The organism is Leisingera sp. M658 (genome assembly GCF_025144145.1).
Taxonomy (GTDB): Bacteria; Pseudomonadota; Alphaproteobacteria; order Rhodobacterales; family Rhodobacteraceae; genus Leisingera.
On the sequence record NZ_CP083546.1, the window covers coordinates 822,501 to 880,171 of the forward strand.

Annotated in this window: 49 protein-coding genes, 1 tRNA gene, 2 rRNA genes and 5 pseudogenes (2 of these 57 cut by a window edge); 38 read left to right on the plus strand and 19 right to left on the minus strand. The window is 56.6% G+C overall.

The features are described from left to right. The 3 genes from K3724_RS04225 to K3724_RS04235 form a co-directional block, all read left to right on the plus strand. Window positions 1-1,428 (plus strand): 23S ribosomal RNA (locus tag K3724_RS04225) (it extends 1,416 nt beyond the left edge of the window). Between the two features lie 212 nt (window positions 1,429-1,640). Beyond that, window positions 1,641-1,755: ribosomal RNA gene (gene rrf, locus K3724_RS04230) — 5S ribosomal RNA — on the plus strand. 46 nt (window positions 1,756-1,801) lie between these two features. Next, window positions 1,802-1,878: transfer RNA gene (locus tag K3724_RS04235), tRNA-Met, on the plus strand. A gap of 497 nt (window positions 1,879-2,375) precedes the next feature. Here K3724_RS04235 and K3724_RS04240 read toward each other — a convergent pair. Both K3724_RS04240 and K3724_RS04245 read right to left on the minus strand, forming a co-directional pair. After that, window positions 2,376-3,537 (minus strand): annotated as a pseudogene (locus tag K3724_RS04240) (IS3 family transposase). A 57-nt stretch (window positions 3,538-3,594) separates the two neighbouring features. Further along, window positions 3,595-3,912 (minus strand): annotated as a pseudogene (locus K3724_RS04245) (transposase); the annotation flags it as partial. 608 nt (window positions 3,913-4,520) lie between these two features. On the opposite strand from K3724_RS04245, the gene K3724_RS04250 reads away from it, so the two are divergent. Further along, window positions 4,521-5,588 carry an AraC family transcriptional regulator gene (locus K3724_RS04250; protein ID WP_259990390.1) on the plus strand — a complete coding sequence of 356 codons (1,068 nt, stop codon included), beginning with the start codon at window positions 4,521-4,523 and terminating at the stop codon, window positions 5,586-5,588. 78 nt (window positions 5,589-5,666) lie between these two features. Here the strand turns inward: K3724_RS04250 and K3724_RS04255 are convergent, their stop codons facing one another. Next, window positions 5,667-6,473: an alpha/beta fold hydrolase gene (locus tag K3724_RS04255; RefSeq protein WP_259990392.1), complete on the minus strand. Its 807-nt coding sequence runs from the start codon at window positions 6,471-6,473 to the stop codon at window positions 5,667-5,669. Window positions 6,474-6,487: 14 nt separating this feature from the next. After that, window positions 6,488-8,110 (minus strand): FAD-dependent oxidoreductase, encoded by a 1,623-nt coding sequence (locus tag K3724_RS04260; RefSeq protein ID WP_259990394.1) that lies wholly within the window; start codon window positions 8,108-8,110, stop codon window positions 6,488-6,490. A gap of 475 nt (window positions 8,111-8,585) precedes the next feature. Here K3724_RS04260 and K3724_RS04265 point away from each other — a divergent pair, with 475 nt between their 5' ends. The 5 genes from K3724_RS04265 (at window position 8,586) to K3724_RS04285 (ending at window position 13,257) form a co-directional block, all read left to right on the plus strand. Continuing rightward, window positions 8,586-9,452 carry a fumarylacetoacetate hydrolase family protein gene (locus K3724_RS04265; RefSeq protein WP_259990396.1) on the plus strand — a complete coding sequence of 289 codons (867 nt, stop codon included), beginning with the start codon at window positions 8,586-8,588 and terminating at the stop codon, window positions 9,450-9,452. A 77-nt stretch (window positions 9,453-9,529) separates the two neighbouring features. Beyond that, window positions 9,530-10,582 carry an AraC family transcriptional regulator gene (locus K3724_RS04270; RefSeq protein ID WP_259990399.1) on the plus strand — a complete coding sequence of 351 codons (1,053 nt, stop codon included), beginning with the start codon at window positions 9,530-9,532 and terminating at the stop codon, window positions 10,580-10,582. A 115-nt stretch (window positions 10,583-10,697) separates the two neighbouring features. After that, on the plus strand, window positions 10,698-11,516 hold the full coding sequence (locus K3724_RS04275) for a luciferase family protein (protein ID WP_259990400.1): 819 nt from the start codon (window positions 10,698-10,700) through the stop codon (window positions 11,514-11,516). A gap of 4 nt (window positions 11,517-11,520) precedes the next feature. Further along, entirely contained in the window at window positions 11,521-12,573 is a 1,053-nt protein-coding gene (locus tag K3724_RS04280; RefSeq protein WP_259990401.1) for an SMP-30/gluconolactonase/LRE family protein, read from the plus strand. Between the two features lie 111 nt (window positions 12,574-12,684). Beyond that, the gene (locus K3724_RS04285; protein WP_259990403.1) at window positions 12,685-13,257 is read left to right on the plus strand and encodes a cytochrome b; all 573 of its coding nucleotides are present in this window, start codon (window positions 12,685-12,687) and stop codon (window positions 13,255-13,257) included. A gap of 19 nt (window positions 13,258-13,276) precedes the next feature. Here the strand turns inward: K3724_RS04285 and K3724_RS04290 are convergent, their stop codons facing one another. Next, entirely contained in the window at window positions 13,277-14,125 is an 849-nt protein-coding gene (locus tag K3724_RS04290; protein ID WP_259990404.1) for a LytTR family DNA-binding domain-containing protein, read from the minus strand. Between the two features lie 326 nt (window positions 14,126-14,451). Here K3724_RS04290 and K3724_RS04295 point away from each other — a divergent pair, with 326 nt between their 5' ends. The 10 genes and pseudogenes from K3724_RS04295 (at window position 14,452) to K3724_RS04340 (ending at window position 25,537) form a co-directional block, all read left to right on the plus strand. Continuing rightward, window positions 14,452-15,168, plus strand: coding sequence for a MipA/OmpV family protein (locus K3724_RS04295; protein WP_259990406.1), 717 nt, complete (start codon window positions 14,452-14,454; stop codon window positions 15,166-15,168). Window positions 15,169-15,210: 42 nt separating this feature from the next. Then, window positions 15,211-16,431, plus strand: a complete 1,221-nt coding sequence (locus tag K3724_RS04300) for a fumarylacetoacetate hydrolase family protein (protein ID WP_259990408.1) — start codon at window positions 15,211-15,213, stop codon at window positions 16,429-16,431. A gap of 132 nt (window positions 16,432-16,563) precedes the next feature. Further along, window positions 16,564-17,175, plus strand: a complete 612-nt coding sequence (locus K3724_RS04305) for a TetR/AcrR family transcriptional regulator (RefSeq protein ID WP_259990409.1) — start codon at window positions 16,564-16,566, stop codon at window positions 17,173-17,175. A gap of 105 nt (window positions 17,176-17,280) precedes the next feature. Next, window positions 17,281-18,147 carry a bile acid:sodium symporter family protein gene (locus K3724_RS04310; protein WP_259990411.1) on the plus strand — a complete coding sequence of 289 codons (867 nt, stop codon included), beginning with the start codon at window positions 17,281-17,283 and terminating at the stop codon, window positions 18,145-18,147. An 81-nt stretch (window positions 18,148-18,228) separates the two neighbouring features. Next, complete coding sequence (locus tag K3724_RS04315; RefSeq protein WP_259990413.1) at window positions 18,229-20,304, plus strand: NADPH-dependent 2,4-dienoyl-CoA reductase; 2,076 nt, start codon at window positions 18,229-18,231, stop codon at window positions 20,302-20,304. A gap of 34 nt (window positions 20,305-20,338) precedes the next feature. Continuing rightward, entirely contained in the window at window positions 20,339-21,856 is a 1,518-nt protein-coding gene (locus K3724_RS04320) for an NAD(P)/FAD-dependent oxidoreductase (RefSeq protein ID WP_259990415.1), read from the plus strand. Between the two features lie 3 nt (window positions 21,857-21,859). Then, complete coding sequence (locus K3724_RS04325; RefSeq protein ID WP_259990417.1) at window positions 21,860-23,023, plus strand: 2Fe-2S iron-sulfur cluster-binding protein; 1,164 nt, start codon at window positions 21,860-21,862, stop codon at window positions 23,021-23,023. Between the two features lie 31 nt (window positions 23,024-23,054). Next, a complete protein-coding gene (locus tag K3724_RS04330) occupies window positions 23,055-24,788 on the plus strand; it encodes an AMP-binding protein (RefSeq protein ID WP_259990419.1) in 1,734 nt (577 codons plus the stop codon). 97 nt (window positions 24,789-24,885) lie between these two features. Beyond that, a pseudogene (locus K3724_RS23935) lies at window positions 24,886-24,994 on the plus strand (transposase); the annotation flags it as partial. Between the two features lie 363 nt (window positions 24,995-25,357). Beyond that, window positions 25,358-25,537 carry a hypothetical protein gene (locus K3724_RS04340; protein WP_259990421.1) on the plus strand — a complete coding sequence of 60 codons (180 nt, stop codon included), beginning with the start codon at window positions 25,358-25,360 and terminating at the stop codon, window positions 25,535-25,537. Here the strand turns inward: K3724_RS04340 and K3724_RS04345 are convergent. Further along, a protein-coding gene (locus K3724_RS04345; protein WP_259990423.1) for an IS3 family transposase occupies window positions 25,532-26,691 on the minus strand; the annotation gives its coding sequence in 2 pieces (ribosomal slippage) (window positions 25,532-26,442 and window positions 26,442-26,691; 1,161 coding nt in all). The two genes, K3724_RS04340 and K3724_RS04345, sit on opposite strands and share 6 nt — an antisense overlap. 58 nt (window positions 26,692-26,749) lie before the next feature. Here K3724_RS04345 and K3724_RS23940 point away from each other — a divergent pair. Next, a pseudogene (locus K3724_RS23940) lies at window positions 26,750-26,923 on the plus strand (transposase); the annotation flags it as partial. A gap of 19 nt (window positions 26,924-26,942) precedes the next feature. Here K3724_RS23940 and K3724_RS04350 read toward each other — a convergent pair. Beyond that, window positions 26,943-27,158, minus strand: a pseudogene (locus tag K3724_RS04350) (transposase domain-containing protein); the annotation flags it as partial. A 303-nt stretch (window positions 27,159-27,461) separates the two neighbouring features. On the opposite strand from K3724_RS04350, the gene K3724_RS04355 reads away from it, so the two are divergent. Further along, a complete protein-coding gene (locus tag K3724_RS04355; protein ID WP_259990425.1) occupies window positions 27,462-27,629 on the plus strand; it encodes a hypothetical protein in 168 nt (55 codons plus the stop codon). A gap of 766 nt (window positions 27,630-28,395) precedes the next feature. Here the strand turns inward: K3724_RS04355 and K3724_RS04360 are convergent. Beyond that, window positions 28,396-29,292, minus strand: coding sequence for a LysR substrate-binding domain-containing protein (locus K3724_RS04360; RefSeq protein WP_259990427.1), 897 nt, complete (start codon window positions 29,290-29,292; stop codon window positions 28,396-28,398). A gap of 324 nt (window positions 29,293-29,616) precedes the next feature. On the opposite strand from K3724_RS04360, the gene K3724_RS04365 reads away from it, so the two are divergent. From K3724_RS04365 to K3724_RS04385, 5 genes are all read left to right on the plus strand, one after another. Then, window positions 29,617-30,660 (plus strand): amino acid ABC transporter substrate-binding protein, encoded by a 1,044-nt coding sequence (locus tag K3724_RS04365; RefSeq protein ID WP_259990429.1) that lies wholly within the window; start codon window positions 29,617-29,619, stop codon window positions 30,658-30,660. A gap of 18 nt (window positions 30,661-30,678) precedes the next feature. Then, window positions 30,679-31,884 carry an amino acid ABC transporter permease gene (locus tag K3724_RS04370; protein ID WP_259990431.1) on the plus strand — a complete coding sequence of 402 codons (1,206 nt, stop codon included), beginning with the start codon at window positions 30,679-30,681 and terminating at the stop codon, window positions 31,882-31,884. Window positions 31,885-31,996: 112 nt separating this feature from the next. Beyond that, on the plus strand, window positions 31,997-33,259 hold the full coding sequence (locus K3724_RS04375; RefSeq protein WP_259990433.1) for an amino acid ABC transporter permease: 1,263 nt from the start codon (window positions 31,997-31,999) through the stop codon (window positions 33,257-33,259). A gap of 85 nt (window positions 33,260-33,344) precedes the next feature. Beyond that, complete coding sequence (locus K3724_RS04380) at window positions 33,345-34,064, plus strand: amino acid ABC transporter ATP-binding protein (protein WP_375545337.1); 720 nt, start codon at window positions 33,345-33,347, stop codon at window positions 34,062-34,064. Between the two features lie 67 nt (window positions 34,065-34,131). Further along, window positions 34,132-35,088, plus strand: coding sequence for a hypothetical protein (locus tag K3724_RS04385; RefSeq protein ID WP_259990435.1), 957 nt, complete (start codon window positions 34,132-34,134; stop codon window positions 35,086-35,088). A 439-nt stretch (window positions 35,089-35,527) separates the two neighbouring features. Here the strand turns inward: K3724_RS04385 and K3724_RS23805 are convergent, their stop codons facing one another. The 4 genes from K3724_RS23805 to K3724_RS04410 are packed head-to-tail and all read right to left on the minus strand — an operon-like array spanning window position 35,528 to window position 40,236. Beyond that, entirely contained in the window at window positions 35,528-36,958 is a 1,431-nt protein-coding gene (locus K3724_RS23805; protein WP_311200201.1) for an ATP-binding cassette domain-containing protein, read from the minus strand. Beyond that, complete coding sequence (locus K3724_RS04400) at window positions 36,951-37,766, minus strand: ABC transporter permease (RefSeq protein WP_259990438.1); 816 nt, start codon at window positions 37,764-37,766, stop codon at window positions 36,951-36,953. The genes K3724_RS23805 and K3724_RS04400 overlap by 8 nt, the downstream gene beginning before the upstream one ends. Further along, entirely contained in the window at window positions 37,763-38,704 is a 942-nt protein-coding gene (locus tag K3724_RS04405) for an ABC transporter permease (RefSeq protein ID WP_259990440.1), read from the minus strand. Before K3724_RS04405 ends, K3724_RS04400 begins: the two co-directional genes overlap by 4 nt. Window positions 38,705-38,712: 8 nt before the next feature. Next, a complete protein-coding gene (locus K3724_RS04410; protein ID WP_259990442.1) occupies window positions 38,713-40,236 on the minus strand; it encodes an ABC transporter substrate-binding protein in 1,524 nt (507 codons plus the stop codon). A gap of 531 nt (window positions 40,237-40,767) precedes the next feature. Here K3724_RS04410 and K3724_RS04415 point away from each other — a divergent pair. Further along, a complete protein-coding gene (locus K3724_RS04415; RefSeq protein WP_259990444.1) occupies window positions 40,768-41,793 on the plus strand; it encodes a low specificity L-threonine aldolase in 1,026 nt (341 codons plus the stop codon). A 224-nt stretch (window positions 41,794-42,017) separates the two neighbouring features. On the opposite strand, the gene K3724_RS04420 is transcribed toward K3724_RS04415, so the two are convergent. Continuing rightward, entirely contained in the window at window positions 42,018-42,197 is a 180-nt protein-coding gene (locus K3724_RS04420; RefSeq protein ID WP_259992729.1) for a hypothetical protein, read from the minus strand. A 421-nt stretch (window positions 42,198-42,618) separates the two neighbouring features. Between K3724_RS04420 and K3724_RS04425 the strand changes: the two genes are divergently transcribed. The 4 genes from K3724_RS04425 to K3724_RS04440 all read left to right on the plus strand — a co-directional run bounded on the left by K3724_RS04425 (window position 42,619) and on the right by K3724_RS04440 (window position 47,379). Beyond that, entirely contained in the window at window positions 42,619-43,704 is a 1,086-nt protein-coding gene (locus tag K3724_RS04425; protein ID WP_259990446.1) for a low specificity L-threonine aldolase, read from the plus strand. Window positions 43,705-43,761: 57 nt separating this feature from the next. Further along, entirely contained in the window at window positions 43,762-44,781 is a 1,020-nt protein-coding gene (locus K3724_RS04430) for a low specificity L-threonine aldolase (RefSeq protein WP_014875452.1), read from the plus strand. Between the two features lie 82 nt (window positions 44,782-44,863). Next, complete coding sequence (gene proC, locus K3724_RS04435; protein WP_259990454.1) at window positions 44,864-45,670, plus strand: pyrroline-5-carboxylate reductase; 807 nt, start codon at window positions 44,864-44,866, stop codon at window positions 45,668-45,670. A 413-nt stretch (window positions 45,671-46,083) separates the two neighbouring features. Further along, window positions 46,084-47,379, plus strand: coding sequence for a D-serine ammonia-lyase (locus K3724_RS04440; RefSeq protein ID WP_259990455.1), 1,296 nt, complete (start codon window positions 46,084-46,086; stop codon window positions 47,377-47,379). Between the two features lie 207 nt (window positions 47,380-47,586). Here K3724_RS04440 and K3724_RS04445 read toward each other — a convergent pair whose 3' ends face one another. Next, the gene (locus tag K3724_RS04445; protein WP_201765406.1) at window positions 47,587-48,036 is read right to left on the minus strand and encodes a MarR family winged helix-turn-helix transcriptional regulator; all 450 of its coding nucleotides are present in this window, start codon (window positions 48,034-48,036) and stop codon (window positions 47,587-47,589) included. Between the two features lie 122 nt (window positions 48,037-48,158). Here K3724_RS04445 and K3724_RS04450 point away from each other — a divergent pair, with 122 nt between their 5' ends. Next, a complete protein-coding gene (locus K3724_RS04450; RefSeq protein WP_014875448.1) occupies window positions 48,159-49,112 on the plus strand; it encodes a catalase in 954 nt (317 codons plus the stop codon). Window positions 49,113-49,502: 390 nt separating this feature from the next. Here K3724_RS04450 and K3724_RS04455 read toward each other — a convergent pair whose 3' ends face one another. From K3724_RS04455 to K3724_RS04475, 5 genes are all read right to left on the minus strand, one after another. Continuing rightward, window positions 49,503-49,799 carry a hypothetical protein gene (locus tag K3724_RS04455; RefSeq protein ID WP_259987154.1) on the minus strand — a complete coding sequence of 99 codons (297 nt, stop codon included), beginning with the start codon at window positions 49,797-49,799 and terminating at the stop codon, window positions 49,503-49,505. Further along, window positions 49,799-51,436 carry an IS66 family transposase gene (tnpC, locus tag K3724_RS04460; RefSeq protein ID WP_259992557.1) on the minus strand — a complete coding sequence of 546 codons (1,638 nt, stop codon included), beginning with the start codon at window positions 51,434-51,436 and terminating at the stop codon, window positions 49,799-49,801. Before tnpC ends, K3724_RS04455 begins: the two co-directional genes overlap by 1 nt. 62 nt (window positions 51,437-51,498) lie before the next feature. Then, entirely contained in the window at window positions 51,499-51,846 is a 348-nt protein-coding gene (tnpB, locus tag K3724_RS04465) for an IS66 family insertion sequence element accessory protein TnpB (RefSeq protein WP_259987156.1), read from the minus strand. Beyond that, on the minus strand, window positions 51,843-52,151 hold the full coding sequence (locus tag K3724_RS04470; RefSeq protein WP_259992558.1) for a transposase: 309 nt from the start codon (window positions 52,149-52,151) through the stop codon (window positions 51,843-51,845). The genes tnpB and K3724_RS04470 overlap by 4 nt, the downstream gene beginning before the upstream one ends. 455 nt (window positions 52,152-52,606) lie before the next feature. Then, on the minus strand, window positions 52,607-53,062 hold the full coding sequence (locus K3724_RS04475) for a MarR family winged helix-turn-helix transcriptional regulator (protein ID WP_259990461.1): 456 nt from the start codon (window positions 53,060-53,062) through the stop codon (window positions 52,607-52,609). Between the two features lie 90 nt (window positions 53,063-53,152). Here K3724_RS04475 and K3724_RS04480 point away from each other — a divergent pair, with 90 nt between their 5' ends. From K3724_RS04480 to ccoO, 6 genes are all read left to right on the plus strand, one after another. After that, window positions 53,153-54,118 (plus strand): catalase, encoded by a 966-nt coding sequence (locus K3724_RS04480; RefSeq protein ID WP_259990463.1) that lies wholly within the window; start codon window positions 53,153-53,155, stop codon window positions 54,116-54,118. 142 nt (window positions 54,119-54,260) lie between these two features. Then, window positions 54,261-54,650 carry a group III truncated hemoglobin gene (locus K3724_RS04485; protein WP_259990465.1) on the plus strand — a complete coding sequence of 130 codons (390 nt, stop codon included), beginning with the start codon at window positions 54,261-54,263 and terminating at the stop codon, window positions 54,648-54,650. Between the two features lie 93 nt (window positions 54,651-54,743). Further along, window positions 54,744-55,481: a DUF2189 domain-containing protein gene (locus tag K3724_RS04490; RefSeq protein WP_072503354.1), complete on the plus strand. Its 738-nt coding sequence runs from the start codon at window positions 54,744-54,746 to the stop codon at window positions 55,479-55,481. Further along, window positions 55,482-55,772, plus strand: a complete 291-nt coding sequence (locus tag K3724_RS04495) for a DUF1971 domain-containing protein (RefSeq protein ID WP_072503353.1) — start codon at window positions 55,482-55,484, stop codon at window positions 55,770-55,772. Continuing rightward, entirely contained in the window at window positions 55,762-57,381 is a 1,620-nt protein-coding gene (gene ccoN, locus K3724_RS04500; protein WP_259990473.1) for a cytochrome-c oxidase, cbb3-type subunit I, read from the plus strand. The genes K3724_RS04495 and ccoN overlap by 11 nt, the downstream gene beginning before the upstream one ends. Before the next feature lie 5 nt (window positions 57,382-57,386). After that, window positions 57,387-57,671: the 5' portion of a cytochrome-c oxidase, cbb3-type subunit II gene (gene ccoO / locus K3724_RS04505; RefSeq protein ID WP_102859016.1), read on the plus strand. 447 nt of this gene lie beyond the right edge of the window; only the first 285 of its 732 coding nucleotides appear in the window; it begins with the start codon at window positions 57,387-57,389; its stop codon lies off the right edge, out of view.

The following is a 57,671-nucleotide window of genomic DNA, read 5'->3' on the forward strand; positions in this document are numbered from 1 at the left end:
ATCTGAGCAGGGTAAGCCGGCCCCTAAGCCGAGGCCGAAAGGCGTAGGCGATGGGAACCACGTTAATATTCGTGGGCCAGGAGGATGTGACGGATTGTGAAGGTAGTTCATCCTTATCGGATTGAATGGGCTGCTGATCAGTCCCTGGAAATAGCCCTCCATCAGACCGTACCCTAAACCGACACAGGTGGACAGGTAGAGAATACCAAGGCGCTTGAGAGAACGATGTTGAAGGAACTCGGCAAAATACCTCCGTAAGTTCGCGAGAAGGAGGCCCGGGTCCTACGCAAGTGGAATCCGGGGGCACAAACCAGGGGGTGGCGACTGTTTATTAAAAACACAGGGCTCTGCGAAGTCGCAAGACGACGTATAGGGTCTGACGCCTGCCCGGTGCCTGAAGGTTAAAAGGAGGGGTGAGAGCTCCGAATTGAAGCCCAGGTAAACGGCGGCCGTAACTATAACGGTCCTAAGGTAGCGAAATTCCTTGTCGGGTAAGTTCCGACCTGCACGAATGGCGTAACGACTTCCCCGCTGTCTCCAACATCGACTCAGCGAAATTGAATTGCCTGTCAAGATGCAGGCTTCCCGCGGTTAGACGGAAAGACCCCGTGCACCTTTACTACAGCTTCGCACTGGTATCAGGATTGTGATGTGCAGGATAGGTGGTAGGCATCGAAACCGTGACGCAAGTCGCGGTGGAGCCTCCCTTGAGATACCACCCTTCGCACTCTTGATATCTAACCGCGGTCCGTTATCCGGATCCGGGACCCTGCGTGGCGGGTAGTTTGACTGGGGCGGTCGCCTCCTAAAGAGTAACGGAGGCGCGCGAAGGTTGGCTCAGAGCGGTCGGAAATCGCTCGTTGAGTGCAATGGCAGAAGCCAGCCTGACTGCGAGACTGACAAGTCGAGCAGAGACGAAAGTCGGCCATAGTGATCCGGTGGTCCCGAGTGGAAGGGCCATCGCTCAACGGATAAAAGGTACGCCGGGGATAACAGGCTGATACTGCCCAAGAGTCCATATCGACGGCAGTGTTTGGCACCTCGATGTCGGCTCATCTCATCCTGGGGCTGGAGCAGGTCCCAAGGGTACGGCTGTTCGCCGTTTAAAGAGGTACGTGAGCTGGGTTTAGAACGTCGTGAGACAGTTCGGTCCCTATCTGCCGTGGGTGTAGGATACTTGAGAGGAGTTGCCCCTAGTACGAGAGGACCGGGGTGAACGAACCACTGGTGGACCTGTTGTTGCGCCAGCAGCAGTGCAGGGTAGCTATGTTCGGACAGGATAACCGCTGAAGGCATCTAAGCGGGAAGCCCCCCTCAAAACAAGGTATCCCTGAGGGCCGTGGAAGACCACCACGCCGATAGGCCGGAGATGTAAGTGCAGCAATGCATTCAGTTGACCGGTACTAATCGCCCGATAGGCTTGATTTGATCCAGTAACAGACAGTGTTACGGAAAAACCAAACAAGCAAACACATCCCATAATACAAACGCTTGGACAACGTTGATTGCAGCCGAACGCATTTGGTAATGTCCCCGTGACATAACTCAGGTGCGGTCTCTCGCGCATTTACTTCGTAAATACGCTGCCGACCGCCACACGAGAAAAATCCAAATGCCTTCGGTATTTGGATTTTTCTCGGTTTGGTGGCTACAGCACAAGTGAAACACCCGGTCCCTTCCCGAACCCGGAAGTTAAGCACTGTCGCGCCGATGGTACTTGGGCTCAAGCCCTGGGAGAGTAGGTCACCGCCAAACCTAGTAAAATCCAAATATCTCTCAATACGGTCTCAAAAAAACCTGACGCGGGATGGAGCAGCCAGGTAGCTCGTCAGGCTCATAACCTGAAGGTCGCAGGTTCAAATCCTGCTCCCGCAACCAACACAATTTCCTCATATATATCAAAGGCTTCGGATCTACCGTCCGGGGCCTTCTTCGTGTTCACCCCTTCCGCACCCGCCGCAAGATGCAATAGACCCGCCAGATCGCCCTCAAGGGTCAGATCCAGGCCAGCGCCCTCCGCCGCAGGCGTCAGCACGATCCGCTCCACCAATGCGCGCAGTGCCTCCTTGGCCTCTTCCATGCCTGCGGCGGAACCAAGGCCCTTGATCAGCCGGGTGACCCGCTCCCGGTAGGCCTCTGCCATCGACGGGTGAAACACCACCGTGTCCGGGGCAGGGGTCTGCTCCAGCTCCCGTTCCAGCTGCTGGCGCCGCGCGTCGAGCTCGATCATCCGGTCCTTCACCTGATCTGCGGGAATGCCTGCGATGATTGCATCCACCAGCTTCTGGTGATCGCGCTTGGCACGGGCGAGCGCCTGTTCCTTTTCCTTGCGGTTCCCGCTGACCTAGCCCCACTTGAGTGGTCCAAATTGAAAGTTAGTGCATGGTTGGCCTTTGGTCTATCAGGACGATGGCCTCTGGCGCAGGCGGGCGGTAGCCCAGAGCACTGTGGGGCCTTTTGGTGTTGTAGTGTTTTCTCCAGCTTTCGATAATGATCTGGGCCTCGCGTAGCGAATAGAAGATTTCACCATTCAGCAATTCATCTCGCATCCGCCCATTGAAGCTCTCGCAGTATCCGTTCTCCCAGGGCGATCCAGGCTCGATGTATGCGGTTTTGGCCCCGACAGCTTTGATCCAGCCTCTGACGGCCTCAGCAATGAACTCAGGGCCATTGTCCGACCGAATGTATGCTGGTACGCCACGTAGGATAAACAGGTCCGTCAGTGCATCGATGACCTCGTTTGCATTCAGCTTCCGCTTCACTCGGATCGCAAGGCATTCCCGGCTGTGTTCGTCCAGGATGTTCAATGTTCTGAAAGCCCTGCCATCATCCGTTCGGTGATGAACAAAGTCGTACGACCAGACGTGGTTGCGATATTCGGGACGCAGCCGGACACATGATCCGTCGTTGAGCCAGAGCCGTCCCCTCCTGGGCTGCTTCATTGGAACCTTCAGCCCCTCCCGCCGCCATAAACGTTCGACACGTTTATCATTCACCCGCTGCCGGCAGGCGGTGTTTACACCGCCGAGAGGGGCCAGCCAGCGTCCCGCAGCAGGGCCGCAACCCGGCGGTAGCCGTATCGGCCGTATTGACGTGTCAGCTCGATCATATCGGCGACCAGGCGTTCCTCATCAGCACGCCCTTGAGGCAATTGCCGCTGTGTGGACCGGTGCTGGCCCAGAACGCGGCAAACGCGACGCTCGGAAACCTTCATTTGGCTGCGCACATGATCAATGCAGGACCGGCGGCGGGAGGGGCTCAGAAGTTTCCCTTTGCGGCCTCGGACAGGATCAATTTGTCCAGTGTCAGGTCCGAAACCGCCCGGCGAAGCCGCTCGTTTTCCTTCTGCAGCCGCTTTAGTTCTTTAAGCTGTTCCGTGCCCATTCCGCCGTACTTCTTCTTCCAGCGATAGTAGGTCTGTTCCGTAACGCCGATCTGACGGATCGCGTCTATGCGGGGCATGCCTTGCCCCATCAAGACTTCAACCTGCCGTAACTTCACGACAATCTCTTCAGGCTTGGGCCTCTTGGTCGCCATCTATGGTCCTCCGTTTCCTAATCATAGGGGCGGACCACTTCTTTGGGGGAGACTCAGGGCGCGAATGACAGTGCTATCGACCATTTGCAGGGCGTCTGGGACGGTCCCGCTCTGGTTGAGGGCATCCAGAATGTCCTCCCAAAGCCCAGTCAAGGTCCATCGGCGAAACTGGCGGTAAACACTTGACCACTTTCCGAACTCCTCCGGCAGGTCACGCCAAGGGGATCCTGTCCGGGCGATCCAGAAAATCCCATCCAGAACAAGGCGATGGTTGGCCGGTTTGCGCCCGTTCGGGGCGCGGGTAGCGAGGATGAAATGTTCGAAAAACGCCCACTCCTCATCCGTCATCAAGTCTCGTGCCAAGCTGGTCTCCATAGCAGATACCAGCTTGAATCACGCCAACGGGCCGTTGTGAATCCCTTTTGTCAACACGACCTAGTAGTCGTCACCCTATTTCGTAGCCCCGAAAAAAGAAAAAGAAGGCCCGAAAGGAATAGTGAAATCTGAGGTACGTGAATCATGTATGCTCCATTTGGTGAAATTGAATCTCCCCAGACGTCACTAATTCCACCGGTCGACCATCCGAATGTCCAGGCGACCCAGAATGGCATTACAACAATGGAACCGAGAGCGGCTACACGGCGACAATCGTAAATATTTTTTGCGTTGAAGGTTAGGTATATTGTCATGCATGCCAAGGTTAAGCCAAAGGTAACTTCTCGGATGAAGTGGTTCTTTACATAATCGGCGATCAATGGTGTAGAAAGTGATGTCGGGATAAATTGTGAGTATGCGATAAACATGAACGATATCCCGCTAATCACTAGTATTCGTCCGATAAGTGTCATGGTCTTTTCCTCCCTGTTTTATTTCTGCGCAATGGGTCATCTTCCCGTTCGCAGCCTTCCCGTGTGTTATTATGGCGCTTTAGTCTTGCTTGGTGACGAGGTTGACTTAGCTCCCCACTATGGTTATTAAAGCTCATGACAAAAACTGCGAAGATAGACGCGGCAATAGGAACAGGGGAGTTCCTGATATCAGCTGATTACCTTGGATTGCTGGTGGCATTTTCTGCAAAATATGGAGTTTCTCCGGAATCCTTGTTTTCCAATTCTGACATTTCTCTAAGTAAGTATTTGTCAAGACCGCTTTTCGTTCGAAGCGACACATATAACGGGTTGGTTGATGAGCTTGTGGTTGCTTCTTGCGATCCGCTGTTGCCTTGGAAGTATGGCCGGGCAATCAGCGAACTTTCTCACGGTGCTGTCGGTCTTGCGCTTCAGAGTTGTGCCACATTGCAGCAGTTCTTCGATCTCCTGCCGATGTTTTTTGCGACACGCACTGGCTATGCGCAATCGGTTTCGATCGAGATGACAAGAAACCGCTGTGAGGTTGTTGTTCGTTCCTCAAAACCCAATGCCCCAAATCATATTGTGCGCTTCAATACGATCTCCAGTTTGGTCGCGTTTGCCTGGATGAGCCGGCGGTTGACGGGATCCGAAGCGGATTTTCTGGATGAAGAAGTGCGGATTGCCTGGCCAGATCCGGGCCAGGAAATCCCGGCTGACTTGCTCCCGCCAGGCACAAAAATGTGTTTTGATCAGCCGGAGAGTCTGATTTCACTGCCGAAGCCGCGGTTGCATGCGCGGATTGCATCCAGCAGCCCAAATTTGATGGATGCAGCGTTGCGTCGCTGCGAAGTCGAGATGGAGGTGCCGCCACCCGATACGGGAGTTGTTGAAAAGGTGCATTGGGTGTTCCGCAAAGTGGAGCCGGAACTGCCTACACTTGAGGAGGCTGCGCACCGTCTTGGAGTCTCCCCGGCAACGCTGAAGCGTCAGCTTAACAGTCAAGGCACCTCTTTCATCAGTATCAAGAAGAAGGTCCGGTTTGACCGCGTAACCGGGTATCTTTTGCTTGGCAAGCTCTCAATTGACAAGATCGCCGCCCGCACTGGGTTCAGCGATGCTAGTAATCTGTCAAAGGCATTTAGGCAATATTTCGGCGAGACCCCGGGCCAGTTCCGTGAGCGGCATAGATCGCAGAACTAGAGCGCCGCCGGGAACGCCGCGCGAGACCGCTCCCCGGCCGCCTCGACAACGGCAGAGACGCCGGGAAACGGCGTGTGTTCAGGCCAGAAGAAACCTTTTCATTGCGGCGGTCACATCACTTGGGGCTTCCAGAACGGCATTATGCCCGACTGGCAGCTTGGTGATTGATACATTGGCGGGCATGCGTGAGATAAGATGCTCGGACCGGACCGCGTCCATCGCTGGATCCTGGTCGCCATAGATCACTAAGCAAGGGATGTCGCTTCCGTTGAGGCAATCTGAGAGATCTTCGCGATGTTTCATGACGCTGAAAAGCACAGGTTTAAGCGCCTTGTAGTCCAGCAAATGCAGGTAGTTGCGCAGCTTGCTCACCAGCATGCGGTTGCCCTTGGCTGCGGATTTGGACAGCAGGGCATTGGTAAGCGCACTTTCAAAGTTTTTCACTCCAAATCTGGCCAATAGGCGGGGGATGATTGTGAACATGATTTTCTCGGATCGTTTTGGACCGGAGGCACAGGTATTCATCAGAACCAGACCATCGCACCGATCGGGAAAATGCTTGCAGAAGGATTGGGCGACAAAACCGCCCCAGGACAGCCCAACGATCATGCAGCTCGGCAATGCATGATGATCCAGTATCTCGCGCAGGATCACGCTGCAGTCTTTGATCGAGAAGATTTTCTGAGGCGCGTCTGAGCCACCATGGCCGGGCGGATCGATAACCAGAATGTTGTAGTCTGTTAAAAAGGCGTCGAGCACCGGGTCCCACATGGTTCCATCAAAAAACATGCCGGGCCAGAAGGCCAAAGTTCCCTTGGGGTTTGACGACTGACTGATCGCAACAGCCATGCTGCCAAGGCTTGTCTGAATTTGTTCTTTGATCACGTAGTTATCTCCGCTTAGTAGGTTGCATTGATGGCCGAGGCGGCTTTCATCGCGTTGTAAATACATAGAGAAAGGAAGGTCCCTTCCAGAGACCGTTTCCCGTTCACGCCGCCGCCGCCGAACCCGCTGGCCTCGCCAACGGCATAAAGTCCGTCAATGGCCGATCCGTCAGAGCGCAACACACGCGAGGACAGATCCGTATTGATGCCACCCAGGCTTTTGCGGGTAATCAGATGCAGCCTGATCGCGACCAGCGGCCCCGCAGCAGGGTCGAGAATAGGCTGGCCCCGGCAGATCCGCAGCCGGTCGCCTTTCCAGTGGCGCAGGCCAACAATGCGGCGTACCTGGTCATCGTTGACCTGATCGTCACTGGCTGTCAGCTGCCGGTCAAATTCGGTTAGCTCTGCTTCCAGCACGGCTTTGTCGATCCGGTTGCTGCCGGTTAGACCGTTCATGCCCGCGACAAGGTCACCCAGGTTATCGGCAGTAATGATGTCCTGGCTGAGGGGTTCGATCTCCTTCAGAAAGTTATCGGGGACCCTCAGCAGGTTGGCCAGAAACGTAAGCTTTCTTTCATCCCGGATGGCGGTGTTAAAAACGGCGCCGGAAATGTTGAGTTCGCGTTTGGCGATCTTCCAGTTCATCACCTGCCAAGTGTAACCGTGTTCCTGTTCGCAAACCCGCTGACATAGATGGCGGGTGTCGAACCCTGAAACCAGCGGCATCGGGCCGATGCGACGCCCGTGGCTATCGGCCCAGAGACCGGATCGCGGCGGGATCAAACTGGCGCCATGTTTGGGATCCGTTCGGTCGGAGTAGGGGTGGTGTATCCCGGCTGCATAATTCCAGAAGGCGTCGAGGTGAGTGACATTTGCTGACAGTTCTTCCGCGGCAACTCGGTGCAGCTTGCCATCGGAGAACTCATGCGACCCGTTGAGGATGTAATCCGGTGCCTTGGGCCAATTGGCGGGCCAGAGACGGCGGACCTCACTTTCGCTGCCTGTCACGCCGCCGCTGGAAATGACAATGTCGCGGCCCTGAAAACGACGCTCAATGCCGTTGCTTTCAGCAATGCAGCCGATAATTTTGCCGCTTTTCTGGATGAATTGCCTTACATCATGGTGAAAGAATAGCGTCAGCTTGTGGCGTTTCTTGTGACGTATTAGCCGCTTGACCAGAAGCCGGGTCAGTTTTTCCGATGACCCCCACATGATGTGATATCTGGGCACTGAATTGCCCGACATGTAATCGCCCCGTTCCACCCAGCCCGGCGCAGGCAGGAAGCGGATCCCCAGTTCTTTGGTGAGCCACTGATAGACGGTGGTAGAGCCTTCATTGATATAGGAAAGCGCCCATTTCTTCTGCCACACGTCCTCGGGGCCAAATTCAGCGGCGTGCAGCCAGTCACGGGTGGCAAGTTCCTTTGTATCCTTAATCCTGTTGCTGCGCTGAATAGGTGTGCCGGTGAACCACATGCCGCCAAAGGCTTCGTAGGCCTGGCCGCCGAATTTGGACGGCTTGTCTCGTTCCAGGATGGCGACGGACCGGCCTTGATCCAGCAATCCCAGGGCCGTAACAATGCCGGCGATCCCTCCGCCAATGATGACGGCATCATACTGTCGCGGATGGGAAGTCATACAATGCGTCTCCGGTACTGTGGCTGACAATTTTTCCGTTACACAGAAGTAAGTGATCACAGCAGTTCGGTTCGAGAGTGAAAGGGATCAACTGTATGGTTAAAGGAGCGCAGGCGATCTGCGTGAGATCTTGGTCTGTCCCTGACCTAGGCAGACGGTTGCGGAAGAGGTCAGCTGCTTGGCTAACCAGCGGGACTTTGGATGGTTCTTGATGCGGCACCTGACATTGTCAGGCTTGACCGGAATTTTTGTATGCAATCAGTGGGCCCGCCAGGTTTGCAAGGCCGGCTTCTTTCCCAGCGCACCCAAACGGCGCCGCTGCCGATAAGCTGAAATCACCAAAGTCCTGATCGCTTTGAAACTTCTTAAACCTCTGACCGGTGCCTAAGTTTCTGGAGCAACCAAAGCGGGCGTGGATCACTCAGTTTGAGCGCCACCGCCAAATGCGGCTTGCTTTCAAATGATTGGACACACCATGCCACTGACCACAGGCCCTCAGGAGGGCACGCTTCAAGACTTCCTTCCCACAACTGGTTTTGCTTATGCTTTCGGTCTTGCCTACGCGGACCACATCCGAGAGACCGGATCTGAGACACCGGAAACACCGATTGTCTTTCTAAAGAACGCCGCACCAAAGCCGGGCCAGGACAGCGTGGCGATTCCTACGATGGAGACTCTTCTTTGCGCGGTCATCAGCGCTGAACCATCACTCTGCGAACGGGTCGACGCGCTAAAAGACCAGCTGGTGCCGATGATGGATTTTGAAATCGAACTGGGCGTTCAGCTGCTGGAAGATTGCACCTTGTCAGAGCTGCAAGCAGCCAAGCAACTGCCTATGATCGGCTATTTTCTGGCCAATGATGTGACGTCGCGAACTGTCCAGATGATGGGCGAGCTGACGCGTGACCGATATGTTCTTTGGTCCGCGAGCAAGAGTTATGACGGTTTTTTCCCATGTGGGCGTACGCTTTGGGTGCCTGATGCCGAAGCACGGGATCTGCTGCCTGCTGTCCGGCTGGAATTGAAAGTGAACGGAAAGATACGACAAAGCGAGCCTGTCAGTAGCCTGATCTATACTCCCCGGCAGATTCTGGAGGGGGCGGCAGCGTTTGCGCCGGATCAGAAACTGCGGGCTGGCGACCTCATCGTTACTGGCACACCAGCAGGGGTGACCTTTCAGATTTCTGCCGAGCAAAAGGCAATTTTTGCCAGCATGCCGCTGGATGTCAGCATTCCTAAGTTTCTCGAATCTGGTCGCAACAACCCTGATTACCTGAAGCCCGGCGACCTGGTCGAGATGGATGCCGAATGGCTGGGGCAGCTGACCTTTACCATGACCTGACACCGCTAATCAGCCCAGAACGGAGACACCGGAATTGAAGTTGCCGGTGTCTTTTCGTGCGGTTATTGTGGCTGGTCATGAAACAGGGTGATGCCATCGGTGACGGAGACTACGCTCTTCCTTTCAGCTATACTGAATTGCTGGTCTCTTTTGCAGCGGATTCAAGGGTTTCGGCTGAATTGCTGCTTGAAGGCAGCGGGCTTCACCTGCGCGACCTGGTCGCCGCCCCAAGCCACGTGCGCAGCAATAGCTATAGCCGTATGGTGTTGAATTTGCTGTCCCAGGCCCGCGATGATGCGCTGCTGCCCTGGCGGTACGGCCGCGCCATGAGCTTTCAGACACATGGTGCTTTTGGCCTGGCGTTGCGCAGTGCCAGAACTCTCGGCGAAGCCTATGAACAGCTTCCGGAACAATATGGTTCGCGCTCGGGCGGTGCTCAGTTCCTGGAAACCCGCAGTGCAGCCGGTTACTACGACATCGTTGTCCATTCCGGCAATCCTGATACTCCGGATGAAGCCGTGCGTTTCCATGCGATTTCAAGCCTGATCAATCTGGCTTGGCTCGCCCGTGCGATAACTGGTACTCAGGAAGAAAGTTTGCCAGGGCAATTGCATCTGGCTTGGCCCTGTCCGGAAGATGGTGTGCCGCCGGATACGGTGCCTCCCGGCCTGCAAATGGTGTTCTCGCAGGCCGAAACTTTTCTGCGGTATCCGACGGCGCATCTGCGCATCCGCACCCTGGCCGGCGCTGCCGATCTGAAGGCCGCTGCAAGGTCACGCATCGAACATGAGCTCTCGGTGCCGCCTGCGACGCTGAGTACCGTAGGCCAGGTGAAATGGGCGCTTGGCAAACTAGGTCTCTCTAGGGGCGCGGTTGAAAGCGTGTCGGCTCTGCTGCATGTGTCGCCGGCCACACTGAAAAGACGGTTGAAAAGCGAAAACGCCAGCTTTCTTGATATCAAAAACAGCGAGCGTTTCGAATTGGTCAAACGCCGCCTGCGCTCCAGCGATGTCACCCTCAGCGTGATTGCGGAGGAGGCGGGATATGACAATCCCAGCAACCTCTCCAAGGCTTTCAAACAGCATTTCGGCCTCTCCCCCGGTGCCTTTCGCGCCGGTCTTCGCAAATAAATTCGGGTGAGCCGTTTCCACCATTAGTCTGAGGTAAATCCACATTTCGCCTTTGGCTGTGCCGACTAGGCTGAAAAGCCAATCAGCACAGCGGAAGAGAGTTCAGAAGATGTGGGTGCAGCGAATATTTCATGTGGCAAATGCGGTGCTGGTTTGTGCTGCAATCGGGTTTGCCTGGGGGCAGCACCAAAGCTGGTCCGCAACTGGTGGCAGCCTGTTTGGTTGGGTCATGGTTACAGCTGCTGTTGTCTTTGCCCTGCTGGCGGCGCTGGTCTGGGCAATCCATGACTACCGTGCTTGGATCGCGTTGGGGGAGGGGGGGCTGCCAAGCAACATCTTTGGATGGTTCGCGGTGACAGCTATGCGTCCGATGGCGGGCGATCCCTATGATCAATCAGTATTTGCCGGCAAACTTGGCAGCAGTACCGATCAAACTTTCTTAGGCGATTTGCCCACTCGTGCAGGTCCGCGCCCAACCGTTGCGCCCCATGCTGTGCCGCATCGTCAGACTGACCAGATCCCCGATCGAGGCGTGATGCAGCAGCTATCGAATATGTTCGATGGCATTGTTGCCCGAAATGATGACCGGTTGCACTATCAACTTAGCCAATATGAGAAACACAATCAGGCGATCTGGCTGCGCGATGTGGAGGGAGGGAACCCCGCCACCGGCCTGGGTGGTGAGATTGGTCATTTCCACCCCAGCGACGGATCGATGCATACGATCCTCAGCCCCAGCGACGCTAAACAGGTACTCGACAAGGGGTGGGGCGAGCTGCACTCCATGGCGCGGTTCAAGCGGATCTTTCCGACCGAAACATTCGTCATGCTCTACGCGCCAGCGCGAGCTGAGCACGTGCCTGTGATCAGAGACATCATCGAAGCGGCAACACGCTACGCGCTGCCGCGCGGTAACAATTCAATCAAAGGATAACCTTATGAAACGCCTGATCTATTCCACTGCTGCCATCATGCTGCTGCTGGCTGGAGGTGGGGCGGCCACGGTTTCTTCACTTGGCGCGTTTAACTCCGTAACGACTGCTTACAATGGTCAGTGCCGCTCGATTGGTCAGATGGTCGGGGCCGAAGATATCATTGCCGACTACGATGCTGGTGTGGCCTATATTTCATCTTTTGACCGGCGCACCGGGATGGCAGGTCAAGAAGTAATCGGCGCGCTGCACAGGCTTGTGCTGGATGGCAGCGACCAGCTGGTGGAAATGCCGCTGACCGGCCTGGACCCCAGCTTGCCGTTCCTGCCCCATGGGATGGATCTGAAGACCATTGATGGGGTGCAGTATCTCTTCGTGTTGAACCACCGCAGCGCCAGTGATCCGCAAGCGGGTCACGATGTCTATGTCTTTGAAGTTGGCGTAGACGCGCTGACCTTGGCCAGGCACCACACCAGCGATGGCATCAAATCACCCAACGGGATTGGTGCGGTTGATCTTGATACGTTCTATTACTCAAACGATCGTGGGGCCTTTGGTGCTTTTGGGAACATGGTTGAGATGATGTTCGCCCGCAAGATCAGCGATCTGTCGGTCTATGATGAGGGCGAAACTGAAATTCTGGAACCAATGGCATTCGCCAATGGAGTTGCGACAACGCCGGACGGCTCAACTGTTTACGCCACTGCGCTACGCGAGGGTGTGGTTAAGGTGTTTGCCCGGGATCAGGCCAGCAACGTACTGACTTTGCAGCGTGAAATCCCTGTTGGGCAGGCGCCTGACAACGTGCGCATTGCCGAGGATGGCCGGCTTTGGGTGGCGTCGCATTTGAACCTGATGGCGTTTGACGGTCACATCAAAGATCCAACCGCACTCTCACCATTTCAGGTTTACAGTGTCGAACCGGACACCGGTACGAGCGAATTGGTTATGGAGAACGACGGTTCCCTGCAGTCCTCGGTAAGCGTTGCTGTGCCCTACGAGGACATGCTGCTGATCGGTTCAGCCTTTCAGCCCGGCGTGAAGATTTGCGCGCAATAATGACGTGTGCTGACAGCTGCCGACGCCATTGAAGACAGTTTTTCGACAGCTCTGACAGCCCCGTTGGCCCCTGTGCCGGCGGGGCTGCGGCAATCGAATGGAGATCATAAGATGAACCATCCACCAGTTTCAACCACGACCCTCAGAAGCTATGGCCGCATGGATAAGCTGCTGCATTGGGCTGTCGCAATCAATCTGATCGCTATTCTGTTTGCGGCCAACGGCTTGGCCGACCGTCCGGAGGTAGAGAAAGTCGCCGAATACGGCAGCCACGGGCTGGCTGTGACAGTCCTGGCCGGTCTGATGCTGTTTCGCGTGATCTGGCGGCTTATCCATCCGGCGCCGCCGTTGCCTGACAGCGTTGGCCCATGGAGCAGAATAGGAGCACGGATTGTCCATTGGGGTCTGTACGGGCTGGTTATTTTCCAGATCTGCATCGGGTTTTTCCTGGCCTCAACGGTTGAGACCGCCTTTGTCCCGGCTTTGATCGGGGTGGACTACAGCAGCTTTGGTCTGGCTCCGGCCTCTCTTTACGGCCTGTTGCACATCCTGCATGCCGTGACTTACTGGTTGATCCTCACTGCCGTAACCGTCCATCTGGCAGCGGCGCTGAAACATGTGCTTGTGGATCGGGACGGTGTGTTCTCGCGGATGATACCCGGTGCCGGAGGCCGCAGCAGTTGAGCGATCTGCTGCGCCGCTTTCACAACTTCCGCCGCAACGCTGCGTAACGGCGGCGGCTCACCGGGATTTCGATGCCGTCTTCGAGCAGGCAGGTATAGGCGCTGCCTTGGCGTTTGATGGACGTGACATGTTTGAAGCGCACCCAATGCGACCGATGGCATTGCGCCCCAAGAAAGGGCTTCAGCGCTGTAACGCAGTCCGAAAAGGCTAGCTTCAGCGTGATGTTCCCCGCAGCGGTAACAATCTTGACGTAATGGCCCTGTGCTTCCGCCCGGATCAGGTCATCACCCAAATGATGGGGAACTTCAGGCACCACGGCTTTCAACGCGGGTTCCGTTGATGGAACCGCGAGCAGCGAGCGCTGGTAGCGGCGTGCAAGATCTGCTGCGCGATAAGCAAAGATACCTGCCAGCGCTGCCAGTCCAAGCGACGGCGTAACAATGTCCAAGAACTCCATCAGCAATTCCCAGCCCAGGCCGAAACCCCGGGTAATGCCGCGTGGATCACCGCCGAACCAGCTGTCGAGCGCGAATGACACCGGGGTGAGCAGCACCGGTAACAGTAACACTGCAAGCACCAGCGGCCAGGGCATCTGCAGACCGGCCAGTACCCCCAGCACGGTCACACCCGACATCAGCAATGTTGCCACTAACAGGTGCAGGAACCACAACAGAACGGCCAGCGCCACATGCAGTTCAGCCGTGGCGACCGGTTCAAAGCTGGTAATGATCACGCTGCCAAGGACAGAAAACCAAAGACAATACCCCGCCAATTGCTGCCAGCTTATGTCACGAAGCCCGAACAGGGTCTGAAACACAGTATCAAGCTGGTTTGGCCTGTCTTTGCTGTGGGGTGTTACTTGGGGCATGTCACTTGCCTCCTGTGGGCAGGGATCAAGTCGATTGTCTTCTGTTTAACCCGGCACCGGCAGCATTAAACCATTATTTCACGAGCGGTAGCACATTGACCGTTCATGACAACACTGCACCCACTTGAGTATTTCTCCGCCGTTTTCATGAACTTGCCATGTGATCTCTGTGTGGGTTGAGACAGATGCACGGCACCGGCCTCGTGAAAACCGATTTTGCAAACGGGCCGGTACTTGATCGCATGAAAGGTGTAAAAATGCACAAACTTGTTCCTGCTCCACCAGTTGTCTGCGCGGTTCTGGCCTGCACTCTAACTCTCCCGCAAATGGCCTCTGCCGAAGGCAAGAGCCTAACTGGAGTTATCGGTCTCGGCGCGTCTTACGGGCCTGAATTTCCGGGTTCGGACGAATCCAGCTCATCAGCGTTTCCGATCTTCAACCTGACCTGGCGCGACCGCGTCTTCCTGAACCAGCGTGGTTTAGGGGGCTATGCGCTGCGCAACTACGGCGCGGGTGATCTGTCGCTGGGTTTCGCTGTCGGCTATGACTTTGACGAACGGTTGGCCGAGGATGATGTCCGGCTGACCGGGCTGAGAGATGTTGAGGCCGGCGCCCTGTTCACCGCATTTATCGAGTATGATCTTGGGATTGCGGATCTGGAATTTGATATCAGCCATGGCCTTAGCGATGGGGGCCATGAAGGCACCCGTGCCACGCTGGCCGCCGAGTTTTCCACTGCTGTTTCCCCGCGCCTGAGCCTGTCCGCAAAGCCATTTGTGACCTGGGCGGACAGCTCTTACAATCAGGCGTTTTACGGGGTTTCCGCTGCCGAAGCGGGGGCCTCATCTTTTGCCCGGTATGAGGCAGAATCCGGTCTTGAACGTGCCGGGATACAGCTGCAGGCATCCTACACTTTGTCTGAGCGGACCGGTGTGTTTCTAGGAGTTTCCCATGCCGAGTTGATGGGAGATGCCAAAGACAGCCCCATCGTCTTTGACAGTGGCCAGACCCAAATTTCTTCCGGCATCGTCTTTCGCTTTTAAACAGCGGCCCCGGCGTTTGCCGGGGTTGTCCGCTCACCTTTTATGACCGAGGTAATGATGAAACGTATTGCTGTGACCGCTGGCGCCATCTGCGCAGGCTTTCTCTTTTGGATCTTTGCCCTGAATGACGACCCGGGCCGGCTGAACCCCATCTCTTTAGAAGCGGGAACGTTGTCTCCCGGCGTGCTGCCCATCGAACAGGCGATCACCCTTGGGCAGGTGAAAGGAGAGGATGGGCGCGCTGTGCCCGTTTTGATTACTGGCCTGTCCGAGACCACCGTAACAGCTGTAGACCTGACTGGGCATGGTGCCTCCGCTGACTTGGATCTGTTTCAGATTCTGGAAGAGGTGCCTCAGGCCGAACTGGCTGCGCTATACAGTAAGGCTGTGGGCGAGGCGGGCCGCACTGTGACGCAAGACTATCCGCTGTCTCAGTTCTTGCCGGCAGCAGGCAAGGGGCATCGCCATATCGGATCGGGCACAAATTTCCCGGAACATGCCGAAGAAACCACCAGCAGCTCTGTGTTCAGCTTTCCCAAGTTCGGCGTAGCCACGCCGCCTGTCACGTCGGTAGCATATGACCCGGAGGTTCTGCTGGACTACGAAGTGGAGATCTGCGCCCGGTTTGATCGAGATATCGCATCGCTGGCGGACTTCGAGGCGGCCCGTAAGGGGTTCTTTCTGTGCGGAGATTTCACCGATCGGTCGACGTTGCTGAAGATGATCGACACAGATAACTTTGATTCCGGGTCGGGGTTCAGTGACGCCAAAAGCGGCCCCGGCTATCTCCCAAGTGGTCCGTTCCTTGTTATTCCTGTGGACTGGCGAAGCTTTGTCGAACAAGAACGCATCGAGACGCGGCTGGATGGCGCGCTGCGCCAGGACGCGCGTGGAGGTCAAATGATCCTCGATTTTGGCCAGTTGGTGGAAAAGGTTCTGGATGATTCCGTTTCCACCCGGTTCCTCTATCAGGGCGATCAATACCAGCTGATTGAAGATGCTGTTGTTTCAACCGGCCAGGTTCTTATGTCAGGCACGCCGGAAGGAGTTATTTTCATGCCGCCTTCTCTGCGTCACATGGCACGGGGTGTCATCCGGCATGTGATTACAGGTGCCTTTGTCGGCCAAGCTTCCGGTTATGACAGCGTTATTGCCTCGTTCATCCAGGACGAGCTTGCGGCCAAGCGGTTTCTTCAGCCAGGGCAGGTCGTCACTTATACATCGGCCTCGATGGGGACGATCAGCATAACAGTGCGCCGCTGATCCGCTGACCGCAGGGGCCGGTTGGCCCCTGCGGTATATGCCTGCCTGCGGTGAATTTCTGCAAAAGCTGATGGATTGTTCCCAGCCTTTGCCGGATATTGGCTCTGGACGCCACCGGAGACCGCTTGCGCTATGAAGACTGCCTCAACCGATAACCCGCGCAGTGGCATCACCAAGGCCGCACGTCACCTGCTGGAGCGCGGTGGGATCTCCGCACTGTCGATGCGCTCTATTGCTAAGCATTTGGGGGTGTCTGCGATGATGCCTTACAAGCATTTCCCCAGCAAGGATCACATCCTGATGGAGCTGCGGCTGGAAGCATTTCAGCGGCTCACCACGCATATGCGGCGAGCCCAGGCAGTGGCCCAAACGCCGACCGATGCGCTGGTCGCTGTTTCGCAGGCTTATGTAGGATTCGCTCTCAAGGCGCCCAATGACTACCGGTTGATGTTTGACGCGTGGGAGTTTGAAAACTACGCGCAGATTACCGCCGATTTCGGCGATTCGATCAGCCGTGAAGCGGACAGTTGGCACGTCAACCTCGACGCTGTGACGGCCTTTGCCGAAGCAGAAAATCTAGCGATTGATTGCAATTTTGCGGCTCATTGTCTGTGGTCCTCTCTGCATGGAATGGTACAGCTTCATTTATCGCGCAAGCTTGCCTTTGGTCTGGAAATTCAGCAGCTTGAGCAGATTTTCTCCGAAAAGATCCCAACCTCCATCCGCGCATTCTCCCAAAAGTAACGCAGCGTTCGCAAGTTTGCGCTATTAACTTAAGTCATTTGGTTTACAGTGTAAGCTAAGTGATGGCCGGCGTTGAATACGCTTGCCTAAGGGGAGGAAGGCCACATGGATATCGGAGCTGTTATCACCACAATTGCGATTGCCGGATTGATCGGCGTCATGATCGCAATGGGCAGCACACTGCAGGTCACGGATTTCCGTCGCGTGCTGACACAGCCGCGTGCTTTATTGCTTGGAGTGGCGGGTCAGATCCTGTTGCTGCCGGCTGTTGCGGCCTCCATTGCAATCATCTTGGACCTGTCGCCCGCGTTGTCTGTGGGGCTGGTTGTGATTTCTGCCTGTCCCGGCGGCGCGCCATCCAACGCAGTCTGCGCTATTTCCAAGGGCGATGTGGCGCTCTCGGTGACATTGACCGCGATTTCCAGCCTTGCCGCCTTCTTGACAGTGCCGCTGTTAGTCGGGGCCGCAATTGATCAGTTTCTTGGGGAAGACACCCGTCTGCAGCTGCCGTTCTGGTCGACTGCAGCCCGCATTTTCCTGACCACCTTTCTGCCGGTGGTAACTGGAATGGCGCTGGCGCGCTGGGTGCCTATGGTTGCTGAGGCGATCCGTCGCCCTCTTTTCATTGGGGGGTTCGGCATCGTTCTGATCACTTCGCTTCTATTCGTGTTCAGCATGATTGAGCTGCTGACCTCGATTGAGGCTCTACTGGCTGTGGTCATGCTCAATGTGCTGATGATGTCACTGGCCTTTGCTTTGGGGCGTGGCCTGGGGCTGACCGAACAGGAAACCCGATCGGTAACCGTTGAAGTTGGAATGCAGAATATCTCCATGGCAATTGTGGTGATCATTGGCATCCTGAATGCCCCGGAACTGCTGGCGCCGACGTTCTTCTACCTGCCTATGGCTTATGTCACCGGGCTTGGGTTTGCCTGGTTGGTGCGCCGCTACCGCAGCCCGGTTCTGGCCTGATTTAAACCAGGCCGTGCGGCATATGTGCAATCAGTCGCCGCCGGTTTCCCCGATCCCAATTACTCCAGCGAGGACAACAGAATGAAGTACCCGAATATGTTCCGCCCGATTGATCTTGGCACAGTTACATTGCCCAATCGGGTCATCATGGGGTCCATGCACACCGGTCTGGAGGAAATCGATCAGACTGGTGAGAGAATTGCTGAGTTCTATGCCGAACGGGCCCGGGGCGGCTGCGCCTTGATCGTCACTGGCGGGGTTTCCCCCAACTTTGAGGGGAGCACCGGGATCCCCGGGGAGCCTGACAGTTTTGCACGGCTCGACAGTGAGAAATCCTTGGCAATTCATCGGGTGGTGACCGGCGCGGTGCATCGTGAAGGTGGCCGCATTATTATGCAGATTTTGCACACGGGCCGTTACTCCTATGCCGCTGGATCAGTTGCCCCGACAGCGCTTCAGGCGCCGATTTCACAACATGTTCCGCGAGAAATGACGGACGCGGATATCGAGCGCACGATCGATGACTTTGCAACCTGCGCCTGCCAGGCTAGGGACGCCGGTTATGACGGGGTCGAGATCATGGGCTCCGAAGGCTACCTGATCAATCAGTTCATTGCCGCAAGAACAAACCACCGCACTGACCGTTGGGGCGGTTCCTACGAAAACCGCATCCGCTTTCCAGTGGAAATCGTGCGCCGGATGCGCGAACGGGTCGGCCCCGACGCCATCATCATGTACCGCCTGTCGATGATCGACCTGGTGGAAGGGGGCTCCAGCTGGCCTGAAGTGGTCACGTTGGCCAAGGCTATTGAAGCTGCAGGGGCCACCATCTTGAATACCGGGATCGGCTGGCACGAGGCGCGGGTGCCCACCATCGCCCAGGCCACGCCCCGGCAGGCGTTCTCCTGGGTCACAGCCCGTTTGATGGGCGAGGTCTCCATTCCGTTGATTACCTCCAACCGTTTCAACAAACCCGAACAGGTCGAAGACGCATTGGCCCGCGGTGATGCCGATATGGTGTCGATGGCCAGGCCTTTCCTGGCTGACGGGGCGTTTATGGCCAAGGCAAAGGCAGAGCAGGACAACAGCATCAACACCTGCATCGCCTGCAATCAGGCTTGTCTTGATCATATTTTCAGCATGAAGACTTGTTCCTGCCTCGTGAACCCGCGTGCGTGCAATGAAACAGTCTATTCCAGCACCCGGACCGATGCACCGCAGCGGATCGCCGTTGTGGGCGGCGGGCCCGCAGGAATGAGTTTTGCCAGTGAAGCTGCGGAACGCGGTCACCACGTCACGCTGTTTGAAGCCGCAGACAGGATTGGCGGGCAGTTGAATATAGCCCGCAATGTGCCGGGCAAGACGGAATTCGATGAAACTGTGCGATATTTCAGTCAGCGCCTGAAAGCCGCGGGCGTCACATTGCGGCTGAACACAGCGGTTGCTGCCGAGGATCTTGGTACAGGCTTTGACCGTGTGGTGCTGGCGACCGGGATCAAGCCGCGGCCGTTGGACATTCCGGGGGCGGATCACCCCAAGGTGTGCAGCTACATAGATATCCTTACCGGGCGCGTCACCGCCGGCAAGACGGTTGCAGTTATCGGTGCAGGTGGCATTGGCTTTGATACCAGTGAATTTCTGCTGGCGGACCCCGAAAAGGATCACGCCGACCTGCCTGCGTTCTTTCGCAAGTGGGGAATTGATCCCAGTTGGGGCACCGGCGGCGATGAGGTGCGGGGCGGGTTGCAGAAAGACCGCGCGCCTGATGCCCCTTACCGGCTTATCACCATGCTGCAACGCAAGACCACCAGCCTCGGCAGCGGCCTGGGCAAGACCACGGGCTGGATTCACCGTGCGGAAATGAAGCTGGGCAAAGTCGAAATGCTGGGCGGTGTTCAATACCACCGGGTGGACGACGAAGGGCTGCATATCACCGTAGACGGCACCGCGCGCCTGCTCGCAGTGGATACGGTGGTTGTCTGCGCGGGCCAGCTGCCGCAGCGCGACCTTGAACAGGGCCTTCGCGATCGCGGGCTTCCTGTGCATCTGATTGGCGGCGCTGATCTGGCAACTGAACTGGATGCCAAACGCGCCATTCAGCAAGGCCTTTTACTGGCGGAAAAACTGAGCTGTGCCGGCACGCATGAATTGGCCTAGGCCCGATCAGATACAATCAGGAGAATTATGAGTTATGACGGATTTTGACGCCATCGTTATTGGCGCAGGCAATGCCGGGCTTTCAGCCGCTGCGGGGATGCAGCGCAAAGGCCTGCGCACTCTCCTTCTGGAACGCCACAATATCCCGGGCGGCTGCGGCACGTCTTTTGTACGCGGCGATTTTGAATTTGAGGTGGCGCTGCACCAGCTGAGCGGTCTCGGCACCGAAGCCGACCCCTTTGTGCTGCGCGACACGTTCAGGGATCTGGGCGTGCTCGACAAGGTCGAGTTTGTAGAGGAAGGCGAAGTCTACCGCTTCTGCGTGCCAGGTGAGGTCGATATCACTCTGCCTGCGGATATTCCTGGCCTCATCCATGTGCTAAGCACGCAGTTCCCGCAGGAAGCCGACGCCATCGCGCGGTTTGTTCAGCTGTGCGGCACCCTGTGTCAGGAGTACTATGGCGTTTTCCCACGCGTGAAGCGGGCAGGCGACCCTGGGGCGCTACGTAAAAAATGCCCGAATGTGGTGCGGTACGGTGTGCGCAGCTCTCAGGATGTCCTGGATGAATTCTTCTCAGATCCCAGGCTCAAGGCTACGCTGGGGGCATATTGGCCCTATCTTGGCCTGCCGCTGGATGAGCTGCCCTTTGTTGAGCTGGGGCCGATGTTCTTTCTCTATGCACACTATAAACCCTATCACATCCGGGGCGGATCGCAGGCAATGTCCAACGCTTTGCTTCAGTCGTTTCTGGAGGCAGGCGGCGAGGTGCAGTTCAACACTGCCGCGGCAAAGATTCATACGGATCAAGGCCGTGTCACTGGAGTGACAACAGAACATGGGACGCGTTTCAATGCCGCTTCCGTGGTCTCAAACGCCAGTTCCATTCATACCTTCAACGAGCTTCTGGACGTTGAAACCCTGGAACCGCAAGTGCGCGAAACCTTCCAGCACAGTCGTGTCGGTGTGTCAGGGTTCATCGTATATCTTGGGCTTGATGTCTCTCCGGAAGAGCTGGGTATCACGGCCGCATCGAACTTCATCTGTTCCGATTTGGATGATCGTGCCGTCTTTGATACCGCCAACAATCTGGACGATCCGGCCGGCTGCCTGCTGACTTGCTACAACTACGACGACCCCACGTTTGCGCCCGAAGGGAGATCAGTGATCGGGCTGATGTGCGCGCAATACGGCAAAGTCTGGGAGGACATTCCGCAAGAGGCATATTTTGAAACCAAGTATGAGTTTGCTCAGCGGCTGATCCGATTGGCCGAACAGGTCTATCCGGGCATTCAAGCTCATATTGAGGAGGTTGAGGTTGCCACACCCCTCACCGTAATGCGCTACCTCAACACTCCCGGCGGTGCGATTTACGGCTTTGACCAGAACGCGTTTGAAACTCCGGTGTTCCGCCAGCGCCTCAAAGGTCCGGAGGGCCTGTATCTCGCAGGTGCATGGACCGGCCCGGGCGGTTTCCAGCCCACCTATATGTCCGGCCATGCGGCGGCCAATACTGTGGTGCGCCATCACAGAACCCATCTTGCAGCGGAGTAAAACATGACCTCATCGAACCCTCTCAGTGTTCTAGCCGGTTACGACTCGGCACAGGCCAAACAGGCGGAACTGGCGCAGTCCGGCACCGATTTCACCAAAGACCGGTTTGCAACTGCTAAGCAGATCGCGGCCCTTCATCCCAAGCGGTTGAATCTGACAGTCCGCCGGATCATCCGCGAAACCGGAACCGCCGTTACGCTGCGGCTTGCCCGGTCAGATGGTGAAATGCTGCCGCCGTTTCAGGCCGGGCAATACGTCAATCTCTTCGTAATGGTTGATGGAACGCAAACCGCGCGCCCCTTTGCGATCTCTTCGCCACCGCAGATCCGCACCCACTACGACATCACTGTGCGTGAGGTGCCCGGCGGATTTGTCAGCTCTTATCTGGTACGCGGCCTGACGGAGGGACAGCTGCTTCAGTCCAGCGGCCCGATGGGAACATTCTACCACAACCCGTTGTTTCACGGCGATGATCTGGTGTTCTTGGCTGGCGGCTCTGGCGTGGCTCCGGCTATGAGCATGATCCACAATTTTCTCAGCTCCGCCCGCCCGCCGCGGTTTCACCTGATTTATGGCTCCCGCAATACCGGTGATGTCATCTTTCGCGAACAGCTGCATCAACTCGCAGACCGTCACGAAACCCTGACGGTTGACGAGGTTATCTCGGAACCTGACGCTGATTATTCCGGGCATTCCGGCTTTCTGAATGCGGATCTGATTGCCAAACTGGTGGGGCCGCTTGAGGGTAAGACCTTCTACCTCTGCGGGCCGAATGCGATGTATGACTTCTGCCAGCCCGAGCTGACTAAGCTCGGCGTCTCGGAACGTAAAGTACACGTCGAAGCCAATGGTCCGCCGCCCGTTCCGAACCTGCTTGGCGGCTGGCCTGCCGATGTAACGCTCGACCAAGAGGTTACGGTGACGGTGCGTGGGCGGGGATCCTTTAGAACCCGCGCGGGTGAGCCGCTGCTTAACGCGCTGGAGCGCAACGGGTTTCAGGTGGAAAACGCCTGCCGCTCCGGAGAGTGCAGCCTCTGCCGGATCAAGATCCTTTCTGGTGAAGTTTTCAACCCGCCGCAGTCCCGCCTGCGCAGCTCGGACCGCGCCTTTGGCTGGACGCATGCCTGCGTGGCCTATCCGGCGGGCGATATCGAAATCCTGATTTAACGGCACTAACAACACCCGGGGGAGAAAGACCATGCAACAGCCAGAAGCTACAGTGGAAAACACGCAGAAAATTGATGGTAACAACAGGTTTTGGGCGAAACACTATGCCCCGGACATTCGCGGCTATGATCACCAAACCCGGCGTTACCAGCGTGTATCTGACATTCTTGACACAGCGGTACGCAGCACACCGGAACGGGTCGGCTTTTCGCTGGTTCTTCCCAGCGGCCATTGTCTGGACAAAACCTATGCTGAGATCGGGCGCGCGTCCGACGCCATCGCCTGCTACCTGCGCGAGGATCTTGGCCTTTTTCCGGGTGATGTGGCCGCGATCCAGTTGCCCAACTCGATCCACTACCCGGTCATCTTGTTTGGAGCCATGAAGGCCGGGCTGAAAGTCACGAACCTCAACCCGCTTTATACGCCGCGCGAGATTGTGCATCAGCTGCAGGATTCCGGGGCAAAGGTGCTGTTTGGCTTCAATCTGTTTGCCGACCGGCTTCAAACCGCGCTGAAGGACACGGCTGTTGAGCAGGTTGTGATTGCTGCACTTTGGGAGCTTTTCCCGCAGGCCGCCTCTGATGCTCTCCGCCATACAATCACGGATGTTGCCAAACTTGTTCCGGAGTATTCCTTTGACCATGTGCCGTTCGAAGACGCATTGGCACAGGGGATGGCTCATGGCGAGATCCGTTATGATCTGTCACAGATTGACCCCGGATCAGCGGCCTTTCTGCAATATACCGGCGGAACCACAGGTGTAAGCAAGGGGGCCGAACTGACCCACGACAATGTCACCCATGTTCTGGAGATGCTGAACGCCTGTGTGCATGGCGCAATGCAGAAAACGGACCATGGGCAGATGTCCATCCTGACGGTGATCCCTTACTATCATATTTTCGCTTTGATCGTGAATCTCATGCACTTCACCGCTGCTTCGGGCCGCAATGTGCTGATTCCCAACCCCAATCCGATTGCCAATCTGAAACCGGCCTTCGACAACTATGACATTGATTGGCTAACCGGGGTCGATACATTGTTCAACGGGCTGATGGCTCAGGATTGGTTCCAGCAGACACCGCCGCAGATCGGATTGGCCATTGGCGGCGGCACCTCGTTGCGGCCGGATACCGCCCGCCGCTGGAGCGAGCAAATCGGCCCGATTGTCGAAGGCTACGGCATGACCGAAACCACTTGCATGATCGCGCTCAGCCCTCTGGACGGCAGCGACAAACCCGGCACTGCCGGACGGCCGGTGCCGGGGCTGGATATCAAAATCACCCGTTCTGACGGCGCGCCGGTTGGGATCGGCGAGGCTGGCGAGCTGCATGTCCGCGGTCCCAATATCGCGACTGCATACTTGAACCGCCCTGACGCATCCGCCGAGACCTTTGCCGATGGCTGGATGGCGACTGGCGATATTGTCACAATGGACGCCGAAGGTCATCTCGCCATTGTCGACCGCAAAAAGGATATGATCCTGGTCAGCGGTTTCAATGTTTACCCGAACGAGCTGGAGGCGGTGATACAATCCATGCCAGGTGTGGCTGAAGTTGCCGTTGTCGGTGAAGCGCATCCCACCCGCGGTGAAAGCCCTGCCGCTTTTGTGACGCGGGCCGACCCCGCCGTCACAGAAGAAAAGGTCATCGAGTACTGCCGCGCCAATCTCACCGCCTATAAGGTGCCGACCCAAGTCCATTTCCTCGAGGAACTGCCCAAAAGTTCGGTTGGCAAAATATTGCGAAAGGAACTGCGGAATTGCTGATGCAGGCCCTTTTACCCTGGTAGGCTGACTGGGCAATTGAATGGCCCCTCGTTTCTTAGACGCTTTGCTTGGTAATTTTGGAAGCAAGAAGACAGTGATGTCAGGGATTGGTTTTACAGATGAGTTCAAGCGTGATGCGGTCGCACAGGTAGTGGACCGCGGATATTCAGTTGCTGAGGCGTCCGAGCGTCTTGGGATCGGCACCAAGTCACGTTGATACGTGGAAAGCCCAGTTTTCGCAGCCGCGTAAACAGATCAAGGGGAACACAGAACAGGCCTCAGAGATCAAACGCTTGAAGAAGGAACTGGCCCGTGTTTCGGAGGAGCGCGATATCTTAAAAAACGGTTCCGGGCCACCGCTCGCCTGTGCGCGCTATAAACAGCTCGTGCTATACTTTGCCCGAAGGGCAGTTGCCGATGGCTTATTGGAGGGTCTGACCCCGTTAAAAAACGTGGCACATGGGCTGATGCGCACTTGAGAGTGGTGACGCCGCCTTTGCGGCGATCCCGGTTAGGAAGATGACGAACTTGCATGGCCCACGTCCTTCGGTTTGAACGGAGGAGATGTCATGACAAAGCCCAAGACCAGCGACCACCCGGATCTTAAGAAGGTCAACTCCAATGCGGCGGCGGTTGATATCGGCTCGACCATGCACATGGCAGCTGTAAACCCTGACACTGATACCATGTCGGTGCGCGCCTTCGGGACGTTCACCCTGGCCTGCCCCCTGCTGGCCCCTCGTTCATAATGAGAGTCTGCAGGTTGGATTTTGGTATTCTGGTTCCCCGTCTGGCGCAAGCGCGCCGGGCGCGGAGCCCTCAAATTGCTCAAGCGTTCGGCGCGCTTGCTGCGGCGTCTGGTTGGCCAGTGACGAGTGTGGCCTGATCGTATTGTAGTCGTAGCGCCAGAGGGCCAGCTTACGGCGAGCGTCGTCCAGGCTGTCGAATATCTCCTCGTTCAGCAGTTCGTCCCGGAGACTGCCGTTGAAGCTTTCGATGAACGCGTTCTGCTGCGGCTTGCCCGGATCGATGTAGTGCCAAGGCACGGTGTTCTCGTCGGCCCATTTCAGGATCGCCCGACTTGTGAACTCGGTTCCATTGTCGCTAACAATGCAGCCGGGCTTGCTGTAGACCCGGATCAGGGCGCTGAGCTCCCGGGCAACCCGTGCGCCGGAGAGGCTCGTGTCCGCGACAAGGCACAGGCATTCCCGAGTGCAGTCGTCGATTACCGCCAAGATCCGGAACTTCCGCGAGGCGCCGAAGCTGTCGGACATGAAGTCCAAGGACCAGCGCGCATTGGGTTGTCCCGCGACCGGCATCGGCGTCCTCGTCCCACGTGCGCGTTTCCGGCCACGCCGCCGCTTCACGGACAGCCCTTCTTCGCGATAGATCCTGTAGAGCTTCTTGTGGTTCATTGTCATGCCCTTGCGTTCCAGCAGTACGCCGATCCGGCGGTAGCCGAACCTGCGCCGCTTGGCGGCGATCTCCTGCATCTCCTTGCGGATATCGACACTGTCCGGCGGGCGTTCACGCCGGACGGTCTTGGGGTCGACACCAACCAGCCTGCAGGCCCTGCGCTGCCAGATGCCATGATCCCGCATCACCCGGAGCGCCGCATCTCGCCGCTTGATCAATGTCGTCAGTTCTTTCCCAGCAGGTCTTTCAGCACTACGTTGTCCAGCATCGTGTCTGCCAGCCGCCGCTTGAGCTTGGCATTCTCATCCTCGAGCGCCTTCAGCCTGGCCGCCTCGGACACTTCCATACCGCCATACTTGGCCTTCAGTTTGTAGAACGTGGCGGTGCTCAGGTCATGCCTGCGGCACACCTCAGCCGTCGGCATCCCGGCCTCCTGTTCCTTGATCATCCCGATTATCTGCGCCTCGGTGAAACGGCTCTTTCGCATGTGTCTACTCCTTCAGAGTTGGCGCAGACTCTACATCACGGTGAGGGATTTCGCGGGGGGCAGGTCAACCCAAGACCTGGACGACCTTGCCGCATGGTTCCGGTCGTGCGGTATTCCCACCGTGGCGATGGAGTCGACCGGCGTTTACTGGATACCGGCCTTTGAGATCCTGGAGGCGCACGGCTTCGAGGTCATCCTTGTGAATGCCCGCTATGCCAAGAACGTAAGCGGCGTCTCCACCTCACCCTGGATCAGCTTGACAGCTGGAAGTTCCAGGGGAGGAGTTCATCGAGCCGGTTAGCGGGGTGACCTGCAGCGATGGCTTCGAGGGTGGCCTTGAGGTAGGCGAAGGGCTCGGCGCCGTTGATCTTTGCCGTGGCGATGAGCGAAGCGATGCGGCCGCAGGCACGGCCGCCTTCATCATGGCCGGCGAATAGCGCGTTCTTTCTTGTGAGGGCCAGTTCCCGTTCATTCTGCCCATGTCGGGCAGACTTGTCGCGTTCATTATCGATGGCATGCCTATTTCGGATCAGATGTAACGGTTTTTCGCGCCCTGCGGCGGGGTGACGGCCAGTATGTTGCGCTGGAACGCGATCCCGGGGTCGCGGTCATGTCGCCGGCCTGGGTCCTAGACGCTTCGGCTTGTTCAGTGATGACACTTGGGTCACCGATGGTCTCGACCGTTGCTTTGGTTGATCTGCATGCAGTTCTCAGATCTCTGGGGTTCCGGCGAGAATTTGTCGATGAAGGATCGGCAATGAAGGCCGAGCATGATCCCGAAGCATCGAATAGAACAGGCACAGTTGCCCCTGCCATTTCAACCGAACCCAATAGCGAGACTTTCGAAGGAGGACTGGACAACCGCTCTGACGGTGCTGGCGCAATTGCTGCTGGCGGCCGCCGGGGCCAATCCGGAGGAGGTGGAAGATGAGCGTTGAACATGGCGCTTCGCTGCCGCCCGCCCTTCTGCAGCGCCGGGCCGTTGTTTATGTCCGGCAATCGACCCAAACCCAGGTCATGGTCAATCTGGAGAGTCAGCGTCGGCAATACGATTTGGTTGAGACAGCGCGTGGGTATCCGCCACAGCCCGGGCCTTGGCTTCATCCGGCCAACGCCGGTGACCCGACGCGTAGATTTCCACGCCCAACGATTTGAGAAACGAATTTGTAGCGCACATTGCGAAACGCACTCCCCACTGTGAGATGTGCAAGATCTCGCAGCACGGGATAGGCGCTACAACGTGGGGCCGGGACAGCGATTACCCAAGAACGTTCCGGGCCGCAAAACCGATATCAGCGACGCCGGATGGCTGCGGCAGCTACATTCCTATGGTCTGCTGCGTGGTAGCTTCCGACCCGAGGCCGAGATAGCCACTCCCCGATCTTGGCGTGCAGGTCTTTGACTTGTTCTTCATCGACTTCAGGTGCCTTCCGACTGTTGCGCTCAAACACGCCAGACGCGCCTTCATGCAGAGCCCGCTTCCATTGATGGACCATCGTGGGATGCACCCCAAATCGGCTTGCCAGTTCGCTGACCGTTTTTTCGCGCTTTCAGCGCTTGTAACGCCACCTTGGCCTTGAAATCTGGATGGTGTTGCTTCCGTTTCGATAAATCTGATCTCCTTCGTGTTGAAGATCAGCAGATAGAAAATTGCAGCTTACGTGAGTGTCCGGATTACGGAGGGTAGCTCACTCCGGGCCGGTTTCACGGGGCAGGGCCACTTTGAATGTATTTGTCTCTACAGTTGAACAGATGGCTCAAAAATGAATCGACTATCGTTGATGTCGGTCTATGAAGCGGTCGCCACAGTTTGACAGTAAACTTGCCTGCACCTCTCATCGGGCGCACGCCAATCTGGTGATCCTTGGGAAAGCTCTTCGCAGTAAAAACGCTCACAACAGCAACGCCCACACCCTTCGCAACCATCGAAGCAACAGTTGTAGACATTGGTGTTTCAACACGCACAAATGGGTCTATTCCAATCTCTGCAAAGGCATCATCCATTCTCTTCCTGTGAGCGTCGTGAGGCGGAAAGACAATCAAAGGCTCGTCTGCAAGGTCTTTCAGGGACAGCGTTTCGATGTTCTCGAACCGGTGTCCCTTCGGGAAAATACAGACCAAATCCGGCTCTGCAAAAATCTCAGTGGCAACTCCTGGAGGGTCGCTGCTGTATTCGGCCAAAGCGAGATCAAATCGTTGCGCAGACATCATTTCCGCAATGATATTTGACCGTCTGGTTTCGACAGAAACGCTTACTTCCGGGAACTCTTCGCAGAAGAGGGCCACCGCGTCCGAAATGAATCCATATGATAAAACGGGCGCACAAACGATGCCCACGTGGCCTTTTTGTTTGAGGCGCAGCGCGGTCGCAGTCTGTTGGATTCGCTCCAACCCAACATAAGAGCTCTCCACTTCCTCATAGAGAACTTGACCTTCCTGCGTTAGGTGAAGGCGACCCTTAACGCGATCAAAAAGGCGCACCTTGGTAATTTCCTCCAGCCGCAGGATCGACCGGCTGATTGAGGATTGGCTGGTGTTCATTATCTCTGCAGCGGCGGTTGCGGTGCCGACTGTTACGACCGCTCTGAATGCTTCAATCATTCTGTCGTTGATACGTATCGACATTGCCAGAGAGCTTTCGAGTTAGGGACGTCCGGAAGGTCCACGATCCGCTCAGGACCCAACGTGGAGCTCGCTTCATATCAATAATGCATAGACTTGATAGCAGCAAGCATTGGTTTGGATGGTGAACGGGCGGTAACCTTTTCTACACCATCGGCTGCCAAGGCCAGCAGAACTTCACTGAGGGCTGTCTCGAGCAAACACCAGACCAGGAAAATGCTCAGACCATTCAGTGAATTTAGTGAGCTGAGCTTCGAGCTGTCATTTGGGTAATGAACATGAATTCTTCCAACGGAGGGGAAAATGAAGAACCTGTTTTCAATGCTATCCTGCGCAGCAATGGCGGCTGGGGGACTTAGCATTGCGGCTCCTGCAGCTGCGCAATCCACCCTTGAAACCGTAAAGGCCCGAGGTCATCTCAACTGCCAGGTTGGGCCGCCGCGTGCAGGGTTTTATCAACTGCTCGAAAGTGGCGACTGGGAAGGCAGCGATGTAGCGGTCTGCCGCGCAATGGCCGCTGCAATCTTCGGAGACCCGAACAAAGTTGAGTTCCAGTCCGTTTCAGCATCCGTGCGCTTCACATCTCTTGCCAATGGCGAATCTGATGTGCTTTCCCGGACGGCCACCTGGACTGTTGGTCGTGACGCAGCCCTGGGCATCGATTTTACCGCTCCGGTGTTCCACGATGGCCAAGGTTTTCTTGTGCGCAAAGACAGTGGTATCAAGAGTGCCTTTGATCTGACAGGTGCCACGGTTTGCGTGATTACCGGGCACACTTCGGAAGCGACCCTTCAGGATTTCAGCCGAGCCAATAATCTGGATATTCAGGCTGTTGCGTTCGACGATTCCGCTATCGTCAACGAAACCTACCTAAATGGCGGGTGTGATGCGATCACCACCGACAAGGGGGTTCTTGCCTCAGAAGCCCGTGGTTTCCCGGAACCGTCCGAACATGTCGTATTGCCGGAAATCCTGAGCAAAGAGCCACTGACACCTGCGGTTCGCAATGGTGACAACCAGTGGGGCGACATCGTTCAGTGGACCGTATTTGCGTTGATCAATGCCGAAGAACTGGGCATCACCCAGGCGAATGTCGAAGAGATTGCAGCCAATCCGCCTAACCCGCTTGTTGCCCGTTTCCTGGGCGCCGAAGGCGAGCTGAACACGGGCCTTGGTCTTCCAAAGGACTGGGTTGTGCATGCGATCAAAGCTGTTGGCAACTACGGTGAGATCTACGAACACTACTTGGGTGATGGTCGTCCCGAGGCGCTGGGTATTCCCCGTGCAGGTTCTGCTAATGCGCTTTGGACCGAAGGCGGTCTGATGTTCTCACCCCCTTTCCGTTGATCTGAAAGGAACCTAACAATGGCAACCACTTCACATAGCCGCACCGTGCCTGTTAAACCTCCCAGAAAAGAGCGTTTTACCGCTGCAGGTATCAAGAGCATCTTCTATCAATGCGCTGTCGTCGGAGTGGTTGCATTGATGGGATGGTATCTCTACGACAACGTATCGAGGAACCTGCAAAACCTAGGGCTTGCCTCTGGGTTCGGGTTTCTCGACATCGAAGCACCGTTCGATATTTCCTGGTCGGTGGTGCCGTATGAGCCCGGGGACAGCTACGCCCGGGTGTATGCAATAGGGATCACAAATACACTGATTGTCGCCGCGATGGCGATTGCGGCCTCTACCGGACTTGGCTTCCTGATCGGCATTGCGCGTCTGTCAAGAAACTGGCTGATCTCGCGTCTGGCGTCAGTTTATGTCGAGGTTGTACGCAATACACCTGCACTCATTCAGGTTCTATTCTGGTTCCTCGCGGTCTTCTCGATCCTGCCTAGGCCAAAAGACGGGGTTGATGTGGCCGGATTGGGGATTTTGCAAGTCAACAACCGCGGCATCTACTTTCCGCGCGCACTGCCGCAGGATGGGTTTAATGTCACATTACTTGCGATTGCGATTGCTGTTGTTGCGGCGATCGTGTTGGGAATATGGGCGCGGAGGCGCCGCATTCTGACTGGTCAACGGTTTCCAGTGGCTCTCGTAATGCCTGCAATATTGGTGCTGTTTCCCGCGACGGTCTTTGTGCTGACCGGGGCACCACTGAATTGGGAAATCCCGGTCTTGAAGGGCTTCAACCTGACTGGCGGGATCTCCTTTCCCCCAGCAATGTGCGCGGTGGTTCTGTCGCTGTCGATCTATCACGCCGCCTATATCGGCGAAGCCGTGCGGGCCGGGATCATGTCGGTCAGCCCGGGGCAGGGAGAGGCGGCTTTTTCGCTTGGGATCAAGTCAAGTTGGTCGATGCGGATGATAGTTCTTCCGCAGGCGCTGCGCGCGATTGTTCCGCAACTTATCAGCAACTGGATGAATGCCGTAAAGAACACGTCGCTTGCCGTGGCAATCGGCTTTCCCGACCTTGTAGCCCTGTTCTTGCAAACCTCGCTGAACCAGGTGGGATATGCAGTCGAAATCGTGGCCATGGTGATGATCTTCTACTGTTCGGTCAGCATCACGATCTCGCTCCTGCTCAACTACTACAACAAACGCGTTCAGCTGAAGGAGCGGTAAGATGTCAGATACCCCTAAATCCACAGCGTCGCCCGTGTCCGCAGACGCGATCATTTTCCAACCGAAACCTGCCAAGGCACCGCCCTCGGAAACGGTTGGTCCCATCCATTGGATGCGGGAAAACCTGTTCTATTCCTGGCTGAGCACAGCGATCACATTGATCGGCCTGTACTTTATCTACACAACCGTGACCGGCCTGTATCACTGGGGCGTGGCCGATGCCGTTTGGGAGGCGTCAAGCCGCCGCGAATGTCTTGATCAAAGCCCGCATGGAGCCTGCTGGGCCGGTATCTCCGCCTGGTACAACAGTATCATCTACGGCCGTTATCCTGACGAAGAGCAATGGCGGATTAACCTCGCCTTTGGTTTGCTGATCTTTTGGATGCTGCCGATCTGGCTGGAGAAAGTACAGGCACGCGCGTGGTTTGGCATCTCTGCCGTGCTGATCTTCCCGTTCCTTGCTGGCTATCTGTTTGCGGGAGGCGCGCGCGGCTGGTTCATGCAATTCGCATTGCTCGGCGCGATTGCCACATTGATCTGCAACTGGCTGCATGCGGTACTTTGTGTGCTGACCGGAAATGGGTTGCCCAAAACAGCTGTGGCCCTGTTGGGAATGACCAACAAACCAGATCGTCTGCATAAGTATGCCCTGGCGACAGTGGTTGTTGTGATCTTCGCCATTGTCTACGCATTTTTTGGATCGTGGGAGCCTGTGCAGGTCAAAACCAATCTCTGGGGCGGTCTGTTCCTGACATTCGTGATTGCTGGGATCGGGATCACCGTGTCGCTGCCGATGGGCATCCTTCTGGCACTGGCGCGGCGTTCGGAATTGCCTGCGGTCAAGGTTTTGGCCGTCAGTTTCATTGAGCTTGTACGCTCTGTCCCATTGATCACCGTCCTGTTCATGGCTGTGACTATGGTGCCCTTGTTTCTGCCGCAGGGTGTTGAGTTGAACAAGCTGGTACAGGCCATCGTCGGTGTCTGTCTGTTCTTCTCAGCTTATATGGCTGAGACCGTGAGGGGCGGGTTGCAGGTTGTTGCCGTCGGCCAAACCGAAGCGGCCAAGTCGCTCGGGCTTGGGTACTGGAGAACCATGTACCTGGTTGTGCTGCCGCAGGCACTCAAGGCGATGATCCCGAATATCGTCAGCAACTTCATCGCGCTTTTCAAGGATACGACGCTGGTCTCAATCATTGGCCTTTATGACATGTTGCTGATGCTCAAGGCGATTGGCCGGAACTCATCTTGGATCGGACTGCATCACGAGCCGCTGATCTTTGGCGCAGCCATCTACTTTATCATCTGCTTTGCGATGTCAAAATACAGTCAACACTTGGAAAACGTTGTCGGTGGCGGCGCATCAAACAAGCGTTGATCCGGGAAAGTAAGGAATGAATATGACCCAGCCACTTCAAGCCAATCCGATCAACAGCGAAGCGACTGCAAAAGCTGTCATCGAAATGAAGAATGTAAACAAATGGTATGGCGAATTCCATGCCTTGAAGGACATCAATCTGGCAGTAGCCCAAGGGGAACGTATTGTCATTTGCGGCCCTTCGGGGTCAGCCAAGTCGACGCTGATCCGGTGCATAAACCGGCTGGAGCAATACCAGCAGGGTGAGATCTACGTGCATGGCAAGCTGGTCGAAGGGCATGCAAAAAGCGTTGATCCTTCGGTCAGCGATGTTGGAATGGTGTTTCAGCAGTTCAACCTGTTTCCCCATCTGACCGTTCTGGAAAATTGCATCTTGGCGCCGATGTGGGTCAAGAAGATGCCCCGGCGCGAGGCGGAAGAGATTGCCATGAATTACCTCGCCCGGGTGCATATTCCCGATCAAGCCGGAAAATATCCCAAACAGCTTTCTGGTGGACAGCAGCAACGGGTCGCTATTGCCCGTTCGCTTTGCATGAACCCCAATATCCTGCTGTTTGATGAACCGACCTCGGCGCTTGACCCTGAGATGATTTCGGAGGTGCTGGAAGTGATGACAGAACTGGCAGAATCGGGGATCACGATGATCTGTGTGACACATGAGATGGGGTTTGCCCGCCAGGTTGCGGACCGCGTCGTGTTCATGGATGCAGGTGAGATAATTGAAGAGCAGCCGCCGGAATCCTTCTTTGACAACCCCCGAACAGATCGTACTCAGTTGTTCCTGAGTCAGATCCTCGGCCACTGAAAATCGCCCTCCTGAACAGGTGGCTGTCAGGGGCGAACCTTGCCAGCCGCTGCGGAAATCAAAGCAAATGAATCTGCGTGAACTGCGGTATCTTTCCAAGTCGGACGTTCAGTCTCTGGGGCTTTCATACTCCGAGATTGCTGATGCGATCGCCAAAATTCTGCGCAGGAAACAGAACAATGCAGCATGGAACAATCCGAATTCAACCATCAGCCCATATGAAGGGACGCGGTCGATTTCGTTCCATGCGGCTGCGTTAGATCCCGCATTTTCGGTTCACAAAACCTTGGGCCTGTCCCGTGACAACAGCGCGCGCAACCTTCCGCATCTCGGGGGCCTGATAAACGTCCATGACGTGCATACCGGGCATCCGGTTGCCATTTTGGAATGTGAAGAAATTACCGGGCTTCGCACGGCGTCGCTCTCCCTGCTGGCCTCCCGGTATCTTACACCCCGCCGCAAGGTCCAGACTATTGGCTTTGTCGGGGCTGGGCGGCAGGCTTCATTCCATCTGGAGGCTTTTCTGTCTGAATTCGACCTTAGAAAGGCAATCCTGTTTGGCCGCGAAGGCGGCAGTTGCTGCCGCCTGGCCGATGAGTGCCACTCGAAAGGCTTGACGGCATTGGTGACGCCGGACTGGCAAGAGGTGTTGCGAAGCGCTGATATTGTCGTGACCTCCGTTCCGGACGGACCCGGTTTTAAGCCATTTTTGGACGCGTCGATCCTGTCCGAGGCATCGTTTGTGGCTGCCGTTGATGCCGGTCGGTCGTGGACTCCCAGCGGTCTTGGCTCTTTTGATGAGCTAGTGGTCGATGATGTCCCGTTACACAATATGAAACCCTACGTGACCGGGGTGAAGCCAGACGGAGATCTGACCAGATTGGTCTGCGGCACACCGGGTTCAAGAGGATCACAAAGATCCGGGTTTTTCTTTACTGGAATTGCAATAGCCGACCTAGCAGCGGTTGAATTGGCACTGCAAAAAGCTGAGGTCATGAAGGTGGGCACGGTTCTGCAGCGGTGATGAAAGTCCACTGTGCCCGAAGGCTTGAAAACTGAGGTGCCGTCACATTTGCCCGGGCATCTTGCGCTGCTGAACGGATGATCTAACTCCACTTTTGTGGAGCTATTCGCAACCGTCCGGTCTGAAAGCGGTATGATCCCGGTTCCGTCAAATACGAAAGTCTGGATTGCCGTCGGCATCACGGACAACCGTCGCGCCCTCAACCATCGTCTGGGCAACCATCTGACGCTTGAAATCGCGAGGATAGTTCCCCTGGCCTCTCTTCCTGCCCATAGAATAGTGTCCACTATTTTTTCGGACGTAACCGAGGCTGGGTACAATCTGGGCTACCGTTTAAGCGCGATTGATCGTCAGTTTGCGGGCGCTTCACTATAATGCCCCGTAAAGCCGGCCGACACACGCATAGGACCGCGGCCCAACAGGGCCGCGCAGCCATCTGTCAGAACGTGCTTACTCTCTGCTCCAGCAGCCCCGATTTTGTAAACTCAAAGAACCGGTCCGCCCGCTTTTGCAGAACCGTTTTGTCGTGTGAGATAAGCAGCACAGCGGCTAATGTCTGGGCCGCATAATCAGCAATAATATCAATAGCCAGGCGCTGAATTGACATATCCAGGCGTGATGACGGCTCATCGCAGACCAGGAACCTCGGCTGCGCCAGCAGAACCCGGACAATCAGTAACCGCTGCAATTCTCCACCGCTGAGCTGGTCAGGGCGCCGCAGCAGCACGGACGGATCCAGGTTCAGCTTGGCCATCAGCGCCGATTTGGAATAAAATCCCGTCCCCGAGGCCGGTGTCAGCTTGTCAAATACATCTCCCAGGATAATGTTCGGCGGGAATGCATTTGCCGGGTTCTGAAACAGTTTCTGAAACTTGGTGCGCTCAGCACGGATCAATTTTCGGTCCGCCGTTTCATCAAACCAACGGACCGAACCAGAGGATGGCTTGAGCAGCCCTAGGCATATATCCGCCAAAGTGGACTTACCTACTCCGCTCGGCCCCAACAGCCCAACAACCTCCCCCTCACGGATATCAAGCGTTGCGCCGTTGACGACCGGGGCGCCCTTGGCAAACTCAAAGGTCACATCCTGAATACTAAGAACCGGAGCTGCATTGTTTGCCGTTCTGATATATTTCTCGGGCCACATCCGCGGTTCACTTTTGATCATGGCCTGCGCAGCGTGGCTACCCGGCCCGTTCAAAATCTGCGCAGCATTCCCCTGCTCGGCAATTTTGCCCTGCTCAAAAATAACCAGATCGTCTGCCAGATCGCGCGCCACATTCAAATCATGCGTAATAATCACCAGCCCACGGCCGGTTTGCTTAAGCAGCTTAAACAGCTCGATGGTGCGCAGCTTGCTGGTTTGGTCCAGACCTTTGGTAGGTTCATCCGCAATGACAAAACTGGCGCGTGCGGCCAGCGCCATCGCAATCATGACACGTTGTTGCATCCCCCCGGACAACTGCCCCGGAAATTTCAAACCGTCCGCTGGTTTCAGGCCAACCTGTGCAAACAGATCCTCTGTTGAGGCCCAGGGGCACCGCGGATCACGCCGCCAGCGCAGGATTTGCGCCAGCTGCTTTCTCACGGCCATCGTGGGATCAAGCGCCGCCGCAGGCTCCTGAGGTAACACAAAAACATGATCGCGCCACAGCGGCCCAGCCGCAGGCTGGTGATCCAGCAGAATGTCACCGCTCACCTTCAGGTCTGGCACCGGTAGCCCGGACAAAGCGGCTGCAAACAGGGATTTACCAGACCCGGATCGACCTATGACACAGCATGTCCGCCCCTGTGTAAACTGCATTTGCGGCACATCCAGAGACAGCTGATCAGCTGACAGCGTCATATTGCGGACTTCAAGACTATGCATCGGAGCTTCTTGGTTTGGGTGCAGGCATGGATTGCGACACGATCAACAACGCCAGCACAACCCAGACAATTGCCGCCACTGGCGCCGCTAGCTGGACCGGTGAAATCTGCCAATAGATCCGCAGATCATTAATCATCATGCCCCATTCGGCCTGTGGTGGGGCAATGCCAACCCCCAGGAAACCGATGGTGGCAATCGACAACACGATCTGGCCAACGGAAACAGCCCCAAGTGACAGCAAATATGACGTCATGACCGGCAGAACCTGAAAGCGAAAGATCCGCCAGCCGCTCGCTCCGGCGAGCCGCGATGCCAGCACATGGTCACTGTTCATCAGCTGATTGCCAACAGCATATGACAGACGGAAATACTCGGGCCATTTAACCAACCACAGTAAGAAGATGATCACAGCTGCGCCACCGCCCAGAACATCCGCCAGCAGAATGATGACCAGTAAGCCAGGCAAAGCATAAACTGCATCCGAAAAGAGCGTCAAAGCAGCGGCGATGGCGCCGCCGAACCACATTGCCACCCCCGCAAGTGCACAGCCCGTCACCAGGCTAAGCGCAATAACCGCAACGGCGATACCCGCTGAATAGCGCGCGCCATGCAACACGCGCGCCAGTACATCACGGCCAAGCTGGTCGGTGCCCAGCGGGTATTCCGCAGCAGGCGGAGACAACGCCGCCAGAAGGTTTTGCGCATTGGGGTCTGCCGTATAAAGTACCGGCCCCAGGCTAGCCGTCAGAATGAATAGAAGCGATAGAAAGACACCCAACCGCCAAGCGCCGCGAGTCCGCACCATCATTGTGCCACCCTTTGCCGGTAGATCCGCCAGGTCAGGATCTCAGCCAGTGCTGTGCTAAATAGATAAAACACGATCAGAGAGAGAACCAGCCCCTGCATCAGAGGCACATCAAGCGCCTTGACCGCATTGATCAATGCCCATCCTAATCCGTGATAGTTAAACACCATCTCAATCACGATCACGTCGTAAATCAGGAACATAAACACGACCGGCAGGTAATTCAGCATGGGGCGTATCGCATTCTTCAGACCATGGCGCCAGAACAGCTGGCGTTCGGGAACCCCCCGCATCAACGCATGCTGCATATAGGGCTGTTGACGTACGTCAATCACCGCAGCCCGCACCACCCGGCTGAGTGGGCCGGAAACTGAGAGCGCGATAGTAAGTATCAACACCCAAAGCCGTGACCAGCCGGATGTTCCGCTGAGCGTCGCCAATCCCAATTCAACCACTAAAATCTGTACCATGACAATCGCAACCAGAAACGCCGGGATTGTCGAAACCCCAGCACTGATTGCCGACAGCACCACATCCAGCTTGCTCCCCGGATTTCGGGCACAAAAGAAACCAATGGGCACAGCCAGCCCCACACCCGCAATGAACCCCCAGAACACCGTCCGCAGGGAATTCACCCCGTGGTGCACAATGTCATGCATCACATCCCGGCCGCTGACCAGGGATGTGCCAAAATCCAGCATCAAGGTACTGACCAGCCATTCCCCGTATTGAACGATCACTGGCCGGTCCAGACCGTAGGATGCGCTGATCACATTGGCCAGAGCCTGATCAGGCTCAGCGCCGGCAAATCTGGCCGCTGCGATTTGCAGGGCCAGATTTTCCGGAAGAAGATGCACGGCCCAGAACGAACACGATGCAACAAGCAGCGTGATTGCCAAGACAAGCAGGGCCTTCTTTGCCAAGAGCGGGGCAAGTGTCATTCAGGTTCTCATTTCGCCCAAATCAGGCGGTTCAGACCAAAGTCACGCTCATAGACATCAAACTCGAAGTTTGAGATCGTATCAGAGACAGCATAGACGTCGTCATACCATGTGACCGTGACCATCGGCTGTTCGTCGTGGATCATTGCAACCATATCCTGCCGCAGGGTCTTCAGCTCGGAGGGGTCGATGGTTTTCTGGTAGGTTTCAACCAGGCCATCGAACTTGTCGTTGTTCCAGTTCATGGAGCCCCAGAAGCCACCGCTTTGGTAGAAATTCTCGGCCAGCGCGCCAATCGGATCGGGCACGTAGACAAAGCTGTCCGATACGATACCCGCCTCCAGCGTTCCATCAGTGTGACCTTCGGAGATGATGGTCCAGTCGCCCTGTTTGATCGACATATCAATGCCGACTTCTTTCAGCATGCCCTGAATAGCCACACCGATAACCGGCAGCTCAGGGCGCGAGTCATAGGTGCGCAGTTCAATCTCAAACCGCTCACCATCACGGGTCAGAATGCCGTCTTCGCCCTTCTCAAATCCTGCATCGGCCAACAGCGCTGCAGCTTTGGCAGGATCATAGGCAAAAGGTGCCAGGGATTTGTCGTGCCAGGCTGGCAGGCTGGCCGGAAACAGCTGTGATGCTGCAGTGTCTGGATTGCCGACAATAGATGTGGCGATCCCCTTGCGATCAATCGCATAACTAATGGCCTGACGCACGGCCACCTCATCCAGAGGTTTATGAGCCCCGTTCAGTTTGAGAGCGCGAACACGTGGGATGGCTTGGATGTCCACATTCACATTGTTTGCACCTGCCAGCATCCGCTTTGCGGTGACAGGCAGGCTGAACGCAAATTCGACTTCTCCGGCCTGCACCATCGCCTGACGTGCCTGTGCGTCGGGAACAAACAGGTATTCGACCTTGGAAATTGCAGGCCGAACATCCCAATAGCTGGTATTGGCCGCCAGTTTCAGCGTCGCCGGATCCGAGGCATCCGTTATCATATAAGGGCCGGTTCCCGCCAGGCCGCTCGCACGCTCATCGGTCAGATTTGCGGCAGAAATGATGGCCGTATTCCAATCCGCCAAGATCGCCGGCAAGATCGAATATGGACGCTCCAGCGTAATGACCACCTCGTCCTGTTCAAAGGTGATCTCTTTTACGGGGGCAGTTCGAAGCGAGCTTTCTTCCTTGAAGGCTTTCAGGTTGGCTGCGACGGTTTCTGCCGTCAGCGGACTGCCATCATGAAAGGAAACCCCCGACCGAATCTTGAAACGCCATTGGTCCAAAGTCTCGTTTACGACCCAACTTTCGGCCAGCAATCCGACGATCTCGCCTTCTTTGGTCGGTTTGGTTAGCGTCTCAACCACACCGGACCGCGATAGCGCTGTTCCAGAAGAGGGCTTCAAGGCACCAATTTTCCATGGCGAGGCAATCCGGATCGTATCATCTGCTGGATTAGCTGCCACTGGAGCGACCGCGGTCAATAAAACCGAACAGCTTGCAGTCGCAGCAAAAATAACATGTTTCATGGTGAAAATTCCTTACTGCCACGCCGGCCACTTGGAGTATTTTGAAGTGGCTAGCGACGAGTTCCCTTGAGGGTAGAACCCGCAAGGTGCATGAGTTCATCAAGCGCTTTTGCCACCTGTTTTTCGATATGCTGGCAAGACCAAGAGTGATCGAGGCTGGCATGCGGGCATTACCTGACAGTTTCAGTAATGTAAATACATGAGACGCGTAACGTTCTGCATCTGCTGCTCTCTATACCTTCATTGCCACTTGCATCGAAATGGGCAGCACGATCTCCGCATGCTGCGACGCTCAGGGTCTGCCAGCGTTCCCATCGAGCTCTGCTTAACCGATGTAAAGACCTGTGGCGGGATCAACCAGCAAGCCGAGGCTATATCACCAGCGCATGGAAGCCTGCTTCAACTACATTGGAAGGGGCAGTTTTCATGTATTAGATGTTCATCAACTCCAAAAACTCAGAGCGGTGGTCAACCAGTAACTCTGAACAGTGGAGGACGCCTTACGAACGCACAACCCATACAGGGTTAGACATGACGAATTTCTATACTGAAGCTTACGCAGAGCCGACGAAGGAAATGCGGGAAGCAGGAACTTATGCGCCGGTTGGGAACTCCCTAATCGGCGAAGACCCCAGCACCAACGCCCTTCTTGAACGTGCCGCTGATTTTTTGGGCAAGGAGGCAGCTCTGTTCATGTCTTCGGGCACGATGTGCAATGAGGTGGCCGTGCGGGCACACACCAGGCCCGGTCAGGAAGTCATCTGCGAAAAATCCTGCCACATCATCAACTTTGAATGCGGTGGCCCTGCCGCTATAAGCGGTGCCATGATCCACTCGATTGAAGGGGACCGGGGTATGTTCACCGCCGATCAGCTGTCCGAGGCTATCCGCAGTGGCAACCCCTATTTACCCCAGACCGGCCTGGTTACAGTGGAACAAACCGCGAATATGGCAGGTGGCGCAATCTGGCCGCTTGAACAGCTGCGCAAAGTAGCCAACACAGCCAAACAGGCCAACATTCCAACACACATGGATGGCGCCCGACTGATTAACGCGGTCGTTGCCTCCGGCCATCCAGCTTCGGAAATGACCAAGGGCTATGACAGCGTCTATATGGATTTCTGCAAGGCGCTCAATTGCCCAGTTGGTGCCGTATTGGCCGGCTCTAAAGAGTTCATTCAGGAAGCGTGGCGCATTCGCCAGATGATCGGTGGGGGGATCCGCCGCACCGGTATGCTGGCAGCCATGGCGAACTATGCCTTGGATCACCATGTCGATAGAATTAACGAAGATCACCAACTGGCCCAATACATCGGGGAACGAGTGGGGAACATTAAAGGTGTAGCCTCTGTTGCGGCTGTTGAAACGAACATCGTGATCATCGACTTCGATCCCGCAGGGCCTGCTGCGCCTGAAATCGTTGCAAAACTGAAAGAGAACAATGTTCTGGTTGGTGCCTTCGGCAAATACCGGATCCGTGTTGTCACATTCATGGGCCGAACCCTGAAGGACGGCGAAATCCTGTGTTCAGAATTGGATAAAGTCCTGAACGGATAAGCTGCCAGTCGCCACCGCCCTATTCATACCGGACGGTCGCGACCTAGGGCAGAAGCATACTTGCGTAGATCAGAGCCGATCCTTCGGAACCTGTCTCTTTGCATATCTTCCCCCCCCCAACACTACGGCAAGACTCTCCAGTGAGCTACTCCCCGATCGTTGGACAGTTTCCGCGTAATTAAGCTACTCTCTGCCCCTGCTGACCGAGCTGGGTTGCGTCTTTCTCAGCCAATTGACCACGTCTGGCGGTCTGCCGCCAAGGGCGGAATGTGGGTGCTTCCGATTGCAGAATTCCACCCATTTTCCAACGCCTGCCTTTGCACGCCAAACTGGCTTGCCAGCTCCGCGACCGTTCGCTTGCCCTTCAAAGCCTTAAGCGCAACCTTGGCCTTGAATTCAGGCAAATGGTTCTTCTGTTTCGACGTCTCTGATCTCCTCTTCGTCGAAGATCAGCAAACAGCAAATCGTAGCTTACGTCAGTGTCCAGATTTCAGGGAGTAGCTCGTAACTGAACTGACCAATGCCGCCATAGGGCGGGTATATTGTGCCTGGCTGTTCGCTTCGCTCAGCGACCCGGTTGATCTATATCAAAACTGCATGGTAGATCAATTACACGGCATTGGTATGAATTGCTCTGTCCATGTAAACTCTACTCAACATGCTGTAATTGAACAATAAAAGAAAACACCAACATTGTGTGTCGCCGTAGTGGATGCCGTCAGAAGTGACCGCCTCCAGTTCGTGCGCAAATGCGGAATGTGACTGCCGCCACGACGTTTTCCGAAGCCGTTCTTCTACAGCCAATATTGGATAGGAGCTAAATGGATGGCAGGAGAAACTACGGGTCGCCAATGGGCACCATTGCCGGCAAGTGCAGATGATGTCGTTGCCGACTTTTACAGTGACATGAAGTCGATCCCGACCAAAGGGATGCTGGACGCATTGCTCAATGCTCGTGTTGGTGACGTTCAGAAGGGTGAGGACCCGACAACAACGGAACTGTGTCAGCGCGTGGCTGAAATGCTGGGCAAAGAGGCGGCGATTTTGCTGCCTACGGGGACAATGTGCAATGAGATTTCCATTAGAATTCATTGCGCTTCAGGCTCTGAGCTGATTGCTGAAAGATCCTCTCATATCATCAATTTTGAAGCGGGTGGCCCTGCGGCTCTCAGCGGCGTGATGATGCATTCGATCGATGGCGAATTTGGGCGTTTCACTGCTGAGCAAGTGCGTGCCGCCTATCGGCCGATTTCGCGTTATGCGCCGGAAACCTCGTTGGTAGCAGTCGAACAAACAACAAATCTCGGCGGTGGCGGAATCTGGAGCTTGGAAGAGCTCGGAGAGATTGCGGAAACCTCGAAATCGCTGGGATTGGCGACACATATGGATGGTGCGCGGTTGTTGAACGCCTGTGTGGAAACCGGGGTCTCCGCCAAGCAATATGCGACTGGCTATGACTCTGTCTGGATCGACCTCACCAAGGGATTGGGCGGTTTTTCCGGTGCGGTTCTGGCCGGGACGGACGACTTTATCAACCACGCCTGGCGCTATGCGCAGCAATGGGGCGGCGGGTTGCGCCAATCCGGTTACATCGCCGCGACCGGGCTTTATGCGCTGGATAACAATCTTGAACAACTAGCCCGTGACAATGCACTGGCCAAAACCATTGGTGCGCAGATCGCGACCTTGCCGCATATCTCAGAGGTTTTGCCGGTTGAGACCAACATCGTGATCTTCAATCTGGATGAAAGCGGACCGGATGCGGCAACGGTCGTGTCCAAGTTGCGGGACCAGGGCGTCCGCCTTGGTGTCTTTGGCGAACGGACGGTTCGGATCGTTACTCATATCGGCGTAGGGCCTGAGGGCGGAGATCTGTTGATCAAACGCCTGCGCGCCCTCCTGGAAGAATAGTTTTCACATTGGCAGCGGTGTGTCCGCCTCTGCAACCGATCATGAAAGATACATGACATGCGCGACTTTTTCTCAGACACCAAGACGATTCCGACACGAGCCATGCGAGAGGCCATCCTTGACGCTCCCGTAGGCGACGAACAAAAAGACGAAGATCCGACAACCCGTGCCCTTTGCGAACGTGTTGCCGCGCTCTTGGGTAAAGAAGCCGCTATTTTGCTGCCGACTGGTACCTTGTGCAATGAGATTGCGGTCAATGTGCAGACCAACCCGGGCGACGAGGTGATCTGCGAGGAAAGCTGCCATTTGATTAACTTCGAAACTGGCGGCCCGGCGGCGATCAGCGGCGTGATGATCCGCACCATTGCTGGAGAAAACGGTATCTTTGAACCTGCTCAGCTGCGGGCGGCAATCAGGCCTGCATCCCGCTATGCGCCGAAGTCGGCGTTGCTGTGTGTTGAACAGACCGCCAATATGGGCGGCGGCACGATCTGGCCGCTGGAAAAACTCAATGCGGTCGCTGAGATCGCGCATAGCGCCGGATTGGCCACGCATATGGACGGCGCACGGCTCCTGAACGCAAGCGCCGCCACCGGAATTTCTCCTGCAGACTATGCCGCTGGGTTCGATACGGTGTGGATCGATTTTTCCAAGGCTCTAGGCACTCCGATGGGGGGCGTTCTTGCAGGTTCGGCTGAGTTCATCCAAGAGGCATGGCGCGCCAAGCAGCAGATGGGCGGGGCCATGCGGCAATCAGGCATTCTTGCGGCGATGTGTCTTTATGGGCTGGATCACCACGTTGACCGGCTTTCTGAGGATCACCGTCTGGCCAAGTATCTGGCCGATCAGATCCGCGCGCTGCCACAGGTCGCGCATATGCAACCTGTCGAGACCAATATCATCATTTTTGATCTTGATGACAGCGCGCCACTGGCCGCCGATATCGTCGCGGGTATGAAGGCCGACGGCGTTCTGATTGGGGCATTCGGTCCCCGCAGAATTAGGATCGTCACTCATCTGGATGTTGATATGCAGGCTGGCGAAGACTTGTTGGTGGCCCTGAAAAAGCAGCTGTAAAGCGCGCCTTTCACGGTCGAAGGTACCTCCCCTGAGGCAAGGGCAAGCAGATCTGTCGAGCAGGTCAATTTAGGAGAAAAAAATGAACCCGACCACACTGTTCATAGGCGCAGGAAACATGGGGAGCGCGATCATCAAAGGATATCTGTCGGCTGGTGGCAAGGCGGGAGACATATCCATCGTTGATCCGTTTGTTCAAGACAGCACGAAACAGGCACTGGCAGGTGCTCATTTCTATTCTGACTTTGAGAGCCTGGATCCAGCGCTGCGCTTTGATATGGTTGTGCTTGCGACCAAGCCGCAAGTGTTCCTCTCGGTAAGCCAGGACATCGAAAGGGTGACCGCAGCGAACGGGACGATTGTTTCGATCATGGCCGGGATCGGCAGCGAGACGATTTCAACGGCTGTTGGAGGAAATCTTTCAGTTGTGCGCTGCATGCCCAATATGGCGGCATCCAAGGGATATTCGGCGAATGTCGCCTTTACCAAGGACGAGACGAAGAAGCAGGGTTTCGAACGCTTGTTTGGCGGGTCCGGGACCGTGCGTTGGGTCGACAATGAGGATCAGATCCATTTCACAACCGCTGTTTCAGGAAGCGGCCCGGCCTATTTCTTCGCTTTTGTCGAAGCACTGGCCGCTTCGGGAACAAATGCTGGGCTTGATTCCCGGTTGGCGATGGACCTGGCAATTGATACGCTTATCGGGGCCAGTGAATTGCTGAAGTCCGATCGCGATCCGGAAACACTTCGCAAAAGCGTTACGTCCAAAGGTGGCACAACCGCTGCTGCGCTAGAGGCGTTCGCGCACAATAACAATCTCCAGGCAGTAGTTGATGACGCAACCTCGGCTGCAATTTTGCGATCAAGAGAACTTGGAAATCCGGCTTGATCCTGCTTCAAGATAGAGCAGTAGGCTCAATCAGGGGGTGAGAGAACAATAGCAGTTGTTATTGGTCCGAAGCTGCGTTCCGAAAGCTCTCATGGTGGTGGCCATTGCAAGTCGTGGCCGCGCGCCAAATCAGATGCGGGGCTTCCATAACCAACGTAAGCGCCGATCCGCCCTACATTGTAGAGCCTTCCCCATGCTGCGGGATCATTCCCATCTCATGGTGGGGAGTGCATTGATTTTCGGGTCATTTCCGTCAGGTTGAAGCGGCTTTGATGATGTGACCAGCCCCTGATGGCGCCAATGTGTCAATGTGGTGCTTTATGTGCCGTAAATTCTTAGCCCTCGGGACGTTTTTCTGGATTCCGGCCGCCGTTAAGCCAAGCATGTTACACGCAATCTATGAGGACAGGAACATGGATGAAACCCTTCTGCAGCGACTGCAGGCGGTGGAGCCGCTGATGTGGATCAATCCGGAACTCGGCCCCACTACTGCAGCGCAAGTGCCGGTGCGGCCGGACCAAGTGACGGAAGCCGAAGCCAACTGGCGTGCGCTGGCACCGCTGTTGCAGCAGTGTTTTGCGGAGCTGGAGGACAGCGGCGGGATGATTGCCTCGGATCTCATCGAAGTGGCGGAATTGGCCATGGCAATGGGGCAGGGCGCAGGGCGGTTCTTTGTAAAGGGTGACCACGCATTGCCGGTGGCGGGCTCGGTCAAGGCGCGCGGCGGCGTTTACGAGGTGTTCCTGCATGGGCTTTCGCTGGCGCGGCAGTTGGGGCTGATTGCGCCGGATGCCCCGCCTGCGGCGCTGGCGGGCGGCAAAGTGCGGGATCGTTTTGGCAGCTGCACTGTGGCGGTCGGTTCAACCGGCAATCTCGGCCTTAGTGTCGGTATTGCCGCGCGGGCGCTGGGTTTTCGCGCGGTTGTTCATATGTCGGCGGACGCCAAGCCCTGGAAAGTCGAGCGCCTGCGCCGCCATGGGGTTGAGGTGGTGCAGCATCAGGCCGATTACGGTACTGCCGTGGCGTCTGCCCGGCAGCAGGCAGAGGCGGACCCGTCAATTTACTTTGTCGACGATGAGCGCTCGGAACTGCTGTTCTTCGGCTATTCAGCGGCAGCGGCCGAGCTGAGCGGCCAACTGGTAGAACGAAACATCCCCGTGGACGCTGAGAACCCGCTGTTCCTGTATTTGCCGTGCGGCATAGGTGGTGCTCCGGGCGGGGTGGCATATGGGCTGAAACAGGTGTTTGGCGATCATGCTCACTGCTTTTTCGTTGAGCCTGCCCAATCGCCTTGCGCGCTGGTGCAATTGGCGTCCGGCCTGAAGCGGGTGGTCAATGTCTATGACGTGGGCCTGACGAACAAGACCGAGGCCGATGGCATGGCGGTGGCTGAGGTGAGCCAGTTTGTGGTACAGGTCATGCAACCCTTGCTGAGCGGGGTGTATACTGTCGCGGATGACGATCTGTTCCGTTGGCTGGCGTTGGCGCAAGATCATGCAGGACTGCAGTTGGAGCCTTCAGCGGCAGCCTGTCTGGGCGGGCCGCAGATGCTGCTCTCAACTGCCGAAGGCCAGGGTTATCTGGCGCAGCACGGGCTTGTGGCAAAAACGGATCAAGCCACCCATGTCATGTGGGCCACGGGAGGCAGCCTGGTGCCCGATGAGGAATACCAGAGCTTCCTGCAGCAAGGCCGCGCTTTGCGGGACTGAGGGTAGCCCTGAAGCCATCGCTGCAGGTCATTCTGCCAGCCGACTTGACGAACTCCTCCCCTGGAATTTCCAGCCGTCAAGTTGAAAGCCCGGTGTCCGCTAAACGCCACTTATTATCCAACGGTCCGATACTCTGGGACCAGGTCGAACCGATGCAGCTAGGCGAGGCTTGGTCAGCTGGGTATGGGAGGTCACTGAAGCTTAGAATTACTTCCGGGCGTTGGAAATTTTTGCGCAGATGCGAATGATCTCATCCGCCTCCGCCTGTGTCAGCCCGATCCGGGCAAATACATCGGAGGAAACGCTGCAGCTTTTTGTCCAAATGCTACGCCCTGTGTCCGTCAGGGAGACGACCTTTTGACGCTCGTTGCCCACCTGTACCTCGCGTGACAGCAGGCCTTTCGCTTCCAATCTGCGAAGCAGAGGTGTCATCGTGGCCTTGGAGACTTCCAGTTTGCTGGCCAGGGTTGAGATGGACACCCTGTCCTCCTCAGCCAAAGCCATGAGTACCAAGTATTGAGTATAAGTGAGCCCCTGAGCTTTCAGAAGTGTTTGATAATGCTGCTCAACGGTATGCGATGCTGCATAGATTGCGAAGCAAAGCTGGTTGTCCAACCTGACATCTGGCTTTTCATCGGTCTTCAGCGGTTCTTGCAAAACTCTGTGCTTTCGTTGTGGGACTGAGCACCCGTTAGATACCATCATTCTTTCCGCTTGCAAATAGTTAGCTAGCAAAGTATTAGTTGGCAAATGAAAACAGCTCACAGGAGTACCTAGCTATGCGCACCGGATTATTTGCCCTCTGTCTTTCGCTGACTTCACTGCCCGCCTTCGCCGAAGGTGAGTTTGATACTGAGGGCGGATTTGCTGCCTTTGAGCAACTCTTTGGCGTGACAGAGGGAAAGCGCCGCAACCACACCAAAGGTTTCTGCATCGAGGGTGAGCTTGTGCCTGTTGACAGCGCGATCAAGGCTTATTCCAACAGCTCGCTCTTCACCGGCACATCGTCGGTAATCGCGCGCGTATCCCATAAGGGCGGCAAACCTAATCCGGCTGACGACAAATATGGGTTGCTGGGCATGGCGATGGAGATAACGACAGCCGATGATGATCTGCACGTGATCGCGATGAACACTGAACATTTCTTTCCTGTTGCGACCAGTGAAGCGTTCATTGAACTGCTGCGGGCCAAGGCCGCAGGGCCAGAGGCGACCAAGGCTTTCGCTGCTGACCACCCTGCACTTAAAGCCTACAAAGCATATCATGGCGCCTTGGACAAAACCCTGAGGCCCTACGAGGGCACAACTTTCAACGGTGTGAATTCCTTCTATCTTGTCGATGCGGCAGGCGCGCAGACGGGTATCCGTTTTTCATTTCGCCCTTCCGGTGAAGAAGGGATCGTGACGGATACGCATCCCGACTTCTTCTTGGAAAACATGCAATCGAACATAGCCAACGGTGGAGTGTCCTGGGAGATGGTGGTGACTCTGGCCAATCCAGGAGATGTTATCGCAGACCCCTCGGTGCAATGGACAGGGGAGCACACCGAGATTGTCGCAGCCCGGTTTACGGCCAAAGCGGCGATGTCAGAAAGCGATGGCCAGTGTGATGACCTCAACTTCGACCCCATGGTTCTGAGCGAAGGCTTTGCGCCGTCGGAAGACCCAATGCTGCTGGTGCGCTCCATGATCTATGCTCATGGTGTTGGGCAGCGTCTCTCCGAAAAGGACTGAGTTCTCCGTTCGCGGAAATTGAGTTGGTAAGGGCCTGGACGCATTGGCGATCATGTATCCGAAACGGAAACTCCTACCGGGAGACCGTTCCTAAGCTTTCAATTTTCGGCATCACAAATCTGACCCCGTCACGGGCCTTGGCAAGGGCAAGTGACGGGGCGGTGCCTAGCGGCTATGCCTTGGGAATTACCCGGTGTCTTAGCGAGCCAGCACCGTACTTCTTCGTGGTCACATCGGTTGAACACAAGCAAGAGTGGTGTTTGTGGGGCTGCCTTGGGTTGCACCTTGCAGGGCTTACCCCAATGGCGCATGGCGGCGGCATGCTGAGCGGAAATGCGAGCCATCAGCGAAGGGTGATGGTTGTTGGAGCACATGGTAAGCGCCCGATTTCTACCGCAGCGGCTGGTTCTTGACCCGAGCGATAATGTCCGGTTCCCCGACGAAGTCATCGAGGAAGCTGTGCCATGTCTCAACGGACACACGTGCTGACGCCAGCATGTCGCGCAATTCGTGGATGCCCTCGTCGGTCAGTGCCGTAATGTAGTCGTCGCGTCCGATGTGGACGCTAACTATGTTGCCGTAGGAGAGGTTGTCGTCGTTGCTAACAATAACCTCGAGAAGTCCGGGATCTTCTCTCAGCAGGTCGGCGGCATGGGCGATGGAGCAGACGTAGGTCGTGGCTGCCATTACGCAGCCTCGTTGCGTGTTTGATCTGCCGGCTTCCAATTCCAAGGAAGCAATTCGGCCAGCCGGTCGACCATGTGATCGAGGATGCGGTCCAAGACATCTGCAAGGTAGGCCTGAGGATCGAGGCCGTTCATCTTTGCCGTCTCGATGACGGTCATCGCGCGGGCGAGCGTGTTACCGCCGGTATCCGAACCCGCGAATAGCCAGTTTCGCCTGCCGGCGCCAATGGGCCGCAGCGCGCGCTCGGCGGGATTGTTGTCGATAGCCGCGCGCCCGTCCTCCAGGAACAGCGTGAACGAGGGCCAGCGGCTCAGCCCGTAGCGGAACGCCTTGGCCAGATCACTCTTGCCGGGAATGCGCGTGAGCTGCTTTTCGGCCCAGTCCCGGAACGCATCGGCCTTGGGCTTGCTTTCCTTTTGGCGCACGGCCAGCCGCAACTCGGCAGGCTTGCCGCTGATTTCCCGTTCGATGTCGTACAGCGCTCCGATACGGTCGAGTGCCTCACGCGCGATTTCGGATTTCGTTGCTGTCCAGACATCGTGGAAGTCGCGCCGAAGATGCGCCCAACACGCGGTCTCCCGGAACTGGCTCTTGCCGTCCAGGTCCGCGGCATAGAGCTTGGCATAGCCCTTGTAGCCATCCGCCTGGAGAATGCCGCTGGTCTCGCCAAGATGGGCAAGCACATGCTCTTCCTTCCAGTCCGGGGCAAAGTGATAGACCGCTCCGGGCGGAGCCGTGCCCGCCCATGGGCGCTGATCGCGGACATAGGCCCAGATCCGGCCTTTTTTGACGCCCTTTCCAAGCCCCTTGTCGCGCCGACCTCGGTCGAGAACCCGGATGGGCGTGTCATCTGCGTGCAGAAGATCGCTGGCCATGATCTCGGCCTCGATTTTCTCGATCTTCTCGATCAGCGGCGCCAGCGTCCTCATCGCACCGCCGCACCAGTCGACCAGGGTCGTGTCCGGGATGTCCGCGCCCATGCGGGCGAAGATCTCATTCTGGCGATACAACGGCACGTGGTCGTCGAATTTCGAGGTCAGCACATAAGCCAGAAGGTTCGGGCCCGCCATGCTGCGGGGAATGGGACGGCTGGGCGCGGGGTTCTGAACGATCTTTTCGCAGCGCCGACAGGATTTTTTGATGCGCGCGATCTCGATGACCTTCAGCTTGGCTGCGATCATGTCGACCAACTCGCTGACATCCTCCCCGATCACCCGCAGATCGCCTCCGCAATCCGGGCAACTGTCTCCGGGATCAAGCTCGCGGCGCTCGCGCGGCGTGTCCTTCGACACCTTCGGACGGCGGCGCTTCGGGTCCCGCGGCGCGGCTGGTTCCGGGGTCTGGCTGTCCGTCTCCGGCTCCTCACCGCCATCCGACAGCAGTTCATCCGCCTCGGCGAGTGCAACCCGCAAGTCTTCCAGCGCCAGTTCCAGTTGTTCGATCTCGCGTTCGATCTTTTCCGAACTGGAGCCGAATTTCTGCTTCTGCAATCTGACGATCCGGACACGCAACGCCTGAACCAGCAGATCATGGGCCCGCAAACTGGCAGATATCTTCTGGTTTTCCGCCTGCAACGCGGCGATCATTGCCTTCAGAACGGCGGGGTCGTTGGGGAGAGGCATGGCTTCTGCGGACATGGCCGTGGATACCATACCTCCAGTCCAGACACCATAAAAACAAGAGATTCCAGAGGGATAAATCAGCCTGTCCGGGCTGGTGGCGCGCCCCAATCCGGCCTGCGCCAGTCGATCCCCTCCCAGAGCATGGCCAACTGATCGGCGGTCAGGCGCACGCTGCCATCCGTCGCCGCGGGCCATGGGAAACGCCCTTTCTCGAGGACTTTGTAATAAAGGCAAAAGCCCTGGCCATCCCAATACAAAAGTTTCACCCTGTCGCCGCGGCGCCCCCGGAATGCGAACACGGCACCGTTTGACGGCCTCTGCCGCAAGACATCCTGCGCGATGGCGGACAGGCCCGCGATACCCATGCGCATATCAGTGTGACCGCAAGCCAGGTAAACGCGAACGCCGGTGCCTGGGCCGATCATGCCGCCTCCACCGCTTGGATCAAACGGGTCAGCACCGCCGGGTCCAAATGGGCATCGACCCGCAAGCTGCGGCTATTGCGTAAAACCACCTCGATCAGCGCCGAGTTCGCTTCAGAGGTGCAAGGTTCCAGCGGACCGGGCGGCAGCGCCGGAATATCAACCGGCAAAAACAGCGCGGTGTCGTCAGGCCCCAGAAGCCCCTTCCTCCTCAGCTCGTATCGCCAGGCATAAATCTGCTGCCGTCTGATCTCGTGGCGCTGTGAGACCTGCGACACGGTCGCGCCGTTCACCCCAACCGAAAGCACAATCGCCAACTTCTCGTCGTCACTCCATCGGCGCCGACGTTTCAAGCCCAGAATTTCGCCCCGCACAGCTGTCTCCATCCCTGTAGGAGACGTCATTAAAGACGTCTTTATGGACGTCTCTTAGCAATCTCCGGGACACACGAGCAGGCGGTTCAAATCGGGCGGTTACAGCACATGATGTTCCAGACCGCTTTCATCGCGGCGCGTAGCAACTCGGTTTCTAAGCTATTTTTCACTGATAGAAGCTGGGTTTTCCCATCCGAAAATGGGGCGGGTCACCCGGGCATCGCCAACCTTGTAAGCATATTGAAGGAAACAATGGCTGCGCTGCATCTCGCGCTCTTTGGCTGTCATTGAAGCCGCCACCGTCCGAAACAGATGCTGCTGGGGCGGGGAGGTCTTACATTCAATTTATTTAAGAATGAAATATACTCGTGCGGAACCTGTTCCAGCGCCTAAGTGGCAGTGCGGTCTTTCGGAGCGCTCTTCAGGTTATCGGTAAGGCGGGAAAGGCCGTCCGTGATCTGCTTCAGCGCATCAAGCTCAAGACCGGTGGCTTCGATTAGGCAGGAAGTGATCTCGCGGGAAGCCGCATGAAGTGCAATGCCATCGTCTGTCAAGTGAACAAAAACTTGCCGCTCATCGTCCGTGCCTCGCATCCGCCACACAAACCCCATGTTCTCAAGTCTTTTTAACAGAGGTGTCAGGGTGCTCGTCTTCAGTGACAATTGAGCTGCAAGTTCGCTGACACCTTGTTGGTCCCGCTCCCATAGCAGCATCAAGGTGATGTATTGTGGATATGTTAAGCCAAGAGGGCGGAGCATCGGCCCATAGACTTGGTTGATGGCATGCGAAGCATTGTACACTGCGTAGCAGAACATCTCATCGGCTTTTTCAGGCAGATTGTTCATCCTGGTTCCGAGATCCTCAAATATATCGTGTGCGATACTTTTGCTTGACGACTGCTGGGAGTCAAGATTAGTGTCAGGCCACAAAGTGTCGTGCGCGATCTAAATTGCGCAAATTCTGACCGTGGTTCTTGCGGTTGCCGAAAGGAGGAGTGGAAGACGATGTCACAGGCCATAGAGCTGATTGATGCCTTAAACGGAACATTTGGCCGCCACAGCGGCGCCCGCGCTTCACATGCGAAAGGGTTTTCTGCCAGAGGTCGCTTCATTCCAGCGGCCGTAGGTCCCGGGACCGATATCCCGTTGCTCGCTGAAGAACAGCCAATAACTGCACGCTTTTCGGTTGGCGGAGGAAAGCCCGGAATCAGTGACAAAAGCCCTACAGTCCGCGGTATCGGGCTTGAAATTGGAAAGGGCGCCGGGGCTTGGGTCATGGCCCTGATTTCCAATCCGGTTTTCTTTGCCAATTCCGCGGAACAGTTTAAGGCCTTTCTGGCAGCAAGGGTGGCCGATCCTGCAACCGGTGGGCCGGATCCTGAAAAGGTTAAGGCATTTAACGAGGCGAACCCGAATACGGTTCCCCATCAGAGCTATCTGAAGTCCGTGGCGCCTTGCCGGTGTTATTCTGCAGAACAGTATCATTCAGGCCATGCTTACCACTTCGGTACCGGCGAAGGCGTGCTTGCGGCCCGTATCTTTCTGGAGCCTGAAGGCGGCCGCCACGGCCTGACAGATGAGGAAAAGAAGGATCTGCCGGATGATTTCCTTTATGACAGGCTGCTGCGGGAGTTGAGTAACAGGCCTGCCCGATGGACGCTGAAGCTGGTTGTGGCGAATGATGCGGATGATATCTCGGATCCAACCGTCCCATGGGATGGGGTGCATGGCGAACTGATCCTTGGAACGGTGCAAATCGAGTTGCCGGATGACCGGGCCGAGAGCGTTGCCAAAGTGTTTGACCCCTCTCATTTGCCAGAGGGGGTGGCAGAGCCTCACGATAATGTATTCGCCCTGCGCAGTCCTGCATATGCGGTCTCTGTTGCGCGCCGGTCCAGTTGAAACTGCAAAATTGGCTGCGCCCGAGTCGCCGTTGCCGGAGGAGCATTAAAATACGACTTGAGAATACCTATTTAATAAAGTAGGGATGCCATAGTCAAACTTGGAGATTCTCATGGCGCAAGAACAGCGGGCGCGGCCGCATATGTTTGATGTTACCCCGGAAGAGATCAGAAGGCTGGTATGTTGTTTTTATGCACGTATCCGCGTGGATGATGTGCTTGGCCCGGTGTTCAATGCGGCCATTGGAGATTGGCCAGCGCACGAGGCGAAAATCTTAGCGTTCTGGAGGGGGGCGATCCTGCGCGAACCGGGGTATGAAGGAAATCCCATGCAGGTCCATCTGTCCAACTCGGAAATACTGCCGGAGCACTTTCCTCGGTGGCTGGAGCTGTTCCGGGACACGGCAAACCGCGAGTTGAAACCGGAAACGGCCGCGGCATTTGCAAATCTGGCCGACCGCATCGGCAACGGGTTGTCCTATGGAATCGAAAACTTCCGCAAGCCTGAAGGGGCTCCGCCTGTTCTGGTATGAGTAATTTACGGGCAGTTGCCGGAGGGTCGCTGCCTCGTGTGTTAGGATCGAAGCCATCATTCCGTCCCGGACGGCCAAAAGGAGAGACGAAAAATGACTGCAGGCGTCTATTCCAAAGCAAGGGTGATCCAGGAGGATCCGGGGCAGGTGGTGAAGCGCTGGCTGGTTGCCGGTTGGCGGGATCTGCGCGCGAACCCCGGGTTTTCCCTTGGGTACGGGATGGCACTGGTTCTAGGGGGCTGGGCATTGATCTGGCTTCTTTCAGCGAGCGGGACCGGCTGGATGTTGCTGCCGCTGCTGGCGGGCGGGGTGCTGATCGGGCCGGTTGCCACGGTTGGGCTCTACGCAGTGGCCCGCGGGCGGCGCGAGGTAGCCTCAAAAGGGCAGATCGCGCTGGTGGGGGCCATCCTGATGGTCTTTGCCCTGACCTGGATCCGCGCGGCCACGGTGCTGTTTGCCATCGTGTACGGTCTGCGTCCCTTTGCCGGTTTCATCGAAACCCTGCAATTGCTGCTCAGCACGCAGGCGGGGTGGGTGCTGATGATCGCGGGTTCGCTGACGGGCGGGCTGTTTGCAGCGCTTGGCTTTGCGGTCTCGGCGTTTTCAGTGCCGATGCTGGTGGATCGCGAGATCGACGGCTTCTCGGCCATGGGGCTGAGCTTCAATGCGGCCACCCATAATTTCCGGCTCTGCGTCTGGTGGGGCGCTGCCATCACCTTCCTGACCGCCCTGGGCATTTTGACCGGGTTGCTGGGGCTTGCAATTGTCTTTCCGCTGCTTGGCTATGCCACCTGGCATGCCTACGCGGATCTGTTCCATGGAGATGCATGAATGGCTGAGGCTCTTCCCAAAGGCGCGGTGCATTACGCCACCTCGCGGTTTACGCAGGACACCCTTCCGGAGAAATTGCGTAAGGATCACAGCACCAAGGCGGGCGTCTGGGGTCAGTTGGCGGTGCAAAGCGGCCGGTTGCTGTTCAGGCGGGAAGACAAGGCAGAGGTGATTGTCGAAGCGGGCGGAACCGCCATCTTTGCCCCGCAGGAAATACATTCGGTCGAGGCGCTTGGCGCAGTGGAATTCGAAGTCCGGTTCCATCGGCAGGAGGTATCCGATGCAACGTAATCTAAGCATAGAGGATGGCGTCATTTTCGGCGCTTTATTTGCCGTGCTCTTGGGCGGGCTTGCCATTCTGGGCTGGGGCGTTCCGCTGGGCTATGTGCTGCACGGCTGGCTGATCGCGCTAGCTGCAGGCTGGGGCATCATGTGGATGCTGAACCGGATCAGTGACGGGCCGGGAGAGGTGCCTTTAGAGTATAACGACAAAGTCATCCGCTTCGGTGTCATTGCTGCTTTGATCTGGGGAATAATCGGTTTTGCCGTTGGTGACATTCTTGCGTGGCAACTGGCCATCCCGTCGCTTAACGGCGATATGTCCTGGTCCAACTTCGGACGGCTGCGGCCGGTGCATACCTCCGGCGTTATCTTCGGCTTTGGGGGCAACGCGCTGATCGCCACCTCCTTTTATGTGGTGCAGCGGACCTCGCGGGCACGGCTGGCCAGCGAGACGCTGCCATGGCTAGTGTTTTGGGGGTATAACCTGTTCCTGGTGCTGGCTGCATCAGGCTACCCGCTGGGCATCACTCAGTCCAAGGAATACGCTGAGCCGGAATGGTATGCAGACCTATTGCTGCTGGTGGTCTGGGTTGGCTATCTGACCCTGTACCTCAGGACCCTGGCACGGCGGGCTGAGCCGCATATTTATGTGGCCAACTGGTACTATCTCGCTTTCATCGTGGTGATTGCGATGCTGCACACGGTGAACAACCTCTCGGTTCCGGTCTCGATTGCCTACCCCAAGAGCTATTCGCTGTTTGCCGGCACCCAGGATGCGATGACGCAGTGGTGGTACGGCCATAATGCGGTCGGGTTCCTGCTGACCGCAGGCTTCCTGGGCATGCTCTATTATTTCCTGCCCAAGGCGGTGAACCGGCCGGTCTATTCCTATCGGATGTCAATAGTCGGCTTCTGGGGGATCACCTTTCTCTACCTCTGGGCCGGGTCGCACCACCTGCATTACACGGCGCTGCCGGATTGGGTGCAGTACCTGGGCATGAGCATGTCGATCATCCTGCTGGTGCCCAGCTGGGCCTCGGTCTTCAATGGTATCCTGACGATCAACGGCGCCTGGGACAAGGTGCGCACCGACCCGGCGGTCCGCTTCATGATGGTGGCAGTGCTGTTCTACGGGCTGTCGACATTCGAGGGCTCCTTCATGGCGATCCGCCCGGTGAACTCGCTGAGCCATTACACCGATTGGACCGTGGGCCATGTGCATGCGGGTGCCTTGGGCTGGGTGGCCTTCATAACCTTTGGCGCCATGTACAAAATGGTGCCTTGGGTCTGGAAACGCGAGGGCGTCTATTCGCTGAAACTGGAGGCCTGGCACTTCTGGCTCGCCCTCTCAGGCACGCTGATCTACGTCGGTGCGATGTGGAACAGCGGTATCACACAATCGCTGATGTGGCAGACCTATGATGCGGATGGCGCTTTCCTCTATTCCTTCCTCGACAGTGTGATCGAGATGCACCCCTACTATGTGGCGCGTGCAGTCGGCGGTCTACTCTATCTGATCGGGGCCTGCATCGGTGCCTACAACATCTACATGACGGTGAGCGGTCCGCGGAAAGCACAATCCCGGCAAACCGGGCCTTTGGCTCAGCCTGCGGAGTAACGCCCATGAGCACAGCACATCAGAAACTTGAACGCCACTCGCTGGGATTTGCCATGATGATCCTGCTGGTGGCCTCGATCGGCGGCATTGTCGAAATTGCACCGCTGTTTACAATCGAAAACACGGTGGAGGAAGTCGAAGGCATGCGGCCCTATACGCCATTGGAGCTGGCCGGGCGCGACATCTATGTGCGCGAGGGATGCTATGCCTGCCACAGCCAGATGATCCGTACCCTGCGCTCGGACGTGGAACGTTACGGGCATTACAGCCTGGCCGCCGAGAGCATGTAT

Excerpts from the sequence above, each read along its gene's own strand:
- K3724_RS04450 (WP_014875448.1), top strand. The coding sequence starts at position 48,159 with ATGCGCACCGGATTATTTGCCCTCTGTCTTTCGCTGACTTCACTGCCC.
- K3724_RS04285 (WP_259990403.1), top strand. The coding sequence starts at position 12,685 with ATGAACCATCCACCAGTTTCAACCACGACCCTCAGAAGCTATGGCCGC.
- K3724_RS04305 (WP_259990409.1), top strand. The coding sequence starts at position 16,564 with ATGAAGACTGCCTCAACCGATAACCCGCGCAGTGGCATCACCAAGGCC.
- K3724_RS04495 (WP_072503353.1), top strand. The coding sequence starts at position 55,482 with ATGGCTGAGGCTCTTCCCAAAGGCGCGGTGCATTACGCCACCTCGCGG.
- K3724_RS04340 (WP_259990421.1), top strand. The coding sequence starts at position 25,358 with ATGACAAAGCCCAAGACCAGCGACCACCCGGATCTTAAGAAGGTCAAC.
- K3724_RS04300 (WP_259990408.1), top strand. The coding sequence starts at position 15,211 with ATGACCGAGGTAATGATGAAACGTATTGCTGTGACCGCTGGCGCCATC.
- K3724_RS04475 (WP_259990461.1), bottom strand. The coding sequence starts at position 53,062 with ATGAACAATCTGCCTGAAAAAGCCGATGAGATGTTCTGCTACGCAGTG.
- K3724_RS04315 (WP_259990413.1), top strand. The coding sequence starts at position 18,229 with ATGAAGTACCCGAATATGTTCCGCCCGATTGATCTTGGCACAGTTACA.
- K3724_RS04290 (WP_259990404.1), bottom strand. The coding sequence starts at position 14,125 with ATGCCCCAAGTAACACCCCACAGCAAAGACAGGCCAAACCAGCTTGAT.
- K3724_RS04455 (WP_259987154.1), bottom strand. The coding sequence starts at position 49,799 with ATGGCAGCCACGACCTACGTCTGCTCCATCGCCCATGCCGCCGACCTG.
- K3724_RS04425 (WP_259990446.1), top strand. The coding sequence starts at position 42,619 with ATGGCAGGAGAAACTACGGGTCGCCAATGGGCACCATTGCCGGCAAGT.
- K3724_RS04385 (WP_259990435.1), top strand. The coding sequence starts at position 34,132 with ATGAATCTGCGTGAACTGCGGTATCTTTCCAAGTCGGACGTTCAGTCT.
- K3724_RS04355 (WP_259990425.1), top strand. The coding sequence starts at position 27,462 with ATGATCCCGAAGCATCGAATAGAACAGGCACAGTTGCCCCTGCCATTT.
- K3724_RS04280 (WP_259990401.1), top strand. The coding sequence starts at position 11,521 with ATGAAACGCCTGATCTATTCCACTGCTGCCATCATGCTGCTGCTGGCT.
- K3724_RS04440 (WP_259990455.1), top strand. The coding sequence starts at position 46,084 with ATGGATGAAACCCTTCTGCAGCGACTGCAGGCGGTGGAGCCGCTGATG.
- K3724_RS04370 (WP_259990431.1), top strand. The coding sequence starts at position 30,679 with ATGGCAACCACTTCACATAGCCGCACCGTGCCTGTTAAACCTCCCAGA.
- K3724_RS04295 (WP_259990406.1), top strand. The coding sequence starts at position 14,452 with ATGGCCTCTGCCGAAGGCAAGAGCCTAACTGGAGTTATCGGTCTCGGC.
- K3724_RS23805 (WP_311200201.1), bottom strand. The coding sequence starts at position 36,958 with ATGCATAGTCTTGAAGTCCGCAATATGACGCTGTCAGCTGATCAGCTG.
- tnpC (WP_259992557.1), bottom strand. The coding sequence starts at position 51,436 with ATGTCCGCAGAAGCCATGCCTCTCCCCAACGACCCCGCCGTTCTGAAG.
- K3724_RS04360 (WP_259990427.1), bottom strand. The coding sequence starts at position 29,292 with ATGATTGAAGCATTCAGAGCGGTCGTAACAGTCGGCACCGCAACCGCC.
- K3724_RS04380 (WP_375545337.1), top strand. The coding sequence starts at position 33,345 with ATGAAGAATGTAAACAAATGGTATGGCGAATTCCATGCCTTGAAGGAC.
- K3724_RS04490 (WP_072503354.1), top strand. The coding sequence starts at position 54,744 with ATGACTGCAGGCGTCTATTCCAAAGCAAGGGTGATCCAGGAGGATCCG.
- ccoN (WP_259990473.1), top strand. The coding sequence starts at position 55,762 with ATGCAACGTAATCTAAGCATAGAGGATGGCGTCATTTTCGGCGCTTTA.
- K3724_RS04415 (WP_259990444.1), top strand. The coding sequence starts at position 40,768 with ATGACGAATTTCTATACTGAAGCTTACGCAGAGCCGACGAAGGAAATG.
- K3724_RS04250 (WP_259990390.1), top strand. The coding sequence starts at position 4,521 with ATGACAAAAACTGCGAAGATAGACGCGGCAATAGGAACAGGGGAGTTC.
- K3724_RS04485 (WP_259990465.1), top strand. The coding sequence starts at position 54,261 with ATGTTTGATGTTACCCCGGAAGAGATCAGAAGGCTGGTATGTTGTTTT.
- K3724_RS04365 (WP_259990429.1), top strand. The coding sequence starts at position 29,617 with ATGAAGAACCTGTTTTCAATGCTATCCTGCGCAGCAATGGCGGCTGGG.
- K3724_RS04330 (WP_259990419.1), top strand. The coding sequence starts at position 23,055 with ATGCAACAGCCAGAAGCTACAGTGGAAAACACGCAGAAAATTGATGGT.
- K3724_RS04400 (WP_259990438.1), bottom strand. The coding sequence starts at position 37,766 with ATGATGGTGCGGACTCGCGGCGCTTGGCGGTTGGGTGTCTTTCTATCG.
- K3724_RS04325 (WP_259990417.1), top strand. The coding sequence starts at position 21,860 with ATGACCTCATCGAACCCTCTCAGTGTTCTAGCCGGTTACGACTCGGCA.
- K3724_RS04270 (WP_259990399.1), top strand. The coding sequence starts at position 9,530 with ATGAAACAGGGTGATGCCATCGGTGACGGAGACTACGCTCTTCCTTTC.
- K3724_RS04410 (WP_259990442.1), bottom strand. The coding sequence starts at position 40,236 with ATGAAACATGTTATTTTTGCTGCGACTGCAAGCTGTTCGGTTTTATTG.
- K3724_RS04430 (WP_014875452.1), top strand. The coding sequence starts at position 43,762 with ATGCGCGACTTTTTCTCAGACACCAAGACGATTCCGACACGAGCCATG.
- K3724_RS04260 (WP_259990394.1), bottom strand. The coding sequence starts at position 8,110 with ATGACTTCCCATCCGCGACAGTATGATGCCGTCATCATTGGCGGAGGG.
- K3724_RS04265 (WP_259990396.1), top strand. The coding sequence starts at position 8,586 with ATGCCACTGACCACAGGCCCTCAGGAGGGCACGCTTCAAGACTTCCTT.
- K3724_RS04320 (WP_259990415.1), top strand. The coding sequence starts at position 20,339 with ATGACGGATTTTGACGCCATCGTTATTGGCGCAGGCAATGCCGGGCTT.
- K3724_RS04405 (WP_259990440.1), bottom strand. The coding sequence starts at position 38,704 with ATGACACTTGCCCCGCTCTTGGCAAAGAAGGCCCTGCTTGTCTTGGCA.
- tnpB (WP_259987156.1), bottom strand. The coding sequence starts at position 51,846 with ATGATCGGCCCAGGCACCGGCGTTCGCGTTTACCTGGCTTGCGGTCAC.
- proC (WP_259990454.1), top strand. The coding sequence starts at position 44,864 with ATGAACCCGACCACACTGTTCATAGGCGCAGGAAACATGGGGAGCGCG.
- K3724_RS04375 (WP_259990433.1), top strand. The coding sequence starts at position 31,997 with ATGCGGGAAAACCTGTTCTATTCCTGGCTGAGCACAGCGATCACATTG.
- K3724_RS04310 (WP_259990411.1), top strand. The coding sequence starts at position 17,281 with ATGGATATCGGAGCTGTTATCACCACAATTGCGATTGCCGGATTGATC.